At 67.8% G+C, this 53448-nt stretch carries 59 protein-coding genes, 1 other RNA gene and 6 pseudogenes (2 of these 66 running past the window's edge); 32 read left to right on the plus strand and 34 right to left on the minus strand.

The features are described 5' to 3' along the window. On the minus strand, window positions 1-609 hold the 5' portion of the coding sequence (locus CSEG_RS06460; protein WP_013078450.1) for a hypothetical protein. It extends 201 nt beyond the left edge of the window; the window shows 609 of its 810 coding nt (coding positions 1-609); the start codon lies at window positions 607-609; its stop codon lies off the left edge, out of view. Between the two features lie 264 nt (window positions 610-873). Between CSEG_RS06460 and CSEG_RS06465 the strand changes: the two genes are divergently transcribed. The 4 genes from CSEG_RS06465 to CSEG_RS06480 all read left to right on the plus strand — a co-directional run bounded on the left by CSEG_RS06465 (window position 874) and on the right by CSEG_RS06480 (window position 3575). Continuing rightward, the gene (locus tag CSEG_RS06465) at window positions 874-1569 is read left to right on the plus strand and encodes a J domain-containing protein (RefSeq protein WP_013078451.1); all 696 of its coding nucleotides are present in this window, start codon (window positions 874-876) and stop codon (window positions 1567-1569) included. Between the two features lie 71 nt (window positions 1570-1640). Further along, on the plus strand, window positions 1641-1979 hold the full coding sequence (locus CSEG_RS06470) for a hypothetical protein (RefSeq protein ID WP_407642830.1): 339 nt from the start codon (window positions 1641-1643) through the stop codon (window positions 1977-1979). An 89-nt stretch (window positions 1980-2068) separates the two neighbouring features. Next, window positions 2069-2359, plus strand: a complete 291-nt coding sequence (locus CSEG_RS06475; RefSeq protein WP_013078453.1) for a putative quinol monooxygenase — start codon at window positions 2069-2071, stop codon at window positions 2357-2359. Window positions 2360-2363: 4 nt separating this feature from the next. Further along, the gene (locus CSEG_RS06480) at window positions 2364-3575 is read left to right on the plus strand and encodes an acyl-CoA dehydrogenase family protein (RefSeq protein ID WP_013078454.1); all 1212 of its coding nucleotides are present in this window, start codon (window positions 2364-2366) and stop codon (window positions 3573-3575) included. Here CSEG_RS06480 and CSEG_RS23235 read toward each other — a convergent pair. Beyond that, a pseudogene (locus CSEG_RS23235) lies at window positions 3515-3710 on the minus strand (hypothetical protein); the annotation flags it as partial. The gene CSEG_RS06480 and the pseudogene CSEG_RS23235 overlap by 61 nt on opposite strands. Before the next feature lie 92 nt (window positions 3711-3802). Between CSEG_RS23235 and CSEG_RS06485 the strand changes: the two are divergent. Further along, on the plus strand, window positions 3803-4894 hold the full coding sequence (locus CSEG_RS06485) for an NADH:flavin oxidoreductase (protein WP_013078455.1): 1092 nt from the start codon (window positions 3803-3805) through the stop codon (window positions 4892-4894). A 128-nt stretch (window positions 4895-5022) separates the two neighbouring features. Here CSEG_RS06485 and CSEG_RS06490 read toward each other — a convergent pair whose 3' ends face one another. The 4 genes from CSEG_RS06490 to CSEG_RS06500 form a co-directional block, all read right to left on the minus strand. After that, entirely contained in the window at window positions 5023-5934 is a 912-nt protein-coding gene (locus tag CSEG_RS06490) for an SMP-30/gluconolactonase/LRE family protein (RefSeq protein WP_013078456.1), read from the minus strand. 96 nt (window positions 5935-6030) lie between these two features. Beyond that, window positions 6031-7155 carry an ATP-binding protein gene (locus CSEG_RS22840; protein ID WP_244264944.1) on the minus strand — a complete coding sequence of 375 codons (1125 nt, stop codon included), beginning with the start codon at window positions 7153-7155 and terminating at the stop codon, window positions 6031-6033. Beyond that, a complete protein-coding gene (locus CSEG_RS22845; RefSeq protein WP_013078457.1) occupies window positions 7041-8111 on the minus strand; it encodes a hypothetical protein in 1071 nt (356 codons plus the stop codon). The genes CSEG_RS22840 and CSEG_RS22845 overlap by 115 nt, the downstream gene beginning before the upstream one ends. A gap of 73 nt (window positions 8112-8184) precedes the next feature. Beyond that, window positions 8185-8700: a dihydrofolate reductase gene (locus CSEG_RS06500; protein ID WP_013078458.1), complete on the minus strand. Its 516-nt coding sequence runs from the start codon at window positions 8698-8700 to the stop codon at window positions 8185-8187. Between the two features lie 101 nt (window positions 8701-8801). Here CSEG_RS06500 and CSEG_RS06505 point away from each other — a divergent pair, with 101 nt between their 5' ends. Continuing rightward, the gene (locus CSEG_RS06505) at window positions 8802-9824 is read left to right on the plus strand and encodes a zinc-binding dehydrogenase (protein ID WP_013078459.1); all 1023 of its coding nucleotides are present in this window, start codon (window positions 8802-8804) and stop codon (window positions 9822-9824) included. A gap of 3 nt (window positions 9825-9827) precedes the next feature. On the opposite strand, the pseudogene CSEG_RS06510 reads toward CSEG_RS06505, so the two are convergent. From CSEG_RS06510 to CSEG_RS06520, 3 genes and pseudogenes are all read right to left on the minus strand, one after another. Then, window positions 9828-10668 (minus strand): annotated as a pseudogene (locus tag CSEG_RS06510) (thymidylate synthase). Between the two features lie 201 nt (window positions 10669-10869). Next, on the minus strand, window positions 10870-11820 hold the full coding sequence (locus tag CSEG_RS06515; RefSeq protein WP_013078460.1) for an SH3 domain-containing protein: 951 nt from the start codon (window positions 11818-11820) through the stop codon (window positions 10870-10872). Window positions 11821-11895: 75 nt separating this feature from the next. Next, on the minus strand, window positions 11896-12459 hold the full coding sequence (locus tag CSEG_RS06520; RefSeq protein WP_041538503.1) for a DUF924 family protein: 564 nt from the start codon (window positions 12457-12459) through the stop codon (window positions 11896-11898). Window positions 12460-12559: 100 nt separating this feature from the next. On the opposite strand from CSEG_RS06520, the gene CSEG_RS06525 reads away from it, so the two are divergent. From CSEG_RS06525 to CSEG_RS06545, 5 genes are all read left to right on the plus strand, one after another. Beyond that, the gene (locus CSEG_RS06525) at window positions 12560-13387 is read left to right on the plus strand and encodes an RcnB family protein (protein WP_013078462.1); all 828 of its coding nucleotides are present in this window, start codon (window positions 12560-12562) and stop codon (window positions 13385-13387) included. 222 nt (window positions 13388-13609) lie between these two features. Further along, a complete protein-coding gene (gene ilvC / locus CSEG_RS06530) occupies window positions 13610-14662 on the plus strand; it encodes a ketol-acid reductoisomerase (protein WP_227878922.1) in 1053 nt (350 codons plus the stop codon). A gap of 112 nt (window positions 14663-14774) precedes the next feature. Next, complete coding sequence (locus CSEG_RS06535) at window positions 14775-15134, plus strand: ArsR/SmtB family transcription factor (RefSeq protein WP_013078464.1); 360 nt, start codon at window positions 14775-14777, stop codon at window positions 15132-15134. Then, a complete protein-coding gene (locus CSEG_RS06540) occupies window positions 15118-15594 on the plus strand; it encodes an SRPBCC family protein (RefSeq protein WP_013078465.1) in 477 nt (158 codons plus the stop codon). Before CSEG_RS06535 ends, CSEG_RS06540 begins: the two co-directional genes overlap by 17 nt. A 112-nt stretch (window positions 15595-15706) precedes the next feature. After that, the gene (locus tag CSEG_RS06545; protein WP_013078466.1) at window positions 15707-16288 is read left to right on the plus strand and encodes a YceI family protein; all 582 of its coding nucleotides are present in this window, start codon (window positions 15707-15709) and stop codon (window positions 16286-16288) included. A 6-nt stretch (window positions 16289-16294) separates the two neighbouring features. On the opposite strand, the pseudogene CSEG_RS06550 reads toward CSEG_RS06545, so the two are convergent. Beyond that, window positions 16295-17104 (minus strand): annotated as a pseudogene (locus CSEG_RS06550) (CAP domain-containing protein). Window positions 17105-17171: 67 nt separating this feature from the next. On the opposite strand from CSEG_RS06550, the gene CSEG_RS06555 reads away from it, so the two are divergent. Both CSEG_RS06555 and CSEG_RS23240 read left to right on the plus strand, forming a co-directional pair. After that, entirely contained in the window at window positions 17172-17732 is a 561-nt protein-coding gene (locus CSEG_RS06555; RefSeq protein WP_013078467.1) for a nucleoside 2-deoxyribosyltransferase, read from the plus strand. Between the two features lie 920 nt (window positions 17733-18652). Further along, window positions 18653-18772 (plus strand): annotated as a pseudogene (locus CSEG_RS23240) (hypothetical protein); the annotation flags it as partial. 41 nt (window positions 18773-18813) lie between these two features. Here CSEG_RS23240 and CSEG_RS06560 read toward each other — a convergent pair. Beyond that, window positions 18814-19557 carry a tRNA1(Val) (adenine(37)-N6)-methyltransferase gene (locus CSEG_RS06560; RefSeq protein WP_041538220.1) on the minus strand — a complete coding sequence of 248 codons (744 nt, stop codon included), beginning with the start codon at window positions 19555-19557 and terminating at the stop codon, window positions 18814-18816. A gap of 103 nt (window positions 19558-19660) precedes the next feature. On the opposite strand from CSEG_RS06560, the gene CSEG_RS06565 reads away from it, so the two are divergent. Together CSEG_RS06565 and CSEG_RS06570 are read left to right on the plus strand one after the other, a co-directional pair. Further along, on the plus strand, window positions 19661-20686 hold the full coding sequence (locus CSEG_RS06565; protein WP_013078469.1) for a polyprenyl synthetase family protein: 1026 nt from the start codon (window positions 19661-19663) through the stop codon (window positions 20684-20686). Between the two features lie 112 nt (window positions 20687-20798). Then, window positions 20799-21197 carry a YccF domain-containing protein gene (locus CSEG_RS06570; RefSeq protein WP_013078470.1) on the plus strand — a complete coding sequence of 133 codons (399 nt, stop codon included), beginning with the start codon at window positions 20799-20801 and terminating at the stop codon, window positions 21195-21197. Window positions 21198-21255: 58 nt separating this feature from the next. Here the strand turns inward: CSEG_RS06570 and fumC are convergent, their stop codons facing one another. After that, window positions 21256-22647, minus strand: coding sequence for a class II fumarate hydratase (fumC, locus tag CSEG_RS06575; protein ID WP_013078471.1), 1392 nt, complete (start codon window positions 22645-22647; stop codon window positions 21256-21258). A gap of 86 nt (window positions 22648-22733) precedes the next feature. On the opposite strand from fumC, the gene CSEG_RS06580 reads away from it, so the two are divergent. Continuing rightward, entirely contained in the window at window positions 22734-23273 is a 540-nt protein-coding gene (locus CSEG_RS06580) for a DUF1697 domain-containing protein (RefSeq protein ID WP_013078472.1), read from the plus strand. Further along, entirely contained in the window at window positions 23231-23671 is a 441-nt protein-coding gene (locus tag CSEG_RS06585) for a RusA family crossover junction endodeoxyribonuclease (RefSeq protein ID WP_041538504.1), read from the plus strand. The genes CSEG_RS06580 and CSEG_RS06585 overlap by 43 nt, the downstream gene beginning before the upstream one ends. Window positions 23672-23680: 9 nt before the next feature. Here CSEG_RS06585 and CSEG_RS06590 read toward each other — a convergent pair whose 3' ends face one another. The 7 genes from CSEG_RS06590 to CSEG_RS22850 form a co-directional block, all read right to left on the minus strand. Then, entirely contained in the window at window positions 23681-25612 is a 1932-nt protein-coding gene (locus CSEG_RS06590; RefSeq protein ID WP_407642856.1) for a serine hydrolase domain-containing protein, read from the minus strand. A 295-nt stretch (window positions 25613-25907) separates the two neighbouring features. Beyond that, the gene (locus CSEG_RS06595; RefSeq protein ID WP_013078475.1) at window positions 25908-26678 is read right to left on the minus strand and encodes a C13 family peptidase; all 771 of its coding nucleotides are present in this window, start codon (window positions 26676-26678) and stop codon (window positions 25908-25910) included. A gap of 18 nt (window positions 26679-26696) precedes the next feature. Next, on the minus strand, window positions 26697-27170 hold the full coding sequence (locus CSEG_RS06600) for a PaaI family thioesterase (RefSeq protein ID WP_013078476.1): 474 nt from the start codon (window positions 27168-27170) through the stop codon (window positions 26697-26699). Beyond that, on the minus strand, window positions 27167-27652 hold the full coding sequence (locus CSEG_RS06605; protein ID WP_013078477.1) for an SspB family protein: 486 nt from the start codon (window positions 27650-27652) through the stop codon (window positions 27167-27169). The genes CSEG_RS06600 and CSEG_RS06605 overlap by 4 nt, the downstream gene beginning before the upstream one ends. A 333-nt stretch (window positions 27653-27985) precedes the next feature. After that, window positions 27986-28350, minus strand: a transfer-messenger RNA (tmRNA) gene (gene ssrA / locus CSEG_RS21945). Continuing rightward, a complete protein-coding gene (locus tag CSEG_RS06610; RefSeq protein ID WP_013078478.1) occupies window positions 28314-28595 on the minus strand; it encodes an Atu4866 domain-containing protein in 282 nt (93 codons plus the stop codon). The genes ssrA and CSEG_RS06610 overlap by 37 nt, the downstream gene beginning before the upstream one ends. Next, the gene (locus CSEG_RS22850; protein ID WP_013078479.1) at window positions 28592-28762 is read right to left on the minus strand and encodes a hypothetical protein; all 171 of its coding nucleotides are present in this window, start codon (window positions 28760-28762) and stop codon (window positions 28592-28594) included. The genes CSEG_RS06610 and CSEG_RS22850 overlap by 4 nt, the downstream gene beginning before the upstream one ends. Window positions 28763-28950: 188 nt before the next feature. Between CSEG_RS22850 and CSEG_RS06615 the strand changes: the two genes are divergently transcribed. Beyond that, the gene (locus tag CSEG_RS06615; RefSeq protein ID WP_013078480.1) at window positions 28951-29862 is read left to right on the plus strand and encodes an AraC family transcriptional regulator; all 912 of its coding nucleotides are present in this window, start codon (window positions 28951-28953) and stop codon (window positions 29860-29862) included. Here the strand turns inward: CSEG_RS06615 and CSEG_RS21495 are convergent. The 5 genes from CSEG_RS21495 to CSEG_RS22975 all read right to left on the minus strand — a co-directional run bounded on the left by CSEG_RS21495 (window position 29859) and on the right by CSEG_RS22975 (window position 34087). Next, window positions 29859-30629 carry a hypothetical protein gene (locus CSEG_RS21495; RefSeq protein WP_013078481.1) on the minus strand — a complete coding sequence of 257 codons (771 nt, stop codon included), beginning with the start codon at window positions 30627-30629 and terminating at the stop codon, window positions 29859-29861. The genes CSEG_RS06615 and CSEG_RS21495 overlap by 4 nt on opposite strands. Before the next feature lie 82 nt (window positions 30630-30711). Beyond that, the gene (locus tag CSEG_RS06630; protein ID WP_013078482.1) at window positions 30712-31530 is read right to left on the minus strand and encodes a hypothetical protein; all 819 of its coding nucleotides are present in this window, start codon (window positions 31528-31530) and stop codon (window positions 30712-30714) included. Window positions 31531-31543: 13 nt separating this feature from the next. Next, window positions 31544-32101 (minus strand): acetolactate synthase small subunit, encoded by a 558-nt coding sequence (gene ilvN / locus CSEG_RS06635; protein ID WP_013078483.1) that lies wholly within the window; start codon window positions 32099-32101, stop codon window positions 31544-31546. A gap of 29 nt (window positions 32102-32130) precedes the next feature. Further along, on the minus strand, window positions 32131-33939 hold the full coding sequence (locus CSEG_RS06640; protein WP_013078484.1) for an acetolactate synthase 3 large subunit: 1809 nt from the start codon (window positions 33937-33939) through the stop codon (window positions 32131-32133). Window positions 33940-34039: 100 nt separating this feature from the next. Beyond that, window positions 34040-34087 carry a hypothetical protein gene (locus tag CSEG_RS22975; RefSeq protein WP_193852718.1) on the minus strand — a complete coding sequence of 16 codons (48 nt, stop codon included), beginning with the start codon at window positions 34085-34087 and terminating at the stop codon, window positions 34040-34042. Window positions 34088-34318: 231 nt separating this feature from the next. Here CSEG_RS22975 and CSEG_RS06645 point away from each other — a divergent pair, with 231 nt between their 5' ends. Further along, a complete protein-coding gene (locus CSEG_RS06645) occupies window positions 34319-35329 on the plus strand; it encodes a serine hydrolase domain-containing protein (RefSeq protein WP_227878892.1) in 1011 nt (336 codons plus the stop codon). Here the strand turns inward: CSEG_RS06645 and CSEG_RS06650 are convergent. Next, window positions 35326-35811 carry a CinA family protein gene (locus CSEG_RS06650; RefSeq protein WP_013078486.1) on the minus strand — a complete coding sequence of 162 codons (486 nt, stop codon included), beginning with the start codon at window positions 35809-35811 and terminating at the stop codon, window positions 35326-35328. The two genes, CSEG_RS06645 and CSEG_RS06650, sit on opposite strands and share 4 nt — an antisense overlap. 94 nt (window positions 35812-35905) lie before the next feature. On the opposite strand from CSEG_RS06650, the gene CSEG_RS06655 reads away from it, so the two are divergent. Then, the gene (locus CSEG_RS06655; protein ID WP_013078487.1) at window positions 35906-36457 is read left to right on the plus strand and encodes a hypothetical protein; all 552 of its coding nucleotides are present in this window, start codon (window positions 35906-35908) and stop codon (window positions 36455-36457) included. Here the strand turns inward: CSEG_RS06655 and miaA are convergent. Then, window positions 36444-37364: a tRNA (adenosine(37)-N6)-dimethylallyltransferase MiaA gene (gene miaA, locus CSEG_RS06660; RefSeq protein WP_013078488.1), complete on the minus strand. Its 921-nt coding sequence runs from the start codon at window positions 37362-37364 to the stop codon at window positions 36444-36446. The two genes, CSEG_RS06655 and miaA, sit on opposite strands and share 14 nt — an antisense overlap. On the opposite strand from miaA, the gene CSEG_RS21500 reads away from it, so the two are divergent. Genes CSEG_RS21500 through CSEG_RS06675 form a run of 3 tightly spaced genes read left to right on the plus strand, consistent with a single transcriptional unit; the run spans window position 37363 to window position 39399 of the window. Next, window positions 37363-37842: a hypothetical protein gene (locus CSEG_RS21500; RefSeq protein WP_053463729.1), complete on the plus strand. Its 480-nt coding sequence runs from the start codon at window positions 37363-37365 to the stop codon at window positions 37840-37842. The two genes, miaA and CSEG_RS21500, sit on opposite strands and share 2 nt — an antisense overlap. 46 nt (window positions 37843-37888) lie before the next feature. Next, a complete protein-coding gene (serB, locus tag CSEG_RS06670) occupies window positions 37889-38737 on the plus strand; it encodes a phosphoserine phosphatase SerB (RefSeq protein ID WP_041538223.1) in 849 nt (282 codons plus the stop codon). Continuing rightward, window positions 38734-39399, plus strand: a complete 666-nt coding sequence (locus tag CSEG_RS06675; protein ID WP_013078491.1) for an HAD family hydrolase — start codon at window positions 38734-38736, stop codon at window positions 39397-39399. Before serB ends, CSEG_RS06675 begins: the two co-directional genes overlap by 4 nt. Here CSEG_RS06675 and CSEG_RS06680 read toward each other — a convergent pair. Further along, a complete protein-coding gene (locus tag CSEG_RS06680) occupies window positions 39396-39581 on the minus strand; it encodes a hypothetical protein (RefSeq protein WP_013078492.1) in 186 nt (61 codons plus the stop codon). The genes CSEG_RS06675 and CSEG_RS06680 overlap by 4 nt on opposite strands. Window positions 39582-39752: 171 nt before the next feature. On the opposite strand from CSEG_RS06680, the gene CSEG_RS06685 reads away from it, so the two are divergent. Beyond that, on the plus strand, window positions 39753-40823 hold the full coding sequence (locus tag CSEG_RS06685) for an Mrp/NBP35 family ATP-binding protein (RefSeq protein WP_041538224.1): 1071 nt from the start codon (window positions 39753-39755) through the stop codon (window positions 40821-40823). Window positions 40824-40886: 63 nt separating this feature from the next. Here the strand turns inward: CSEG_RS06685 and CSEG_RS06690 are convergent, their stop codons facing one another. From CSEG_RS06690 to CSEG_RS06710, 6 genes and pseudogenes are all read right to left on the minus strand, one after another. Next, window positions 40887-42185, minus strand: coding sequence for an outer membrane protein transport protein (locus CSEG_RS06690; protein ID WP_041538509.1), 1299 nt, complete (start codon window positions 42183-42185; stop codon window positions 40887-40889). 222 nt (window positions 42186-42407) lie between these two features. Next, window positions 42408-43313, minus strand: coding sequence for an SDR family NAD(P)-dependent oxidoreductase (locus tag CSEG_RS06695; RefSeq protein WP_013078495.1), 906 nt, complete (start codon window positions 43311-43313; stop codon window positions 42408-42410). 466 nt (window positions 43314-43779) lie between these two features. Continuing rightward, window positions 43780-43877 (minus strand): annotated as a pseudogene (locus CSEG_RS23245) (hypothetical protein); the annotation flags it as partial. 303 nt (window positions 43878-44180) lie between these two features. Beyond that, a complete protein-coding gene (locus CSEG_RS06700) occupies window positions 44181-45185 on the minus strand; it encodes an HlyD family secretion protein (protein WP_013078496.1) in 1005 nt (334 codons plus the stop codon). A 20-nt stretch (window positions 45186-45205) separates the two neighbouring features. Then, window positions 45206-45955, minus strand: a complete 750-nt coding sequence (locus tag CSEG_RS06705) for an ABC transporter ATP-binding protein (RefSeq protein WP_013078497.1) — start codon at window positions 45953-45955, stop codon at window positions 45206-45208. Beyond that, window positions 45952-47157, minus strand: coding sequence for an ABC transporter permease (locus CSEG_RS06710; RefSeq protein WP_013078498.1), 1206 nt, complete (start codon window positions 47155-47157; stop codon window positions 45952-45954). Before CSEG_RS06710 ends, CSEG_RS06705 begins: the two co-directional genes overlap by 4 nt. A gap of 324 nt (window positions 47158-47481) precedes the next feature. Here CSEG_RS06710 and CSEG_RS06715 point away from each other — a divergent pair, with 324 nt between their 5' ends. From CSEG_RS06715 to CSEG_RS23250, 5 genes and pseudogenes are all read left to right on the plus strand, one after another. After that, a complete protein-coding gene (locus CSEG_RS06715) occupies window positions 47482-48366 on the plus strand; it encodes an EF-hand domain-containing protein (RefSeq protein WP_013078499.1) in 885 nt (294 codons plus the stop codon). Window positions 48367-48566: 200 nt separating this feature from the next. Then, window positions 48567-49847 carry a NupC/NupG family nucleoside CNT transporter gene (locus CSEG_RS06720; RefSeq protein ID WP_041538225.1) on the plus strand — a complete coding sequence of 427 codons (1281 nt, stop codon included), beginning with the start codon at window positions 48567-48569 and terminating at the stop codon, window positions 49845-49847. Between the two features lie 68 nt (window positions 49848-49915). Continuing rightward, on the plus strand, window positions 49916-50326 hold the full coding sequence (locus CSEG_RS21950) for an endonuclease domain-containing protein (RefSeq protein ID WP_013078501.1): 411 nt from the start codon (window positions 49916-49918) through the stop codon (window positions 50324-50326). Between the two features lie 38 nt (window positions 50327-50364). After that, complete coding sequence (locus tag CSEG_RS06730; RefSeq protein ID WP_013078502.1) at window positions 50365-50982, plus strand: glutathione S-transferase family protein; 618 nt, start codon at window positions 50365-50367, stop codon at window positions 50980-50982. A 6-nt stretch (window positions 50983-50988) separates the two neighbouring features. Beyond that, a pseudogene (locus CSEG_RS23250) lies at window positions 50989-51102 on the plus strand (hypothetical protein); the annotation flags it as partial. A 4-nt stretch (window positions 51103-51106) separates the two neighbouring features. Here CSEG_RS23250 and CSEG_RS06735 read toward each other — a convergent pair. Further along, window positions 51107-51559, minus strand: a complete 453-nt coding sequence (locus CSEG_RS06735; protein ID WP_013078503.1) for a PaaI family thioesterase — start codon at window positions 51557-51559, stop codon at window positions 51107-51109. Between the two features lie 102 nt (window positions 51560-51661). On the opposite strand from CSEG_RS06735, the gene CSEG_RS21955 reads away from it, so the two are divergent. The 3 genes in view from CSEG_RS21955 to CSEG_RS06750 are tightly spaced (at most 52 nt apart) and all read left to right on the plus strand, a layout consistent with a single transcriptional unit that may run on beyond the window. Further along, window positions 51662-51952, plus strand: a complete 291-nt coding sequence (locus CSEG_RS21955) for a DUF3253 domain-containing protein (RefSeq protein ID WP_013078504.1) — start codon at window positions 51662-51664, stop codon at window positions 51950-51952. Window positions 51953-52004: 52 nt separating this feature from the next. Continuing rightward, the gene (locus CSEG_RS06745; protein ID WP_013078505.1) at window positions 52005-52589 is read left to right on the plus strand and encodes a uracil-DNA glycosylase family protein; all 585 of its coding nucleotides are present in this window, start codon (window positions 52005-52007) and stop codon (window positions 52587-52589) included. Further along, a protein-coding gene (locus CSEG_RS06750) for an alpha/beta hydrolase (protein WP_013078506.1) crosses the window boundary here: on the plus strand, window positions 52586-53448 show its 5' portion. Its footprint extends 199 nt past the window's final position; 863 of the gene's 1062 nt are visible here — the first part of the coding sequence; the start codon lies at window positions 52586-52588; its stop codon lies off the right edge, out of view. The genes CSEG_RS06745 and CSEG_RS06750 overlap by 4 nt, the downstream gene beginning before the upstream one ends.

Here is a 53448-nt window from a genome sequence, read left to right on the forward strand (position 1 = left end):
GGGGGCCTCGGCGACGGGCTGCGGCGCCGGCGTTTCTGGCTGGGCCGGCGCGGGGGTCTCCGGCTGGGCCGGCGGCGGCGAGGTCGGTGTCGGCGTCGTCGCCGAGCCCGCGGCGTTGTAGTTCAGCGCGCGACCCAGAATGGATGACTTCATCTCCAAGGTCTTGGCGCGCTTCTCGCAGTCGCCGGGCGGGCTCCAGCTCATCCACATCTGGGCCAGACGCGCCTTGTCGACCGAGGCCGCGCCTTGCCAGACAGCCGCGCCGCGCTTGACCTGGGCGCCGCCGTATTCGGAGATCGGGCGGGGGCTGGCCTTCTCGGCCGCCGTAATGGCCGAGGCGAAGGTCTTGAGGTCCTTCTGGGCCTGGGCGCGCATTTCCGGATAGGTCTTCAGCGCGGCCTGAACGCCGTCGGGGCCAGGGAACGCCTTCTCGATCCGCGTCACCTCGGGCATCACCTGATCATAGAGCGAAGCGTAGCCGCCGAGGGCGCCGTAGCACCAGGCGACATAACCGTACTCATCGGTTGGCGGAGCGTTGGGGGACGTCTGGGCGCTCGCCTGGCCGTCTTGGGCCAGCAGGGCGAGGGCGAGAAAGAGGGCGTTCGCCATGCGGCGGAGGTCCTTTCGAGTAATCGTATGGAGTGACTAGAGCATTTCGGTCCGGATTGGGACCGTTGCATGGCGCGGAAGCGCCAAGCGGAGCCATAACGATCTGAACGCCATTCGGCTCCCGGACTACGACCATGCGCTTTCGCCGCATTGCAACGAAGTCATGTGAATGATCATTCTCAATGTGCTAGAAGCACCTTGTCGACGTGATCCGCATCGCCTCGATCTCCGTATTCACCTATGTCCGCTGGTTTCGAGGCGTTCATGAGCTTCTGGCGCAACATTGCGAGCATCGCGGCCCGGCGCCTCGACCTAGCGGACTGCACCGAATGTCCGGGCGGTCTCCCGGGCGAGGATCCGGCTTTCTCGACAGCCGTGACCGCGCTGGGCGCGAAGCTGGCCAAGGTCGACGGCCGCGCCGACGGCCACGAGTTCGCCGCCTTCACCGAGGTGTTCCAGCCCGACCCGGCCTCCGAGCCCAACATCCACCGCCTGTACGAGCTGGCGCGCCAGACCACGCACGGCTTCGAGAGCTACGCCAAGCGACTCGCCAAGCGCTACTCCAGTTGCCCTCAGCTTCTGGAGGACGTGGTCGACGGTCTGTTCCATATCGCCAAGGCCGACGGCGTCGTGACGACCGACGAGCTGGCCTATCTGGAGCGCGTGTCGAATCTGTTCGGCATGTCGCCGCTGGCCTTCCGCCGCCTGCGCGCCACGCACCTGGGCGTGGGCGCCGACGATCCCTATGCGATCCTGGACGTGCCGGCTGACGCCGACGACGCCACGGTCCACAAAGCCTGGAAGATCGCCTTGACCAGCGTTCACCCCGATCGCGCACGCGCGCGCGGCCTGCCTACGGAGTTCATCGAGGTGGCCGAGGCCAAGGCCGCCGCGATCAACGCCGCCTTCTCGACCGTGATGCGAGAACGTCGGGAACTGGGGCTCGCCGCCGCCGGTTGAGGTGAGGCGTTTGGTCTCGCTTCGGGCGAGGGAAAAAGGCTTTTCATCCGCGTTCGGCGGGTGTTCAGTTGATGTTCAGCGCTTGTGAACCACCTAAGAATGATCATGAGCGTGATGTGAGGACGCCGATGACCAACACCGCCGCAGTTTCGCCCTGGCGTAATCTCGCTTGGATCGCGGGCGCGCTCGCGACGTCGGCGGCCGTGGTGATCGGCGCGATCCTGGCCGTGGTCTTCGCCGCCACCGTGGTGGTGGTCGGCTTCATCGGCAGCGCCCTGTTCGGCCTGGCGGCCTTCGCGTTCCGCGGCCGCAAGGTCGCCGCCGCCCGCGACGCCGATCCCGGTCTGATCGAGGCCCGGAACGTCGGCGGCCATTCGTGGGTCGCCTACGGCTGGAACGAGCGGCCGTAAACTCAAAGCGCTAGCTTCCCCAACGTCGCGCTTGCCCCGGCCGCGCGCCTATCCCATCCTGCCTTTCAAACAAATGTTGGGAGGCAAGCATGATCGGTGTCGTCGCGACCCTGTACGTCCAGCCGGACAAGTCCGCTGAATTCGAGAAGGTGTTCCTGGACCTGGCCGCCAAGGTGAAGGCCAACGAGTCTGGCTGCCTCATGTACCAACTGACGAAGTCCAAGACCGAGGCCGGCGTCTACAAGGTGCTGGAGCTCTACGCCTCGGCCGACGCGCTCAAGCACCACGGCGGCACCGACTACTTCAAGGCCGCCGGCGCGGCGATGGGGCCGACCATGGCCGCCGCCCCGAACATCGAGTACCTCGACGCGGTGGAATAGGGCGATGGACCTGGCGTTCTCGGCCGAGGATCTGGCCTTCCAGCAAGAGGTGCGCGACTGGATCGCCACCGCCTATGACGACGACCTGCGCCGCCAGATGAGCCAGTCCAAGAACGGCTATCTGGACAAGGCCGGCCAGGTGAAATGGCAGAAGAAGCTCTTCGAGCGCGGCTGGGCGGCGCCCGACTGGCCCGTCGAGCACGGCGGCCCCGGCTTCACGGCCTCGCAGCGCTACATCTTCAACATGGAGATGAGCCTGGCCGGCGTGCCGACCTCGTCGCCGATGGGGCTGAAGATGGTCGCCCCGGTGATCATGGCGTTCGGGACCGACGAGCAGAAGGCCCAGCATTTGCCGCCGATCCTGCGGTCGGACATCTGGTGGTGCCAGGGCTATTCCGAGCCGGGCTCGGGCTCGGACTTGGCGTCGCTGCAGATGAAGGCCGAGCGCGATGGCGACGACTACGTCCTGAACGGCTCGAAGATCTGGACGACCCACGCCCAGTGGGCCGACTGGATGTTCTGCCTGGTTCGCACCTCGACGGAGGGACGGCCGCAGGAGGGCATCTCGTTCCTGCTGCTGCGGATGGACACGCCCGGGATCCAGATCAAGCCGCTGCCCACTCTGGACGGCCCGCCCGAGGGCGAGCAGGAGATCAACCAGGTCTTCTTCGACAATGTCCGCGTGCCCGTCGCCAACCGCATCGGCGAGGAGAACAAGGGCTGGACCTACGCCAAGTACTTGCTGGAATTCGAGCGCGGCAACGCCTACGCGCCCGGCCTCATGCACATGCTCAAGAAGGTCAAGCGCATCGCCGCCCTGGAGCTGGCCGATGACGGCGGACGGCTGATCGACGATCCTGACTTCCGCAACAAGATCAGCAACCTGGAGATCCAGGTGCAGGCGCTGAACGCCAGCGAGCTGCGGATCTTCTCCGGCCGCTCGGCGGGCAAGGCGATCGGCCCGGCCTCGTCCATGCTCAAATGCGTGGGCTCCGAGCATCAGCAGGCGATCACCGAACTGACCTTGGAGGCGGTCGGGACCTACGCCGCGCCGTTCGTGCGCGACTCCTGGTCCAAGAGCAACGAGGGCAGGGCGGGCCCCGACTACGCTGCGCCGGCCGCGCCGGCCTATTTCAGCTATCGCAAGACCTCGATCTACGCCGGATCCAACGAGATCCAGCGCAACATCATGGCCAAGATGGTGCTGGGGCTGTGAGGTCTAGCGCCCCCTCCGTCACGATGCTTCGCATCGCGCCACCTCCCCCGTTGCACGGGTGAGGATGGAGACCGTCATCCTCTCCCGCGTGCGGGGAGGTGGATCGGCGCGGATACGCGACGAGACGGAGGGGGCGCGCAAGTCGCCGAAGCTGCAGTATTTCTAACTGGCGCAATCAGCGAACAAATGTTTGGATCGCCAGCAACACCTTCTGTTCCGGATATCCCATGGCCATCGACGCCCTGTTCAAGCCCTTCGAGTTCAAGTCGCTGAAGCTGCCCAATCGGGTGGTCATGGCGCCGATGACGCGGTCGTTCTCGCCGGGCGGCGTGCCGACCGACGATGTCGCCGCCTACTACCGTCGCCGCGCCGAGAACCAGGTCGGACTGATCGTCACCGAGGGCACGGGCGTCGCCCGTCCCGCCTCGCTGAACGACGCCAAGGTGCCGCGCTTCCATGGCGAGAAGGAACTGGCGGGCTGGAAGAAGGTCGTCGACGAGGTCCACGCCGCCGGCGGCCTGATCGCGCCGCAGCTGTGGCACGTCGGCGCGGCGAAGGGGCCGGACCAGCTGGGCAAGGTGGACAGCCCCTCGGGTCTGTCGAAGGCCGGCGGCAACCCGTTCACCGAGCCGATGACCGACGCCGACATCGCCGACACCATCGCCGCCTTCGGCCAGGCCGCGGCCGACGCCAAGCGTCTCGGCTTCGACGCGGTCGAGCTGCACGGCGCCCACGGCTACCTGATCGACCAGTTCTTCTGGCCGGGCACCAATGTCCGCGCCGACAAGTGGGGCGGCCCGACGCTGGGCGAGCGCGGCCGCTTCGCCGCCGAGATCCTGAAAGCGGTCCGCGCCGCCGTCGGCCCGGACTATCCGGTGATCATCCGCCTGTCGCAGTGGAAGCAGCAGGACTACGCCGCCCGCCTGGCGACCACCCCGCAGGAGATGGAGGCCTGGCTGCAGCCGCTGGCCGACGCCGGCGCCGACATCTTCCACTGCTCGCAACGCCGCTTCTGGGAACCGGAGTTCGAGGGCAGCGACCTGAACTTCGCCGGCTGGGCCAAGAAGCTGACCGGCGCACCGACCATCACCGTCGGTTCGGTGGGTCTGTCGGGCGAGTTCATCGCCGCGTTCGGCGGCGAGGGCAGCCAGCCCGCCTCGCTGGATCGCCTGCTCGAGCGCCTCGAGCGCGGCGAGTTCGACTTGGTCGGCGTGGGTCGCGCCCTGCTGCAGGATCCCGAATGGGTCGTGAAGGTCCACGAGGGCCGCAACGGCGAGCTGCAGAACTTCGAGCGCCAGGCGCTGGGGGTGCTGTACTAGGCGGCCGAAGATGCTCCCCCGCGATGCGGGGGAGCTGTCGCGGAGCGACTGAGGGGGCGAGCTGGATATCGGCCCAGTTAGCCCCCTCCGGCCCTCTGGGCCACCTCCCCCGCATCGCGGGGGAGGAACTATCCGTTGAAATTCAGCTTCAGCCCCGGCCTCGGCCAGCGGGCCTTGTAGAGCTTGCCGGTCCCCGAGGCGGTGATCCAGGCGTCGCGCATGTCGGCGCCGCCGAAGCAGATGTTGGTCACGATCACGTCCGGCACGGCGTAGTGCTCGGTCGAGCCGTCCGGGTCGAAGGCGGTGATCCCGCCGTTGATGATCGTCGCCACGCAGACCTTGCCGCCGGCCTCGACGGCCAGGCTGTCCAGCAGCTGGTAGCCCGGCAGGTTGCAGACCACGTTGCCCGGCTGCAACGGCGCGGGATCGGCCAGCACGCCCGGCGAGGCGACGTCGAACGACCACAGCCGTCCCAGCATGGTGTCGGCCATGTAGACCGTCTTCTCGTCCGGCGAGAGCCCCACGCCGTTGGGCGAGACGAAGTGGTCGCGCCAGCGGGTGATCTTCGAGCCGTCAGGGAGGGCGTAGTAGAGCGCGCCGAACTTCTTTCCGTCGGGCGTCGAGCAGCCGTGGTCTGTGAACCAGAACCCGCCGTGCTTGTCGAAGACGAGATCGTTGGGCCCGATCAGCGGCTTGCCGTCGCACGCGGCGTAGAGCGTCGTCACCGCGCCGGTCGCGAGGTCCACGCGTTGAATATAGCCGCCCGTGTGGGTCGGGGGCGTTGGTCCGGGAATGTTCAGGCCGTTGGCTTCGAAGAAGTGGAAGCTGCCGCCGTTGTTGGTGACATAGAGCGCCCCGTCGGGTCCGATCGCCGCGCCGTTCGGCCCGCCGCCCGTTTCCGCCACGGTCTCCTTGCGGCCGTCGGGCCAGACGCGCGTCAGGCGTTGGCCCTGGATCTCGGTGACGATGACCGAACCGTCGGCCATGGCCACCGGGCCTTCGGGAAACTGCAGGCCTTCGGCCACCAGCTGGATGTCCATCGCGCGTCTCTCCCTGTTCGCCTCTGCTGGGCGATGGAGAGACTATAAACGCGCGTTTGAACTTGGCGAGACTTCCGTACGGCGAGCCGCGACGGCCTACAGGTTCGACGACGCGGAGCGGGCGAGGTCTTGCTCGGACGGCGCGGTGAAGCGCGCCACGGCCGCCAGCAAGGCGTCGCGGACGATCGGCTTGGCCAGGTGGCCGTCCATGCCGGCGGCCACGCACCGCGCGACCTGTTCGGGCATGACGTCGGCGCTGAGCGCCAGGATGGGCACCCGAGCCTTGGTCCCGCCCATCGCCCGGATGGCGTTGGTGGCCGCCAAGCCGTCCATCACGGGCATGTGCACGTCCATCAGCACCAAATCGAAGTCCTGGTCGCGCAGCAGCGAGACCGCGCTCGCGCCATCCTCGGCGGTGATCACCTCATGCCCGCCCAAGGTCAGGAGGGCGCAGCCCAGCTCGCGATTGACGTGATGGTCGTCGACCAGCAGCACGCGGGCGCCTCGGGTGTCGCACGGCTTTGGCGCGGCCGCGTCCAGCCTGGGTGTTGGCTGAGCGGGATGGGCGGGCAGTTCGACCCAGAAGCAGGAGCCCCGACCCGGCGCGCTGACGACGCCGATCTCGCCGCCCATGCGGGTGACCAGCGCCTTGCTGATCGCCAGGCCCAGCCCGGTGCCGCCATAGCCGCGGCTGATCGAGCTGTCGGCCTGGGTGAAGCGTTGGAACAGACGCGCCTGCACGTCCGGCGCGATGCCGATACCGGTGTCCGAGACCTCGAACCGAAGCCGCCGCTCGGACAGCTCGAGACGCGCGGTCACGTGGCCGTCTCGGGTGAACTTGATCGCGTTGGAGAGAAGGTTCAGCAAGACTTGGCGCAGGCGCGTTTCGTCCAGCAGGAACAGCGCCTGCTTGTCGTCGCCTTCGATCTCCACCCGCAGGGCCAGGGTCTTGGCCTCGGCCGCCGGCGCGGCGATCGCCATGGCGTCGCGCAGCACCACCGCCGGCGCAAGCGGTTCGGGGTCCAGCTCCATCCGGCCGGCTTCCAACTTGGAGAAGTCGAGCAGGTCATTGACGATCTCGACCAGAGAGCGGCCCGCGCGTTCGATCAGGTCGAGGCGGCGACGGCTATCGGGCGACAGGCCAGGATCGGCGGCCACCAGGCCGGCGAAGCCGAGGATGCTGTTGAGCGGCGTGCGGATCTCGTGGCTGATGGTCGCCAGGAATTCGGACTTGGCCTTGTTGGCGGCCTGGGCGCTGGTCTCTGGGCGTCGCGGGCGGCGTCGCGGCCCCGCGCCATCAAGGCCTGCAGACGCTTTTGCCGTTCCAGGATCATGGCGGCGGTCAGGCACACCGCGAACAGCATGACGTGGAAGATGACCGCGTGGCGCAAGGGCGTCAGCGCCAGGTCGCGATCGATTCCGACCCGGTGAAGCACGGCGGGGATCGAGGCGGCCAGGGAGGCGATCACCAGGATCGCCGCCGCGCGCGGCCCGCCTCGGAACACGGCCAGCATGGCGGGGGCGAACAGCAGGGCCTGCAGGCCAGGGTCCCAGGTGAAGATCGCCACCGCGCTGACGACCACCAGCGTGGTCAGCATGGTCAGCTGCCAAGCCGAGGCGGGGAAGAGCGGCTTGTGGCGGCGGTCCATCAGCATGATGGTCGTCGGCATCGCCAGGAACAGCCCCAGCACGTTGGGCGGAATCCAGTCCGCCCAGCCGCTCCACATCGGTTTGCCGTGCATGAGGGCCAGGCTGACGGTGGTGATCGTCGAGAACACGATGACCATCACCGAGGCCACCGCCGTCATGCGGGCCAGACCCCATGGACTGCGCATGTGGTTCGTCAGGCCCAGGCGCTCCAGGCCCAAGGCGATCAGGACATTCTGAATCAGGTCCTGCGGGACCACGAGCAGGATGAACGAGACCCGCACCCCGGCGATCAGCTCGATGGCGACGTGGGTGAAGCCGACCAGGGCCAGCATGATCCAGCGCGCGTTGCCCTTCAGGGTCAGCAGGCCGGCGATGACCACCGCATTGGCGGTCCAGATCGAGGGCAGGTTATGGGTCGCTCCAGCCAGGAACAGGCTGAAGATGATCGATCCCCCGAAGGCCGCCAAAAGGCCCGCGATCCGGAGACTCTGGTCGTCGCGCGACGGATTCTGGATACCCGCGATCAAGGTCTGCTCCCACACCCAGGGTCGCGTATCGCAGGTTGTCGTTGCAATCGGGTTTACGTTTTAAGGGCGTCTTCTAGAGTCGCTCCAGCACCCTGAACACGAAGGCGTGGTCGTCACCGTCGCCGGCGGGATGTTCCTCGCGGCGGACCTCGGTCCAGGCGCTTTCGTCGAAGGCCGGGAAATGGACGTCGCCTTCGACCTCGGCCGCGACCTCGGTCAGGTAGAGGCGCTTGGCCTTGGGCAGGGCCAGCTCGAACAGGGCCCGGCCGCCGATCACGCAGACCTCGTCGACGCCGTCGTCCGCGGCCTGCTCCTTGGCCATCTGGACGGCCTCCATCCATGTCTCGCAAGCGACCGCGCCGTCCGGCTCGAAGCTCTGGTCGCGGGTCAGCACGACGTTCATGCGGCCCGGCAGCGGCTTGCGCGGCAGGCTGTCCCAGGTCTTGCGCCCCATGATGATCGGCTTGCCCAGGGTGTTGGCCTTGAACAGGGCCAGGTCCGACCTCAGCCGCCAGGGCAGGTCGCCGTCGCGGCCGATCACCCCGTTGGCGGCGCGGGCGACGACGATGGCGAGGGCGGGCTGGGTCATGGGCCTTGATTAGCGGGCGTCGGCGCGACGCGCCATGGCTTGATCGAAACCTGAACGTTGATCACTGTCGCGGCCAGAGAAGAGAGATCGGGGAGGGCGCGATGTCGGCGACGGCGTTCGAGATGCACATGGCCCGGACGGGCGGGGTCGAGGTTCTGCGCGGCCGCGAGGTTGCGTTGCCGCCGCCCGGACCGGGCGAGGCGCGGGTGGCGATCGAGGCCGCCGGCGTGGCCTTCGCCGACATCGTCATGCGAACCGGCTTCTATCCCGGGGTGAAGGCGCCCGTGACGCCGGGCTACGACTTCGTGGGGCGGATCGAGGCGCTGGGGACCGGCGTCGAGGGCTTCGCCGTCGGCCAGCGGGTGGCGGCCCTGACCGTGACGGGTTCCTACGCCACCCGCCGCAATGTCGACGCCCGCCTGCTGGTCGCCGCGCCGGAAGACGCGCCGGCCGAGGCCCTGGTCGCTGGCGTGCTGAACGGCCTGACCGCCTGGCAGATGTTTCATCGCGTCGCCGGCTCGCTCACTGGCGAGTGGGTCCTGGTCCACGGCGCGGCCGGCGGAGTCGGCGGCCTGCTGCTGGATCTGGCGAGACTGGCGGGCGTCAGGGCGATCGGTACGGCCTCGTCGGGCAAGAAGACCGAGGTCGAGGCCAAGGGCGGCGTCCACCTGGACTATCGCGCCGAGGCCGTGGCGGCGCGCGCGTTCGAGATCTCGGGCGGCGGCGTGGTCGCGGCTTTCGACCATGTCGGCGGGGCGCACCTGAAGACCGCATCCCTGGCGGCTTTGCGAGACGGCGGGACGGCGGTGCTGTACGGCGGCTACGACGCGACGAAGGGTGGCAAGGCGCGGCCGGGTGCGATGCTGAAGATGCTGCTGGCCGACCGCCTGTCGGCCCTGAAGCTGTTCAGCGGCAGCCGGGGCGTGGTCGGCTACAACGTCACGTCCTGGCGCAATGCGAGGCCGGAGGCTTACCGCCAGGACCTCGCCGAGGTCCTGCGGCTGATCGGAGAGGGCGCGATCCAGCCGACGATCGCCAAGGTCCTGCCGCTTCGCGAGGCCGGCGAGGCCCAGGCGCTGCTGCAATCCGCCAAGCTGGCGGGGAAAATCGTGCTGAAGCCCTAAGGGCTAAACCGAAACCTCGGCCTTGATGTGCGGGTGGGCCTGGTAGCCCTCGAGCTTGAAATCCTCGTACTCGAACCCGAACAGGTCGCGCTTGTCGGCGATCTTCATGGTCGGGAAATCGAAGGGCTCGCGGGTCAGCTGTTCGCGGGCCTGGTCGAGGTGGTTCAGATAGAGGTGCGCGTCGCCGAAGGTGTGGACGAACTCGCCCGGCTCCAGGCCCACGACCTTGGCGACCATCAGGGTCAGCAGGGCGTAGGACGCGATGTTGAACGGTACGCCCAGAAACACGTCGGCGCTGCGCTGGTAGAGCTGGCAGCTCAGTTTTCCATCGGCGACGAAGAACTGGAACAGGCAGTGGCAGGGCGGCAGCGCCATGTCGTCGACGTCGGCCGGGTTCCAGGCCGTGACGATGTGGCGGCGGCTGTAGGGATTGGTCTTCAGGTTCTCGACGAGGTTGCTGATCTGGTCGATCACGCGGCCGTCCGGCGTCGCCCAAGAGCGCCACTGCTTGCCATAGACGGGGCCAAGGTCGCCGTTCTCGTCGGCCCACTCGTCCCAGATGCGCACGCCGTTGTCCTTGAGGTAGGCGATGTTGGTGTCGCCCTTCAGGAACCACAGCAGCTCGATGATGATCGAGCGCAGGTGCAGCTTCTTGGTCGTCAGGACCGGGAAGCCCTTGGAGAGGTCAAAGCGGATCTGCCCGGCCGAAGACGCCCAGCGTGCCCGTGCCCGTGCGGTCGCCGCGCTGGACGCCGTGGTCGAGAATATCGGCCAGCAAGGCCAGATACTGCCGCTCGGGATGATCGGCGGCGGCTTTCGGGGCGTCGAGGACGGCGGTGGTCATGGGGATGAATGTGGGGGCGAATCGCCGCCTTGAACACTGCGGCGCCGAGAGCGATCCACAGGGCGACGCCAGTTATCCTCCCCCCAGCGGGGGAGGTGGCCCGAAGGGCCGGAGGGGGAAGCGCTGGAGAGCCTGCCTCTTCCCCCTCCGTCGTCTCTTCGAGTCGACACCTCCCCCTTGAGGGGGAGGATCGAGCCCGACCTACTTGCTCGGCGCGAGGCCCGTGTTCAGCACCCAGCCGACATTGTCGTTCTCGTCGGCCACTTCCCACCACAGTTCCTGCTGCTTGCCGGTCGGGTAGACGATGGCGCCGGCGGGTAGGGTGCGGATCAGCTTGCCGCCGGCGACCGGGGTCGCGCGCAGGGCGATGGGGCGCTGGGCGGCGAAGGTCTTGGTCGGCGCGGCGGCGGCGGCCGGGCCGGCCTCCGACAGCAGGCCCAGATCGCCGATCATCTTCGAATAGGCGTTGATGAACGACAGGGTGACGATGCGGCCGATGTCGGTGTCCTCGTAGCCGCCGCCGACCGCGCCGGCGAAGCCCAGCCCGCCGCCGGCGCCCCAGCCGATGTCGTTCTTTACGGCGTAGCCTTCAGCGACCGACATGGTCTCGGTGGTGCGGACGTTGGTCAGCGACAGGACCGTGTTGGCTTCCAGCTTCTTGGTCTTGATGCCGCCGACCAGGCCGCCGACGCGACCGCCGATCAGGCCGCCGATGGCGCCGGCCACCGCGCCGCCGCCGACATTGCTGTTGCTGCCCTGGACCTCGGCGACCAGCACGTAGTCAGCCGCCTTGACCTGACCCTGGCCGACGTTCGAGCCGCGCTGCAGGCCCAGATTGCCGCCGATGTTGCGTTCCTTCTCGGCCGCGCTGAGGCCCGCGCCCCGGTCGACCAGGTTGAAGCAGCCCGAGCGTTGGACGATGGCGCGCAGCACCTTCTGCGGCGAGGCGAGATTGTACTGGGTCCAGCCGCTGGAATCGTCGCCGTCGACGATCGACAGCGTGCCCAGCTTGCGCGCGCAGCGCGGCACGTCGCTGGAGGCCTGGGTCTGCATCTGCTGGCCCTTGCTGGCCTTGGCTTGAGCAAAACCGGTGGCGGGCGTGATGGCGGAGAGCGCCAGGCCGACGACCAGCGCGCTGCGGAAAGCTTTCATGTCTTGGCATTCCCCGTAGAAATGAGCGGACGCACTCGTACAGGCGAATTTTTACAAAGCAAAGTTACGGCGTTGTCAGCCCGCGAAGCCGCCTTCATCCAGGAACTCTTGCTCGGCGGCCGTCGTCTCGCGGCCAAGACCCGCGTTTCGGTGCGGGAAGCGGCCGAACCTCGCGATGATGTCGCGATGGAGCAGGGCCCACTTCATCGACTCCTCGTCGCCGGTGTCGGCCTGCAGGGCGGCGAACAGCTGGACGCTGAACTCCTGATCGACCAGCGACTCCGAATGCTCGAACGGCAGGTAGAAGAAGGGCCGCAGCGTCGGATCGATCGCGGGGTCATGGTCGTGGCCCGCGGCGATGGCGGCGCGGGCGAACGTGCGCGCCAGCGGGTCGGTGGCGAAGGCGTGCGGCGTGCCCCGGAACATGTTGCGCGGGAACTGGTCCAGCAGGATCAGCAGGGCCAGCGCGCCTTCGGCCGTCTGCGCCCAGGCGTCGTAGCGGCGCATCGAGGCGCGGTAGTGGGTCTGCTCGAACTTCAGCGCGATGGCCGAGTCGAAGGCGGCGTCCTTGGCGAACCACTTGGCTGGGCCGGCCTGGCGCCAATAGCTGACGACGTCGTTGGGATGCGCGGCCATCAAGTCCTCCGGCGTCATGTTCAAGCGTGGTTCATCCGGCGAGTCCGAGACTGTTATCAAGGGACAAGCCCGGGCCTGCCTTCAAGGCCCTTCGGAGCAAGAAATGAAACGTGTGATCACGACCGCCCTGGCGCTCTCGCTGTTGGCGGGCGCGGCCCAGGCCGGCGCGGCGGGGGCGGTGGTCGCTCAGCAGCAGCAGGGTGAGCAGCGGGACAATGGCCCGCGTCCCGACCGCGGCGGCGATCGTGGCGATCGCGGCGGTCGCTGGGAAAACCGAGGCGGCGACCGCGGCGGCCAGCGCCAACCCGGCGGCGGCTGGAACCGTCCCGAGGGGGGCGAAAGCGGCTGGAACCGGGGCGATCGCCCGCAACCGCCTCAGCAAGCTCAGCCGCAGCAGGCCCAGCCTCAGCAAGCGCGTCCGGAGGGCGATCGGGGCGGCGACCGGGCGCGCGGCGGCGACGACCGCCGAGGCGGCTGGGATCGCAACGACAATCGTCCAGGCGGCCCGGACCGCGATCGTGACCGCGACAACGATCGCTGGAACGACAATCGCGGCGGGAACCGCAACGACTATCGCTGGAACGACAACCGCAGCTGGGAGTGGAACGACCGCAGTCGCGACCGTTACCGGGATCGCGACCGGGGGCGACCCCACTATGACCGCTACACCTACCGCCCCAGCTATCGCGCGCCCCAGCGCTACCGCGCGCCGGTCTACGCCTATCCGCGCGGCTGGTATGTCCGCAGCTGGTCGTTCGGCGACTACCTGCCGGGCGGGTGGTACGGAAGCTCGTACTATCTCGACGCCTGGCGCTATGGCCTGCCCCAGCCGCCGATCGGCTGCGAGTGGGTGCGGGTCGGCGGCGACGCCATCCTGGTCGACGTCTGGAGCGGCCAGGTCCTGAGCGTCTGGCGCGATCTTTTCTGGTGATCGCCTTTCCTGGGTGACCAGCATTGGGCGGGGGAGCGATCCCCCGCCTTTTTCATGCCCGACGCGCGAGGTTTTTTCGTCCCGTGATGGCGAAGCCGCGAGGCTGCGCCTAAAACAGGGTCACGAAGGTCGCGCGTTTTCCCCGTTCTGTCGGCTCCGCCTTGACGAAACGGCAAAAAAACGCTCAAACGCCCGGCCTTCGTCGCTCGTCCGTTGCGCCGAGTGACCCTGATCGACCAGTCCTGGAGAAAAAACATGCGCGTCTACTACGACCGCGACGCCGACATCGCCCGCATCCTGGACAAGAAGATCGCTATCGTAGGCTATGGCAGCCAAGGTCACGCGCACGCCCTGAACCTTCGCGACTCGGGCGCCAAGAACGTCGCCGTCGCCCTGCGCGCCGGCTCGCCGACCGCCAAGAAGGCCGAAGGCGAGGGCCTGAAGGTCATGACGGTGGCCGAAGCCGCCGCCTGGGCCGACCTGATCATGATCCTGGCGCCGGACGAGCACCAGGCCGCGATCTACAAGAACGACATCGCCCCCAACATCCGTGACGGCGCGGCCCTGCTGTTCGCCCACGGCCTGAACGTCCACTTCGGCCTGATCGAGCCGAAGAACACTATCGACGTGCTGATGGTCGCGCCGAAGGGCCCGGGCCACACCGTGCGCGGCGAGTACCAGAAGGGCGGCGGCGTGCCGTGCCTGATCGCGGTGCACCACAACGCCACCGGCAACGCCCTCGACCTCGGCCTGGCCTACGCCTCGGCCATCGGCGGCGGCCGCTCGGGCATCATCGAGACCAACTTCCGCGAAGAGTGCGAGACCGACCTGTTCGGCGAACAGGCCGTCCTGTGCGGCGGCACGGTCGAGCTGGTCCGCGCCGGCTTCGAAGTGCTGGTGGAAGCCGGCTACGCGCCCGAAATGGCCTATTTCGAGTGCCTGCACGAGCTGAAGCTGATCGTCGACCTCATGTACGAGGGCGGCATTGCCAACATGAACTACTCGATCTCGAACACCGCCGAGTACGGCGAGTACGTGACGGGTCCGCGCATCATCACGCCGGAAACCAAGGCCGAGATGAAGCGCGTGCTGGAGGACATCCAGTCGGGCAAGTTCGTCCGCGACTTCATGCTGGAAAACCAAGTGGGCCAGCCCTCGTTCAAGGCCACCCGCCGTCGCGCGGCCGAGCACCAGATCGAGGAAGTCGGCGGGCGCCTGCGCGACATGATGCCCTGGATCGCCAAGAACAAGCTGGTCGACCAGGCCAAGAACTAAGCTTCGTTTCAGTACCCAAGCTTAAATCCCACGAAGCCCTCGGCCCTCCCAGGCCGGGGGCTTTTCGTTTGCCGCTTGCATAACGGCGTCCCGCGTGCATAAACTGAACCAAATGGTTCAGTATTCAGCCGCCCGCCTCGACGCCTCGTTCGCCGCCCTGTCCGACGCCACCCGGCGCGGCGTGCTGGAGGCGCTGGGGCGTGGCGAGGCGTCGATCACCGAGCTCGCCAACCAGTTCCAGATGACCCTGACGGGCATGAAGAAACACGTCGCTGTGCTGGAAGAGGCGGGCCTTGTGACGAGCGAGAAGATCGGCCGCGTGCGGACGTGCCGGCTGGTCACCAGCGGGCTGGAGGAAGAGGCGGCGTGGATCGAGCGCTACCGCCAGCGCTGGGCGCTGCGGTTCGAGGCGCTGGACGAGATCGTCGAGGACTTGAAGCAGAGGGAGCACCAGAATGTCGGCAAAGAATGAGACGGTCGTGACGCGCAAGTCGGACCGGGAGTTGGTCGTGACCCGGCTCTTTAACGGACCGGCGCGGATCGTGTTCGAGGCCTGGTCCAAGCCCGAGCTCTTCCAGCGCTGGTGGGTGCCCAAGACCCTGGGCGTGCCGTTGCGGGCCTGCGAGATGGATGTGCGCACCGGCGGCGGCTACCGCCTGGAGTTCGGGCTCGACGCGGCCAACGCCATGGCCTTCTACGGCAAGTATACCGAGGTGACGCCGCACTCGAAGATCGTCTGGACCAACGAGGAGGGGGGCGAGATCTCGGTGACCACCGTCACCTTCGAAGATCGGGGCGGCCAGACCCTGCTGACCCTGAGCGAGCTCTATCCCTCCAAGGAGGCCTGCGACGAGGCCATCCAGGGCTCCGCCGCCGGCTTGCCCGGGCAGTTCGAACAGCTGGACGCGCTGCTGGTCGAACTGGTCGCCTGACGCACGAAGCCCTCGTCGGGGGGCGAGGGCTTCGTTTCCAGCTTGCGCCGTCGATCGGGGTGATGAACGGTTCGCGCCGGTCCCGCCCGGGAAATGACGAAGGAGACGCTCCATGAAACGCCTGCTCGCCGCCGTGATCGCCGGCGCCGCTCTGTCGGTCGCCGCCGCCCCCGCCTTCGCCGCCGAGGTCGCCTACAAGATCGACACCGCCCACACCGAGACCACCTTCGTCATCGACCGCTTCGGCTTCAACTCGGTGATCGGCCTGTTCGCCCAGTCGGAAGGGACGATCTGGCTGGACGAGGCCGCGCCCGAGAAGTCGCGCGTCGAGGCGACGGTGACGGTGGGCAGCCTGCTCACGGGCAACACGACCCGCGACGATCACCTGAAGGGCGAGCGCTGGCTGAACGCGGTCAAGAACCCGACCATGACCTTCAAGTCGACCAAGGTCGAGAAGACCGGCGAGACGACGGCCAAGGTCTCCGGCGACATGACGATCATGGGCGTGACCCAGCCCGCCGTGCTGAACGTCAAGCTGAACAAGATCGGGACCGCGCCCAACAATCAGAAGAAGCAGGCCGGCTTCACGATCACCGGCCAGATCAGCCGCAAGGCGTTCGGCAGCGCCAGCGCCGCCGGCATGATCGGCGACGCGGTCGACCTTCGCATCGAGGCCTTGGCGGTGGCGCAGTAGGCGCCGTCACTCCAGCACGAACACGGGTCCCCAGGCCATCTGGTAGCGGTGCTCGCCCGAGGAGAGGTGCGGGCGCAGCTGCCAGGCGCCGGGGCGCAGGACGCCCGGAGGCCGGCCCTCGACATAGGTGACGGTGAGGATGTCGCCGCCAGGCTCGGAGACCGAGAACTGGCGGATCGCCGGTGTCGCGTTGGCCAGGGCGCGGGCGATCTCGTCGGGACCGCGCACACGCAGGGGCGCCGGCCCCGGGAGACGCGCGGCGACCTCGGCATAGGCGCCGACGGCGATGACGCGCGGCCCCTGGCGCAGGGCGCCGTAGCCCACATGGGTGAAGCTGGGGGCCACGAGATTGGCGCGATGGCCGGGGCTGTCGCGCCACTGGTTCATGATCTGGTCGGGACGCACCGCCCCGTCGGCGTTACGGCGCATGGCGATGTTCTCGGCCGCCGCGCCGACCAGGTCGCGCGCCAAAAGCCCTACGCGGCCGGCCGGGGAGTATCCGTCCCGCGTCAGGTGGTCGAACCGTTCTCACGGCGCCATGTCGGCGGCGTGGGCGCGGGCGGCGGCGGCCAGCCCCGCGTCCCAGGCCAGCGACGGCGCGCCCTCCCGACGACGGATCAGGTTGTTGAGGTCGAGCAGGGTCTGCTCGAAATCTTCGTCGAAGTCGCCGCTCGGGGGATCGGCCAACAGGCCTCTCAGGCGGCGCTCATAGGCCAGCCACGGCTGCGAGGCGGCGGCCTGGGCGGCGGAGGCGAGGGACGCGGAGACCAGGGCGAGGCCGCCGGCCAGCAGGGTTCTTCGCGCGATCGACGTCATTCAACCTTCCGACAAACATTGAACGCCAAACATTGACAGCGGCGCCTTGGGACCAGACGTAAGACACATGCGTCCCGTCCGTTCCCTATGGCTCGCCGGCCCTCAAGCCTGGCTCCCCGATTCCGACATCCAGGCCGCCCGCGAGCGGGCCCTGTGCCTGGAGGCGGGGTTCGAGCCCCTGACCCCCGCCGTCATGCCGCCCGGCGAGGGCGGCGACGAACTGGTGGCCAGGCAGTTCTACGCCGCTCGCATGGCGCAATTGCGCCAGGCCGACGCCGGCGTCGTCAACCTGACCCCGTTCCGAGGCCCCTCGGCCGACACCGCCGCCGTGTTCGAAGCCGGGGTGCTGGCCGGCCTGGGCCGCCCGATCTTCGCCTATCTGAACGTCGCCAGCGAGATCGAGGCCGAGTACCTCGCCCGCGTCGACCAGATGCTGGGCGCGACGCTGGACGAGAACCGCGTCTGGCGCGACGCCGACGACCGCCAGATCGAGGACCACGGCTTGCCCGAGACCGTGATGCTGTGGGGCGAGGCGCGGCGCCTGTTCGTGATCGTCACCCACGACCCGCTGCGGGACGTGACGGGGCTGGAGCTGTGCTTGGAGGCGTTGGGGCTTTACGCGGAGTAGGGGCCTCGGAGAGGTCGCGCCTATCGAGCAGCAGACATTCCAAAGGTCAGCGATGGGTGGGGAAGGTGGACACTCCAAATCCCTCTCTCATGGAGAGAGGGAGGGGCCCGCGCCGCGTCTGCAATGGGGCGCAAGCCGACCTCCCGAGGTCGGTGCGAACCTTACATCCCTTGGAGGCTGCAGCCTGGCGATCGTCTCGCCGTGAGATGTAAGGATGGCTCCCGTCGCGGGGGACGGGTTTCAGCGCCAATCGGCCACCGCTGCAGGCCCCCACCTGACCACGCTATGCGTGGTCGTCCGCCCCCGGAGGGGGCGGAAGGAGACGCGGGCCTTCTTCCCCCTCCGGGGGAGGAGCGCGTCAGCGCGGAGGGGGCGAGTACGAGCGTTCGCGGCGCTGTATCATCGGCGTAGACGGAATCGAACCCAGCGATTTCAATCACTTCTCACTTTTACACGCCGCTGGATCATCCGCGTTGAAACCCATTCCATACTCTTCCTCACCCGATGGCTTGGAAGGGACGTCCGGCCGGCGATCGTGACGGCTGTCGGGGGTGGTCGAGCGGGAAGCGCTCGCCGGTCTTCTTTCGGGAAGGCGTCTTCGCGGCGGATCCAGGAGCAGGCTCCCTGAAATATCGGGACGAAGCCCTGGCGGCGGAGACTTCGGCGGCGCGGCAGGTCCGGGCTGAAATCGCCCGGGCGTTCCGGGACCGGGGTCGTCGCCCCGGCCCGCCCGTCGGGGGCCTAGCGGCGAGAGCGGGTTAAAACCCCGCGCCTCGCGGGCTCACCGGATAACGACTGCGCGGAGCGTCTGGCTTCGTCGAAACGGTACACACACTTCAAACCTCCGGACGAACGTCCGGCGCTCCGCTTCCCTTTCCATCCCTTCAGCGGCTAGCCGCGTGAAGCGGCGGTGGTGCGTCTCAAGCGCCCCCTCCGTCTCGTCGCGTATCCGCGCCGATCCACCTCCCCCGCAAGCGGGGCAGGAGGGGAGCGGCTTCCTCCTCACCCGTAAAACGGGGGAGGTGGCGCGCGGCGAGAGCCGCGTGACGGAGGGGGCGCTACAAGTGCGAAGAGGCTTAGTTCACCACCCCAGCGCCGCTTCGCCCCGCAGGATCGCCTCGGCTTCCGCCGAGTGCTTGCCGCCGTCGCGGTCGTGCAGCACCAGAGGGGGCAGCAGGACCAGCGGGGCCTTGCCGGTCTTGATGGCCCGCACGATCACCCGCTTGGCCGAGGCGTCGGCGAAGGGCGCGATCGGGCGGATGCGGAACGAGCCGGCCTTGGGCGCCAGCTCCGCGAGGATATCGGCCAGGCGATCGGCGCGATGGATGATCGTGATGGTCCCGCCCTCGCGCACGGCCTTCAGGCAGAAGGTCGTCCAGGCCTTGAGGCCGCCATCGGCCATCCACGCGCCGCTCTTGGCGGGGTGGGGCGCGCGCAGGGTCGCCGGATCGTCGAAGAACGGCGGATTGGTCATCACCGCGTCGAAGGCCGGCAGGCCCAAGGCGCGGAAGCCCGCCTCGACGTCGCCTTCGAGAATCGCCACGCGCTCCGACAGGTCGTTCAGGGCCGCGTTCTCGGTCGCGAGGCTCGCGGCGAGGGAATCACGCTCGACGCCCTGAAAGATGACGCCCGGTCGGCGAGTCGCGGCGGCCAGCAGGGCGCCGCCCACGCCGCAGCCAGGCTCAAGCACGCGTTGGCCCGGCAGGGCGTCGCATGCGGCCGCCAGCAGGGCCGCGTCCATGCCGGCCCTATAGCCGTCGGCCTTCTGGCGTAGCCTTACGCGGCCCCCCAGAACCCGATCCTCCGTCACCCGCAGATCGTCCAATGCTTTTGAGCCCTTGTGCTCGCCTTGACCCTGACCTATCCCGCCACCATTGTCCCTCGCAACGGTTCTTCCCGGGAGGGGACGCCGCAAGGAGATCATGGTTTTGGACGCAGCCGCAGCGACCCTCCCCCGGAAGTCGGGCTCGGTGGATCGTCTCGTGCGCCTCGCCGAGACCGACATGGCGGGCGTGAACCGCCTGATCACCGAGCGCATGCAGAGCGACGTGCCGATCATTCCGGCCCTGGCCGAGCACCTGATCGCCGCCGGCGGCAAGCGCCTGCGGCCGCTGCTGACCGTCGCCGCCGCGCGGCTCGCTGCTTCGGATGGGGCCGGCTCGGACAACGACCACTGCCTGAAGCTGGCGGCCGCCGTCGAGTTCATCCACACCGCCACCCTGCTGCACGACGACGTCGTCGACGGCAGCGCCCTGCGTCGCGGCAAGGTCGCCGCGCACCTGATCTGGGGCGGCGCCCAGAGCGTGCTGGTCGGCGACTTCCTGTTCGCCCGCGCCTTCGAGCTGATGGTCGAGACCAACTCGATGAAGGCGCTGGAGATCCTGGCTCGCGCCAGCCGCGTTATCGCCGAGGGCGAGGTCATGCAGCTGATGCGCAGCCACGACCTGAACCTGTCTCAGGCCCTCTATCTCGAGATCATCCAGGCCAAGACCGCCGAGCTGTTCGCCGCGGCCTCGGAGGCCGGGGCGGTCTCGGCGGGCGTTGATCAGACGCGGGCCGACGCGCTGAAGGCCTACGGGTTGAACCTGGGCCTGGCTTTTCAGCTGGTCGACGACGCGCTCGACTACGGCGGCGCGACCGAAACGCTTGGCAAGAACGCGGGCGACGACTTCCGCGAAGGCAAGGCGACCTTGCCGCTGCTGCTGGCCATCGCGCGCTCCGGACCGCGCGAGGCCGAGTTCTGGGAGCGGGCCGTCGGCCGTCGCGAGCAGACCGAAGCCGACTTCCGCCGCGCCCGCGAGCTGATCATCGGCACGGGCGCTCTGGACGCGACCCTGGACCTGGCCACCGACTACGCCGACAAGGCCAAGGCGGCCCTGGCGATCTTCCCGGCCAACGACTGGCGCGAGTCGCTGGAAAGCCTCGCCGACTTCGCGGTCAGCCGCACGGCCTAGCGGCTCGAGCGGTGAATTCGGCGTAATCCGGACATCCTGGTCTTCACAGCAAGGCCGAGCGGGGCCACCTAAGTCCTCGTCGGGCCTACCGGCCTACCAAGGGGACAAGTCGTTGATCCGTTTCGTTCTGAACGTTCTCTGGTTCCTTTTCGGCGGGTTCCTGACGGGCCTGGGCTGGCTGCTGGCCGGCGTTTTGCTGGCCATCACCATCGTGGGCCTGCCCTATGCCGGCGCGGCCTGGCGGATCGCGGGCTTCGCCTTCTGGCCGTTCGGCAAGGAGATCGTCAGCCGCGAGATCCTGACCGGCCGCGAGGACCTGGGCACGGGGCCGCTGGGCTTCCTGCTGAACGTGATCTGGTTTGTCCTGGCCGGCTGGTGGCTGGCCATCGGCCACATCGTGGTCGCGGCGGCCGAGGCCATCACGATCATCGGCATCCCGTTCGCGTTGAAGGACCTGCAACTGGCCCAGATCGCCATCGCCCCGATCGGCCGCGAAGTGGTCCGGCGCTAGGCGCAAAAGAAAAGGGGCCGCTTCGCAGCGGCCCCTTCGTCGTTCAGATGTCCGGCGATCAGCCCGGCGAGATCATCTTTTCCGGGCGGACGTATTGGTCGAACTCCTCGTTCGTCAGATAGCCGCCGCCGACGGCCTCCTCGCGCAGGGTCGTGCCGTTCTTGTGCGCGGTCTTGGCGATCTTGGCGCAGATGTCATAGCCCAGGCGGCCGTTCAGGGCCGTGACCAGCATCAGCGAGTTCTCGACGCCCTTCTTGATGTTGTCGACGCGCGGCTCGATGCCGACCACGCAGTTGTCGGTGAAGCTGATCGCGGCGTCGGCGACCAGTCGGACCGACTGCAGGAAGTTATAGGCCATCACCGGGTTGAAGACGTTCAGTTCGAAGTGGCCCTGGCTGCCGGCGAAGGTCAGGGTCGAGTGGTTGCCGAACACCTGGGCGCAGACCTGGGTCAGGGCTTCCGACTGGGTCGGGTTGACTTTGCCCGGCATGATCGACGAGCCCGGCTCGTTCTCCGGCAGGGCCAGTTCGCCGAGGCCGGCGCGCGGGCCAGAACCCAGGAAGCGGATGTCGTTGGCGATCTTGAACAGCGAGGCGGCGACCGTGTTGATCGCGCCGTGCGTGAAGACCATGGCGTCATGGGCCGCCAGGGCCTCGAACTTGTTCGGCGCGGTGGTGAAGGCCAGGCCCGTGATGCTGGCGATCTGCTCGGCGACCTTCTCGGCGAAGCCGATCGGCGCGTTCAGGCCGGTGCCGACGGCGGTGCCGCCCTGGGCCAGTTGCATCAGCATCGGCAGGGTCATCTCGATGCGGGCGATGCCATTCTCGATCTGCTGGGCGTAGCCGCCGAACTCCTGGCCCAGCGTCAGCGGGGTGGCGTCCTGGGTATGGGTGCGGCCGATCTTGATGATGTCCTTCCACTCGGCGGCCTTGGCGGCGAGGGCCTTGTGGAGGTGCTTGAGGGCCGGGATCAGGTCGTGGACCACCTGCTCGGCGCAGGCGATGTGCATAGCCGTCGGGAAGGTGTCATTCGACGACTGGCTCATGTTGACGTGGTCGTTCGGGTGGACAGGCTTCTTGCTGCCCATCTCGCCGCCCAGCATCTCGATGGCGCGGTTCGAGATGACCTCGTTGGCGTTCATGTTCGACTGGGTGCCCGAGCCCGTCTGCCAGACGACCAGCGGGAAGTGATCGTTCAGCTTGCCGTCGATGACTTCGTTGGCGGCGGCGATGATCGTCTCGGCGATCTTCGGGTCCAGCTTGCCCAGCGCCAGGTTGGCCTCGGCGGCGGCGCGCTTGACGATACCCAGAGCTCGAACGACGGGCAGGGGCTGCTTCTCCCAGCCGATCTTGAAGTTGCCCAGGCTGCGTTGGGCTTGCGCCCCCCAGTAGCGGTCGGCGGCGACTTCGATGGGGCCGAAGGTGTCGGTCTCGGTGCGCGTGGCGGTCATGCGGCGGGTCTCCCAAAAACGGTCGTGCGCGGTCTAGACCTTGAGCGCCAGGAGGGCAATGTTCGCCCGCGCGAAGGAGACCCCGCATGAGCCCTTATTTGGCGCTGCCCCGTTCGATCAACACCGGCAAGCGCAAGGTGCTCAAGGAGGACCTGCTCGGCGTCGCCCAGGACGCGGGCTTCAAGTCCGCCAAGACCTATCTGGCCAGCGGCAATCTGGTGCTCTGGGGCGATCACGAGGGCGGGGCGGCGCTGGAGCGGGCGCTTGAAGACGCCCTGGAGGCGCGGATCGGTCTGCGCACCGACTTCATGGTGCGGTCGCCCGCCCAGGTCCGGGCGATCATCGACGCCAATCCGTTCAAGGCCGAGGCGGTCGACCATCCCAGCCATGTGATCGTGAATTTCCTGAAGTCGCCGCTGCCGGCCGAGGACGAGGCCATCCTGCGCGCGGCGATCACGGGGCCGGAGCGCTTCGTGGTCGGCGCGTGCGAGCTCTATCTCGACTTCCCGATCAGCATGGCCGACTCGGTGCTGGATCGGGATTGGAAGAAGACCAAGCGCTCGCCGGTCGGAACGACGCGGAACTGGAATACGGTGATGGCTCTGGCCGGGATGATGGACGCGTGAGCCAGACCTTCGACGGATCGGACTGGACTCATCACGGCAAGGTTCGTGCGCGGGAGGCGGCCGGAGAGCTGACGCTGGTCGTCGACGGCCTGACCACCCAAGGCAAGTACTACAAGCCGCTGATCTACGAGTTCTTCCGCAAGTCCTGGCGCGGCTCGCGGCCGGCCTGGGGCGAGTTCAGCGTCGAGATCGGCATGGAATATGTCGGCGAGCCGCCGTGGATGGACCTCGACAACCTGGCCAAGGCCTTGCTCGACGCGATCAAGGGCTACGCGTTCCACGACGACGCCCAGGTCGCCCGGCTGCTGGTCGAGCGACGGCCGGGCGATCGCGAGCGGATCGTCATCCAGGTGCGGAAGCTGAGCACCAACCTGATGCGGCGCACCCTGGAGGACTGAGGTCCCGCCTCAGCTCCAGGGCAGCAGGTAGCCCCACAGGCCCAACAGCACGCTCAGGAACACGAAGAGCAGCGCCGTGAACGTGAAGGCGACCTTGCGTCCGGCGGTCCAGCTGTCGACCCGCCGACCGCCTCGCCACACCATCGGAAGGGCGCCCAACGTGACGACAGCCATCAGGGCCGCGACCAGGGCGCAGGCCGAGCCGCTGAGCAGCCAACCGCTGGGCCAGCCGAAGAAGGCGGCCGTCTGATCCGAGGCGCGAACCGCGAAGACGCCCATGCAAGCGGCCGAGATCAGCCAAAGCACCGCCTGGGCGGTCTGCATCTGGCTGGCGCGCGCCTGAACAGGGGTCTGGCGGGCTTCGCGGCGGTTGCGCACGATGGTCCCGAGTACGGTCGCCACGCTGGCGAGGCCGGCCAGGCCGACGGTTACGATCAACAGAAGCGCGGATCGCATGGGCCCGATCCGCTCGTAGGTCGCGAAACCCCGCGCGGCGTAGAAGCGAGACGGGCGATCGCCATTGGCGTCGAAGACAATCACGAGAGGACCGTCCACCGCTTTGAACACGCCAGGCCGTCCAGCGGCGTTGAACAGCGTGGCGGACCCGCCTTCGCTGATGGACAGGCGGCCGTCCGCCGTGGCCCGGACCGTGGCGCGGCCGATGACGCGATTGATGAAGCCTTCCAGGCCGCCATAGGCGCGGCGGGTGGTCAGGTAGTCGCCCTCGTAGAGCTTGGCCTGCTCGTAGCTGATCGCGCTCGCCTGCGGGACGGCGGGCGGGTTGGCGTAGAAGTGCTCGATGATCGTCGCGGGCAGGGTGGCGGGCAGGTTCGCCCCGCTGTCGGTGTTGACCGAAATGAAGACGCCCAGGCCAAGCTCCGGCGCGATGACCATGTTCGAATGGAAGTAGAGCGTCGCGCCGCCATGGCCGAAACCGCGGCGGCCGCCGGGCAGGGGAATGTCCTGAAAGCCCGCGTTCCACCCGGCCGCTTCCGGCGCGGGACGGTACATGGGCGTGCGGAAGGCTTGAGCGGTCCTGGCCGAGAACACCGTCTTGCCGTCGATGGCGCCGCCGTTCAGCAGCAGGGTCATGTACCTGGCCATGTCGCCGGCCGTGCTGGAAGCCGAGCCGGCCGGAGCGACCTGGCCGATGAACTCACGCGGCTGGACCTTCCAGCCGAGCGGCGTCCAGGAGAAGCTGTCCGAAAGCTCGGCGGCCAGCTCTTCCGACATCGGCGCCGGCAGGTTGTCTCGCCACGGGCGCGCCTCGCGGAAGGTCGTGTGGCGCATGCCGGTGGGCAGGATGATCTCTTCGGTGACCAGCTGCTCGAAGGGCTTGCCGGTGACGTTGGCGACGGCGGCGCCGGCCAGGGCGGCGCCGTAGTTCGAATAGCTGGGCAGCAGGCCGGGCTCGCGCACCCGGCGCGGGCGCTCCTGACGCAGATAGTCCGCGAGCGGGCGGATGCGGTTGGGATCGCGCTCGAACAGTTGGCCCATCGCCCGGTCTTCGAAGCCCGCGGTGTGGGTCATCAGATCGCGCAGGCGGACCTGGGTCTTCTTGCCCTGGTCCTTCAGCTGAAGCGGCTCGGGCAGATAGAGGTTCACCGGCCCGTCGAGGCGCATGTGGCCCGACTCGATCTCGTTCATCAGGGCGATCCAGGTGAACGTCTTCGAGATCGAGGCGATCCGGAACAGGGTCTTGTCGGGGTCCACCGCTCGGCGCTGACCGAGGTTGGCGAAGCCGTAGCCCTTCTTCAGGACGACCTGGCCGTTCTGAACCACCGAAATGGTCACGCCCGCGATGTGGTCACGGGCCATGGAGCGTTGCACCACGCCGTCGACGAACGCTTCGAGCTCTGGGCGGGGCAGCGGAGCGACGCCGACCGCCACCGGCGGAGCGGCGGGAAGGCTCGGCGCCTGAGGCGTCGTGGCCGCGGGAATGGCGGGCTTTGGCGTCTGAGCCGGCCGCGAGGCGGGGCGAACCCGGCGAGGACGGAGGCTGGAATAGGGGCGAGGGCCTTGCTCGGCGACGGGCGCGTCGCTGGCCGGCGGCGGCGGGCTGGGCGTCGCCTCCTGGGCGCGCGTCTCCGACCCCAGAGCGGACCATAGTGCGATGATGGCCGCCACGAGGGCGGCTGCGGGCGAAACGCGCGACGTCAACGATGTCCCCTGGGTGAAGCAGCAACTTCTAGGGTTTGTGTAACCTGCTTGCCGCGCGGGTCAAACCCGATCGCGCTCAAGGCGTTCGGGACGCAGATCGGTCGAACGCATAAAGGGGCAGCAGGGGGCGCAGCGCCGCGCCGATCCAGACCTGGGGTTCCGACGCTGGTTCCGCGCCCGTCTCGTTTTCCTTTCGGGCCACGCAGGTCTGAACCCGCGCGCCCAAGGCGGCGAAGTCGTGCGCGTCGGGGACCGAAGCCAGGAAACAGGCGTCGAAATAGGGGTACTTGTCGCTCTCGCCACATCCGAAGGACGCGCGATCGGCGCGGGCCGCCGTCAGGATCAAGCGGTCGCTTTTCTGCAGCGGCGGGATGAACACGCCCGAAAAACAGGCGGAGATCACAACCACGCTGGGGCGATTGGGGCAGGCGTCATCGAGAATGGCGGCGAGCAGATGTGGACGGAGCATCTCCTTACCGAGAATCGCCCCTTCGGGACCGCCATGCGAGCTGATGTAGAAAAGGCAGCCGGCCTTGGCGCTTTGTGTCCCTGCGCGGAGGGCCTCATGGAGAGTCCGTGTGTCCGCTTGGCCGGGCGCGTCGGCGGGATAGCGGCCAGGGCGCACCGAAAACTGCCGCACCGAATCCCGCTCGAAGCCGAGCTCGACCAGCGCCTTGGCGACGTCGCGTCGGGCATTGTCAAAAGCCTCGGTCGGACCGCCGGAATGGGCGTGATAATCGCCAGCCACCACGACGGCGGTCCAGTTCGAGAACGGTCCGGCGCAGGCTGCGGAGGGCGGGACGAAAAGCAGGATCAGAAGTCCGATGACCGCTGTCGCCGCTCGCATGACCCCATCCCCCTCCGGCTATTTCTTCTTGAAATTGGCGAAGGGCGTCGGGATCGCCGTCCCGGTCGACGTGGCCAGCAGACGGCCTTCGGGGTCGTAGAGTTCGCCTTCCATGAAGCACACGGTCCGCCCCCATTTCACCACGCGGCCAACGCCACGCAGAGCGCCCGGCATGGTCGGACGCAGAAAGCTGGTCTTCATCTCAAGGGTCGGGACGACATGGGTCATGCCCGAGGTGATCATGCCGGCTACCGACATGCACTCGTCCAGCATGGCGCAGACATAGCCGCCCTGGATCTGCCCCATCGGATTGCAGAGCAGGTCAGCGCGGGCGTTGAAGCCGACCTCGATCTCGCGATCCGCCTGACGCACGGCCAGGAGTTCGAAGCCCAGGGTCTGGGATCCGCTGGGCGGGTTCTTGGAGGCGCGGAAGCGCGCGAGGATCGCCTCGTCGCTCAGGGTTTGCGGAGCGTCGGAGGCGACGTCGCTCATTTTTTGCGGAACTGGTCCAGGGAGACGATCTTCGGGCCTTCGTCGCCCGACGGAGGCGGCGTCTTGGCCTCCGGTTCGGCCTCGGGCTCGGGATCATCCTCGACGATCTCCGGCGAGGCGAATTGCAGGGCGAACTGCACGGACGGATCGTAGAAGCGCGTGACGGCCGCATAGGGCACGTTCAGACGCTTGGGCTGGCCGCCGAACTTCAGCGTCACCGAGAACGAGCTCTCGCCTGGCGCCAGGTCCCAATACTGGTGCTGCAGGACGATCGTCATCTCGTCCGGATATTTGCCCAGCAAGTCCTGCGGACCCGAGACGCCCACGGCCTTGGTCTTGAAGGTGATGTAGAGATGGTGCGGTTCAGGCAGGCCGCCCGGCTCCGCGGCCTTCTTCAACGCCGCCCTGACCACGCCGCGCAGGGCGTCCTGGGCCATGGCCTCGTATTGCATGAGGTCTTCGGGCTGTTCGGTCTGGGACATGCGCTGAGGTCGATACTTCGGACTGAAAACGAAGCCGCGAGCCTAGCGTGTGAAAGGCTCATCGCAAAGGTCTCCGATGCCAATCCGGGCGCGTGCGTCTGCGGCGCTGGATCAAAAGCGGCGCAAGCGTTTGCATCCGCCTGCGCGGAAGTGGGAGGAAGGAGCCTCGGCGCAGTCGTGGAAAGTGGAGGGATTCTGTTGGCAGGCTCCCCCACGCCTTCTCAAAAGAGAGGAGGGAGCCTCGGCGCAGTCGTGGAAAGTGGAGGGATTCTGTTGGCAGGCTCCCCCACGCCTTCTCAAAAGAGAGGAGGGAGCCTCGGCGCAGTCGTGGAAAGTGGAGGGATTCTGTTGGCAGGCTCCCTCCGGGCCCCGCCTAGGGATCTGAACCCCTAGGACTTAAGAGGCGAATTCACCTGCACCGCATTACGCGGCGACGGCGAACTCTTCAGCGAAGTTATCGTTCGCATTTAGATAAAGGCCCGAAACGGTGGGCCAAGCCGAGAGAAAGCAGTCACCTTTACACGTCTGTCGATGCTGATCGGCCCCATGCAGTCCCATGATAACTTGGGAGAGATTTGGTGGAGCCGCCGGGAATCGCACCCGGGTCCAGTCCGCTTATTACGTGCGCGTTTATCCCCATAGTTCGGCCGAAGCCGGACAATCACAATATAGGGGCTTCGGCTCCGGTATGGAAGGCCGGGCGCTGGACTGTCCCCAGGCTAAGGCGACCATTGGACAATGTGCCGCTGACAACCGCGCCGCGATCTTCGAACAGCTTGAGCGTTTCGCCGACCAGGACATAGACGCCGGTGAACACGTCCGCGAAGTCGTCGCGGGTCTCGATGAAGCGGCCATCGGCGCGCAGTTCGAGCGAAATGTGGCCGTCGGGCGAGGTCCAGACGCCGGCGACGGGGATGTGGGGAACGATGGCGGACATCATCATTGGGCGATGCTCCGGTTCTGGAAGGCTTGGGTCTGGGCGGTGGTGGTCGTCAGGGTGGGTTTCGGGAGCACGGCGGTCGCGGCGGTCAGCGCGGCCGTTCCGCCCAGCAGGGCGGCGACAAACCAGCGCGGAGCCGTCACGCCGCGCCGGGGCGTGTAGCGTCTCATCGCAGAGCTCAGGTTTTTGGGGTTGGCCGCGTCGGGGAGCGGAACGAGGCCACTATGGGGCGCCCGCCCGTCCAGCCGGTAGATCGATGCTCCGGCAATATTGCACAATTCTCCGGAACGGAACGCCGTCACGTGACGGAGGATCGTGCAAGGCCTACAAATAGGCTCGCCCACACAAAGGAAAATCTATGAGTACGCGTGAGGCGCTGGCCGCCCTGATTGAACGATACACGCCGGAAGAAGGCCCGGTCGACACGTGCTGCCCTCGGGTCAACCTTTATCGCCTGTCCCAGCCTAGCGAGCCCAATCACGGCCTTCACGATCCGTCCTTTTGCGTTCTGGCCCAAGGACGGAAGCGGGTGACCGTCGGCGACGCCATTCACGAATACGACGAGCGCAACTTCTTCCTGTCTTCGATCGACGTTCCGGTGACGGGACAGGTGGTCGAGGCGTCGCCGGACAAGCCCTATTTGAGCTTCCGGATCGTGCTCGACGCCAAGCTGATCAGCGAGATGATCATGGAATGCGGCCTGGCCGCTCGCCTCGACGCCGCCGCGCCGTTGGTGGGCGGGATGTCGGCGGGCGCCATGACGCCCCAGCTGCTCGATGCGGTCTGCCGGATGGTGGCCCTGCTCGACACACCCGAGGACGTCGCGGTGATGGCGCCGTTGATCGAGCGCGAAATCCTGTATCGCCTGCTGACGGGACCGCAGGGACCGCGGTTAGCGCAGATCGCCCGCCGCGACAGCCGCCTGCGTCAGATCAACCGTGCGATCGGCTGGATCAAGCGCAACTTCGACCAGCCCTTCAGCATCGACGTCGTCGCCGACGAAGCGCGGATGAGCCCGTCGGCGCTGCACCAGCACTTCAAGGCCGTGACGTCGCTCTCGCCGCTACAGTACCAAAAGCAGATCCGCCTGCAGGAGGCCCGCCGCCTGATCCTGGTCCAGCGCCTGGATGCGGCCACGGCCGGCCACACCGTCGGCTACGACAGTCCCTCGCAGTTCAGCCGTGAATATGCCCGGCTGTTCGGCGCGCCGCCGCTCAGGGACGTGGCGCGCCTGCGGGAACAGCCGGAGATGGCGGCGGCCGGAGCCTAGGGCAGCGCCGACCAGGGCACGGTGACCTTGGCGTCGGCCTGGCCCCAGATCGTCACGGTCTGGGCATTGGGATCGACGGTGATCTTGTAGACGTAACGCGCGCCGTTCTGGGTGTTGTTCGCCAGGACGTTGTTCGAGGCGTCGTAGGTCACCACGCCATAGGCGATGCGGTTGTCGATGAAGCTGAAGGCCCAGGTCGTGTGGCCCTTGTACTTGATCACGGGGCAGGTCGGGCTGGATTCCAGCGTGTTGGGACCCTTCAGGCACGTGACCTTCAGGCCGCCGGGAACCGGCGGCGGCGCATTGGCGGGGACCTGGACGATCTCCGGCGCGGCGGTCGGCAGGTCGCTCCACGCCACATCCACCTTGGCGTTGGCCTGGCCCCAGACGCCGACGGTCTTGGCGTTGGGGTCGACCGTCATCTTGTAGACGTAGCGCGCGCCGTCCCGCGTGACGTTCTTCACGACGTTGTTGGCGGCGTCGTACGTGACGATCCCATACGAGACCCGGTTGTCGATGAAGCTGAACGCCCAGGTCGTGTTGCCGCCGTATTGGATTACAGGGCAGGTCGGGCTCGATTGCAGCGAGTCGGGACCGGTGAGGCACGTCACCTTCATGCCGCTGGGCACCGGCGGTGGATTGTTGGCGGGGACGAGCGCGATCGTGGGGGTCGCCTGAGCATTGGCGGTCGAGCCGCCAGCCAGCACGGCGAACACCGTAAGCGGGACTAGGACGCAAGCCGACAGACGCGAGATCATGCGGAACATGTGAGCCTCCCTTTATGTGCGAATGCTCATAGCGCCGTTATGTCGTAAATACAACTATAACAAGTATTTCTGTTTTTTCTCGCTATGGCCGGGTTGGCGAGGCGCCCTCGTCGTTCTCGACAGGGACGGCGGCAGGCTGGGAGCGGCTTCCTTGGCCGGGGAGAAGAGCTCCTCCTGACGCCAACAGGTCGGCGTAGGCCTTATGCTGCCGTGAGAAGTCCGAACCGCGCGGGAGCGTTGCGTCGAGGCGGGCGTCTCGGCCAAGCGCCGCTCCGACGGCCGTGGTCAGGATCGAAGCGATCGAGCCGACCTCCGCATCGTCGCAGGCGCGCCGAAGGTGCCGCGCCTGGCCGGGAACAAGCAATGTGACATCCCAGGAAACGCCGTCGACGCAGAGCGCCGACACCGCGCCGCCGCCATAGTCGACGATCACCGAGCGGGGCTGAACCCAGGCGGGATCGGCTGGAACAGACCTCAGGGCCTCTGCGGCCTGTCCGCCCAATTCGGCGTTGATGTCGACGCGCCGGCCGATCTCGGGCGTGCAGCAGCCCAGGCCCGCCCGCGCTTGGACGAAAGCGCGGCCGTCGCGCCGCAGGGTGAGGCGAATGACGGTCTGGCGGACGCCGCGCGCGGGCCGAGCCCAGACCTCAAGGATCAGTTCGCCTCCCCGCAGAACCTGGCTCTGCAGGGGCTGAAGGCCCCAGAGACGATAGAGCAGGGGCTCGACGCCGTTATCGATTGGGATGGGCTGCTGGCCCTTGCCGAGCCGGCGATTGGCGAGCGGCTCCAGTTCCGCGGAAGGACGGGGGACATCCGGCGTCCACCAGGACGCGGGATCGGGCGGCGGGGCCTGCTGGACGGCGAGGGCCAGCCCCGCGATCAGTCCGGTCAGGCCGTTCATCCGCCCATCTCCGCTACATGCCCTCGACGCCCCGCTCGATGGAAAGGACGCCCGTGCGGGAAAGTTCCACCAGGCCCAGGGGGCGCATCAGATCCAGGAACTTGTCGATCTTGGACGGCGCGCCCGAGATCTCGAACACGAAGCTCTCCAGCGTCGTGTCGACGGGCTTGGCGCGGAAGATCTCGGCGATGCGCAGGGCCTCGACGCGGTCGACGCCCGAGCCGCGCACCTTCACCAGGGCCAGTTCGCGTTCGACGCCGTTGGGGTCGCGAGTCACGTCGTGGACGCGGCGGACGTTGACGACCTTGTTCAGCTGGGCCTCGATCTGGTCCAACACATGGCGGGTGCCGCGCGTCACCACGGTGATGCGGCTGGTGTGGGCCTTGCGGTCGGTCTCGGCGACCGTGAGGCTTTCGATGTTGTAGCCGCGCGCGGCGAACAGGCCGACCACGCGATGCAGCACGCCGGGCTCGTTGTCGACGAGCAGGGCGAACGTCGCCGTCTGTTCGGCTTGTTCGTTGGGGCTAAGGTCGTAGGCCGAGGCGGGGGCGGGTTGGGTGTTCGTGGTCATGGTGCTCTTCTTCTAACCCGTCCCGCGCCCTAGACCAGCCCGCGCCCGGCTTCGTCGATGACGCTGCCCAGGTCTTCGACCTCCTCGGGCAGGATCATCTCGTTGTGCGCCTTGCCCGATGGGATCATCGGCAGGCAGTTCTCGTGCTTCTCGACGCGGCAGTCGAAGATCACCGGCTTGTCGCTGTTGATCATCTCCAGGATCTTGCCGTCCAGCTCGGCCGGGTCGTCGCAGCGGATGCCGACCGCGCCATAGGCCTCTGCCAGCTTCACGAAGTCGGGCAGGCTGTCCGAGTAAGAGTGGCTGTAGCGCTCGCCGTGCAGCAGCTGCTGCCACTGGCGGACCATGCCCATCCATTCGTTGTTCAGGATGAAGATCTTGACCGGCAGGTCGAACTGGATCGCGGTCGACAGCTCCTGGATGCACATCTGGATCGAGGCTTCGCCGGCGATGTCGACGACCAGGCTGTTCGGATGGGCCAGCTGCACGCCCAGGGCGGCCGGCAGGCCGTAGCCCATGGTGCCCAGGCCGCCGGAGGTCATCCAGCGGTTCGGCTCCTCGAAGCGGAAGAACTGCGCGGCCCACATCTGGTGCTGGCCGACCTCGGTCGTGATGTAGACGTCCTTGTCCTTGGTCAGCTCATACAGCCGCTGGATCGCGTACTGCGGCTTGATGACCGTGTCCGAGGCCCGGTACTTCAGGCACTCGCGGGCGCGCCACTGGTCGATCTGGGCCCACCAGTCGCTGAGGGCGGCCTTGTTCGGCGACAGGTTGGCGGCCTTCCAGGCGGCGATCAGGTCTTCCAGCACCGAGCCGGCGTCGCCGACGATCGGCAGGTCGACGCGGACGTTCTTGTTGATCGACGAGGCGTCGATATCGATGTGGATCTTCTTGCTGCCCGGCGAGAAGGCGTCGAGGCGCCCCGTGACGCGGTCGTCGAAGCGAGCGCCGACGCAGATCATCACGTCGCAGTCGTGCATGGCGTTGTTGGCCTCGAACGTGCCGTGCATGCCCAGCATGCCCAGCCACGCCGGATCGGCCGCCGGGAAGGCGCCCAGACCCATCAGGGTCGAGGTGACCGGCGCGCCGGTCATGGCCGCGAACTCCCGCAGCGCCGCGCTGGCCTTGGGGCCGGCGTTGATGACGCCGCCGCCGGTGTAGAAGATCGGACGGCGGGCGCTGGCGATCATCTTGACCGCCTCGGCGATGCGGCTGGCGTCGCCCTTGACGCGCGGGGCGTAGGCGTGGGTCGATTGGACCTCTTGCGGGCCGTAGTACTCGCCCTTGGCGAACTGGACGTCCTTGGGGATGTCGATCAGCACGGGGCCCGGACGGCCGGTCGTGGCGATCTTGAAGGCCTCATGGATGATCTGCGGCAGGTCGCGGACGTCTTTGACCAGGTAGTTGTGCTTGGTGCACGAGCGGGTCATGCCGACGGTGTCGGCTTCCTGGAAAGCGTCGGTGCCGATCAGGTGCGTCGGGACCTGGCCGGTGATGACGACCATCGGGATCGAGTCCATCAGGGCGTCCATGATGCCGGTAATGGCGTTGGTCGCCCCGGGGCCCGAGGTGACCAAGACGACGCCTGGCTTACCCGAGCTGCGGGCGTAGCCCTCGGCCGCATGGGTCGCGCCCTGCTCGTGGCGGACCAGGATGTGCTGCAGGCGCGGCTCGTGGAACAGGGCGTCGTAGATCGGCAGGACCGCGCCGCCCGGATAGCCGAACAGCACCTCGACCCCCTGGTCCACGAGGCCGCGAACCACGATCTCGGCGCCCGTCATGGCGCGATCGGTGGTGTCGGCGGGAGCCTTGCTCTCGATGGTCTGGTGGGCGGTCATGGGACGGATCCGGTGGGAAGCAGGAAGGGGTAGGCGGAAAAGAAAAAAGGTCCCGAAGGACCTTTGCGCGCGCGACCGAACTACGGCGTGACTTCTAAGGTCACGTCGCGGACGGCCGCTCCATAAGTACGATCATGGTTTTGCGCACGAGTCTTGCTCCAAAGCTACGGAATGGGTGATGACATGCGCGCGTTAACCCGTCAAGGCGCGCATCACCGCAAGGATGTGCCTTTCTTGCGCGGTGTGACCTTACCGGAGTTTCACGTGACAGGGGCAGGTTTTCCCCATCACGGTCGCCCTCCCGCAATCGAGGAGCGTTTCAGTGTTCGGTCGGCGCGAATTTCTAGTTGGGAGTGCGGCGCTTGGTTTCGCCGGAAAGGTGTCGGCGGCGGCGCTGTCGGGCGGCGAGGCGGACAAGGCGGTGGACGCCTTCCTCAAAACCCAGCCGTTCCAGGGCGTGGTGCTGATCGGCAAGGCCGGCAAGCCGGTCTACTCGCGAACGGTCGGTTTCGCCGACATCGAGGGCAGGACGCCGACCAAGCTTGGCACGCCCTATGTGATCGCCTCGATCTCCAAGTGGCTGACCTCGACCGCGCTGCTGAAGCTGGCGGAGCTCGGGAAGATCGATCTCGAGGCGCCGATCTCCACCTACCTGCCCGACTACCGCGCCGACACCGGCGCCAAGGTCAAGTTGAGGCAACTGATGACGAACGTCAGCGGTGTGCCGAACGGCTTTTCGAGCTGGACCAAGGCCAATCCGGATCCGGACCTCTTCAAGAAGCCGATGACGACCGCCCAGGCCGTCAAGCTGTGGTGCTCGGGCGACCTGGCTTTCGAGCCTGGGACCAAGTTCGACTACGCCCTGACGAACTGGGTGATCCTCACCGCGATCATCGAGGCGGTCACCGGCGAGGCCTATGCGGACGCGATGTCCAAGCTGGTCATCGCGCCTCTGGGCCTGGCCCGCACCACGCCGGTCGATCCGCCGGACCTGGCCGTCTCCTATCGCACGCTCGACCCGCTGGTCCGGCAATCGAACGACCGCTTCTCCTTCTTCGCCGCCAGCGGAGGCTATTCCAGCACGGCGGGGGATTTGCTGAAGGCGGCGCACGCGATCTTCGATGGCGGGTTCCTGCCGCCAGACCGCAAGAAGGCGCTGCTGACCGTGGGCTGGCCGGACCAGGATTATGCCCTGGGTGGCCGCGTGAAGACCCTGTTCGCCGACGGCATGCCGCGCGTCTTCGCCTGGGAGACGGGCCGGGCGGCGGGCTACCGCTCGGTGCTGGGCCACCGTTTCGACGACCAGACGACCGTTGTCCTGCTGAACAACACCAGCATCACCCAGAAGGCGATGGACGAGTTCGCCTACAGCCTGTTCGGGACCGTCTAGGCTTCCAGCGTTCGGGCCAGCAACTCCAGCGTGGCGGCGGCGAAGGCCTGCATGTTGGAGCCGCGTTCGGGGCTGCCGGTCTCGATCGTGGCGCTGACCGAGGCGTCCTCGCCGACCACGGCCATGCAGCAATGGCCGGGCGCGTCGCCATAGCGGTTGCCGTCGGGCCCGGCGGCGCCGGTTTCCGACAGGCCCCAGGTCGCCTTCAAGTTCTTGCGGGCTACGCGCGCCAGCAGTTCCGCGTAGGGCTCGCTGGCCGAGCGCAGGCCGTCCATCGCCTTCTGCGGGATGTCCATCAGGGTCAGGCGCGCCCGGGCCGTGTAGACGACCGCGCCCCCGACATAGAACTTCGACGCGCCCGGCACCGCCAGCAACGCCGCCGAGATCAGGCCGCCGGCCGAGGACTCCGCCACGGCGACGGTCTCGCCTCGGGCGATCAGGCGTTCGGCGACGCGTTCGGCGAGGGCGTTGAGGTCGGACATCAGGCTTCCTTCGGGCTTACCTACCCTCTCCATAGGGACAAGTCGGCGACCTGCAAACACAGGCTATCGCCAAGATTGAGCGGCTGTGCTCACCATGGCCAAGCTCAACCTGGAGATCACCGTGCTCGTCCAAGCCGCCACGCCTCCCGCCGCGACCGCGCCGGCGCCGCCCGCGCCCCAGCCGCCGCAACTACAGAGGTTGGCGCCCGTCGCGCAGAAGGCCAGGCCGCTGACGCTGGCCAAGGGGGGGCGGACCGAGAACGTGGTGGTGCGCTACCAGATCTTCCTGCGGACCATCGCCAAGCCCGGCGCGGTTCCCGAGGCGCCGGAGGGGGTGACGGTGTCGGCCATCCCCTGCGTCTGGACGGTCGAGTCCTATCTGCAGCGCGATCTTTGCTTCTACTCGATCACGGGCCTGCTCGGGTGCGAGGAGGGCGCCACCACTCCGCTTCAGGCGATCGAGAACGGCCAGGCCGACCTGCCGGCCGGAACCGCCTGCGAGGTCTTCGCCAAGCCGGTGACCGCCGCCGAGGACCGGGTGATCGCTACCCTCGACCGGATGAAGGATCAGATGTTCGACGAGGATTACCAGCTGGCGGTGAAGCCGCGGCTGGTCAAGGCCGGCGCGACGGTCACGGAGCGCTGATCCGTTCCCAATCCGGCGTCTGGTTGCGGAACCAGGTCAGCTGTCGCTTGGCGTAGCGGCGGGTTTCCTGCCGCGCGGCGTCCAGTGCTTGCTCCAACGTGGTCTCGCCGCGCAGATGCGCCGCGAACTCGCGATAGCCGACGGCCTTGAGGGCGGGCAGGGACGGATCCAGGCCCCGGGCCTCCATCGCCCGGACCTCGTCCAGCGCGCCTTGCTCGAGCATCACCGACAGGCGCGCATCGCAGCGCGCATAGAGTTCCGCGCGGGGCGGATCGAGCACTAGCCCCTTCCAACTGCCTGGCTCGAGCGCCGGCTTGGTGTCGGTCTGCCAGGCGGTGAGGGACTTGCCGGTCGCGATGGCCACGGCGTGGGCCCGCACCAGCCGCTGGCGATCGCCGATCTCGATCCGTGCCTCGGCTTCGGGGTCCAGCGGTTTCAGGATCTCGCGGAACTCGGCCTCTCCACGCGCCGCGTACAGCAGGCCCGAGATTTCGCGTTGGGTCTCGGGCACGGGCGGCACGTCGGCCAAACCGTGTGTGAGCGCGCGGAAATAGAGCCCCGTGCCGCCGACCACGATGGCCGGATTGCCACGCGCTTCGATCTCGGCGAGGGCCGTGATGGCGGCTTCCTGCCAGCGCCCGACCGACCAGCCGACGGCCGGGTCGACCACGCCAAACAAGTGGTGCGGCGCGCGGGCGACTTCCTCGGGCGATGGTCCGGCTGTCAGCACGCGCAAGCCGGCGTAGATCTGCATGGAGTCGGCGTTGACGATCTCGCCGCCGATCCGTTCGGCCAAACGCAGGGCGTGGGCCGACTTGCCGCTTGCGGTTGGGCCCGCGATCAGCCAGATGCGATAGTCACCACCTTCGGAGCGATCCAAGGTTGCGTCAGACTGGGGAGAGCTCATGCGTCCGTCCTGCCTCATCGCGGCCAGCCTTGCCGCATCCGTCCTTCTTTCGCCAGCCTTCGCGAACGCGGCGGACGTCAACCCCAAGGCGGGGATCGCCCAGTCGCCAGCGGCCCAGCCTCCGGCGACGGCGCCAGCCCTCTCCGCGGCCACGAGCGAGAAGGTGGGCTGTGGCGCCGTTCTCATGATTTTGGGCAAGGTCGCCGACGGCTATCCCGAGATGTTCGCTAAGCAAAGCAATGGCAAGGCGGTGCAGTCCATGCTCAGCGCCTTCGGATTCAAGGGCAAGGCCATGCTGGACGAAGCCTTCGCGGAAGGCGGCGCCTTGGGTCTTACGCCCAGCCAGACGTATGAGGCCGGTGTCGCCTCGCTGCTCAGCCTGGCCAAGTCCGAAGTCACCGGCGCGAGCGACGCCAATGCGGCGGGGCGCCAGGCCGGCGTCGCCCTCATGAAGCGCTGCACGGGACTGGGCGGATAGTCGAGGCGGGTTGACGGGCGGGACGGCCTGGCTTAGCGCCCCCGGCATGTTCGCCATCACGCTCGTCGGCCAAGGGGCCGAAACCGTCGCTCGCGCCCTGGACCTGGGGCCGTCGGCCCTTCTGGGCCCGAACGCCGTGGATCTGTCGACGGACGTCGCGCTGGCGGACGCCAAGGCGCGGGTCGCGGAGATCGTCGGCGACCAGGCGATCGACTTCGCCATTCAGCCGGTCGAGAACCGCAGGAAGCGCCTGCTGATCGCCGACATGGACTCGACGATCATTAACGTCGAATGCCTGGACGAGCTCGCGGACTTCGCCGGCGTGAAGGCGCAGGTCTCCGAGATCACCGAGCGGGCCATGCGCGGCGAACTGGCCTTCGAGGGCGCGTTGCGCGAGCGGGTCGGGATGCTGAAGGGACTGTCGGTCGACGCCCTGCAAAGCTGCTACGACGAGCGCGTCCGGCTGAACCCCGGCGCGCGGACCCTGGTCATGACCATGGCCCAGCACGGCGCGCGCTGCGCCCTGGTCTCGGGCGGCTTCACCTTCTTCACCAGCCGCGTGGCGGAGGCGGCGGGCTTTCACCTGAACCGCGCCAACACCCTGATCGAGCAGGGCGGCGCGCTGACCGGCGAGGTCGGCGATCCGATCCTGGGCAAGGAGGCCAAGCTGGCGGCCTTGCGCGAGGAGACGGCGGCCCTGGGCCTTACCCCCGTCGACGCCCTGGCGGTCGGCGACGGCGCCAACGACCTGGCGATGATCGAGGCCGCGGGCCTGGGCGTCGCCTATCGCGCCAAGCCGATCGTCGCGGCCCAGGCCGACGCCAAGGTCGACCACACCGACCTGACGACCTTGCTCTACTTCCAGGGCTATCGCGCCGAGGAGTTTGTCTCGTGAGTTTTCCGCGCCGCGTCGATGCGGTGGTCTTCGACATGGACGGCCTGCTGCTGGACACCGAGATCGTCTACCGCGCCGCGATGATCGAGGCTGGGAGCGTCTTCGGCGTCCAGTTCACCGGCGAGACCTACGCCTCGATGGTGGGCAAGACCAATCCCGAGTGCGCGGTGATGCTGCGCGAGCTCTACGGCGAGACCTTTCCGGCGCAGGCCTATTTCGAGCGCGTCTGGGCTGACGTCGAGGATCTGCTGGAGGCCGAGACCAAGCTGAAGGCCGGGGTGGTCGAAATCCTCGACTATCTGGACGATCGGGGCCTGCCGCGCGGCATCGCCACCTCGAACGGCATGGCCGCCGTGGAGCGTTATCTAGGCCGCTTCGATCTGCTGCACCGTTTCAACGCCGTGGTCGCCCACCACGATGTGACGCGTCACAAGCCCAATCCCGACCCGTACCTGCTGGCGGCGCAGCGCATCGGCGTCGATCCCAGCTACTGCCTGGCGCTCGAGGACTCGCACCCCGGCGTCCGCGCCGCCCACGCAGCGGGCATGATGACGGTGATGGTGCCGGATATTCTCGACCCGAACGAGGAGATGCACGACAAGTGCGTCCACATCGCCGAGAGCCTGCATCACGTGATGGATCTGCTGAAGGCCGCGTCCTAGCCGACGAGCGACACGATCGATGCGGTCGAGACCAGCATGACGGACTGGGCCGCCTCGTTGTTTCGACGTTGCTGCTCAGTACGCTTCGCGGCGCGAGCCTCCGCGGCTTCAGTGAGGATTTCGTGCCAGCGCTGTGGCTTGCCATAGGCGCCGGGCTGCAGGGGAGATCGTCTGGCCATCATGCGGAAAACTCCACGATGGCCGGAGCTTAGCACGACAGGCGTCGCCGACCAATCGCCCTAAGGGCCGCGCCCGGCTTGTAAATGCCGCCGGTCGCGCGGATATGAGGGCTCGCAATACGAGGCCTGACTGACGTGACCGGCGTAACCCCCGCTACTCTCGACGACGCCCGCATGGCGCTGGACCGCATTCCCGACCCCGTCAGCGGGCGAGGGCTGGTGGCGGCCGAGCTGGTGCAGGGCCTCGTGGTCCGCAACGGCCGCGCCGGCTTCATGCTGGAAGTCCCCGCCAGCCAGGCCGCGACCTACGCCCCAATCCGCGAGGCCGCCGAAAAGGCCCTGGCGGCTCTGCCGGGGATCGACGTCGCCCAGGTCGTGCTGACGGCCCAGGCGGCCGAGGGCGCGACCCGGGTGCGCAGGGGGGCGAAGGTCTCCGACGACCCGCAAGCCCGCATGGTCCCGCCGCCCGAAGCCGAAAAGCCCGCCCACGTCCGTCACGTGATCGCGGTGGCCTCGGGCAAGGGCGGGGTCGGCAAGTCCACGGTCTCGACCAATCTCGCCGTCGCCTTCGCCCAGATGGGCCTGCGCGTCGGCCTGCTGGACGCCGATGTCTACGGCCCCTCGGCGCCGAAGATGATGGGGGTCGACGGCGATCCGCTGTTCGAGAACGAGAAGCTGCAGCCGTTGGAGGCCCATGGCGTCAAGCTGATGTCGATCGGCTTCATCGTCGACGAGGGCAAGGCGATGATCTGGCGCGGGCCGATGGCCTCGTCGGCGGTTCGCCAGATGATCCACGACGTCGCCTGGGGCTCGGAAGCCCAGCCGCTGGACGTGCTGGTCGTCGACCTGCCGCCCGGCACCGGCGACATCCAGCTGACCCTCGTTCAGAAGCTGCGGATCGACGGCGTCGTGCTGGTGACCACGCCGCAGGAGATCGCCCTGATCGACGCCCGCCGCGCGGCGGTGATGTTCGAGAAGACCGCGACGCCGATCCTGGGGCTGATCGAGAACATGGCCTTCTTCGCCGATCCCTCGACCGGCGCGCCGATCCCGATCTTCGGCGAAGGCGGCGGCGTGGCCGAGGCCGCGCGCCTGCAGGTTCCGCTGTTGGGCCGCGTGCCGATCGAGATGGGCGTGCGCATCGGCGGCGACGAGGGGGTTCCGGCCGTGATCGGCGAGCCCAAGGGCCAGGCGGCCCAGGTCTTCGTCGCGGCGGCCAAGACGCTCTGGGACGCCGTCGGCTAGCATCCACGAAAAAGCCCGCCAGGATCGCTCCCGGCGGGCTTTCTCTTGGATCGTTCGCGGCGCTTAGAAGCTGAAGCGCGCGCCGGCCGACAGGACCACGGCCGAGCCGGTGACTTCGCCGTTCAGGCGAGCGGTCGAGCTGGTCGCCGTCACGTCGGTGCGGTTGATCGTGCTGTCGTCGAAGGCGATGTAGTTGATCGCCGCGTCGAGCTTCAGGTCGTCCGTCGCGGCCCAGGTGGCGCCGGCGGCGTACATCATGCGGTCGCCGTCCGGAACACGGGCGGTGCGGCCGACGTCCGGCGTCGGGGTCGGGTCGTACTGGACGCCGGCCCGCAGGGTCAGGCGCGGCGAGGCCTGGAAGTCGACGCCGGCGGCGTAGGTGGTGACGTCCTTGTAGTCCTGGACGCTGGTCGAAGCGCCGCCCGTATAGGTGACGCGGATGGCGTCGAACTCACCCCAGCCGACGCGGCTGACCGAGGCGTTCAGGGTCCATTGGTCGTTCACGGCCCAGCGGGCGCCCAGGTTGGCGATCCAGGGCAGGGTGATCTTGGCCTGGCCGTCGGTCGAGAAGTTGCTGGCGGCCGGGATCGGCGCCAGCAGGCCCGAGACGGCGACCGTGCCGTCCAGCTTCTGGTCGATCTTCGAGCGATAGCTGGCGCCGATCGTCAGGCTCTTGGACGGGTGCAGCTGGGCGCCCACGGTGTAGCCATAGGCCCAGCCGTCGCCCTTCAGCGACTGATGGCCGTCGGGCTGGAGCGGCGAGATGTTGGGCAGGGCGTTGGTCAGGGTCGCGTCGGCGTACAGCGCCGTGAAGCCGACGCCCAGGTCCAACATGTCGTTGACCCGGTAGGCGACGACCGTGTCGATATTGATCGTGCGCAGGTGCGACTTCAGCGCGTCATAGCGGGTGAAGCTGTCGGCGTTGTACTCGGTGGTGAAGTTGTACGGGGCCGACACCGCCATGCCCAGCGACAGCTTGTCGTTGATCTTGAACGCGCCGCCCAGGTTCGGGACCACGCCGTCATTGATCGGGTCGAAGGCCGTGCCGGCGCCGCCGATCGGCGTGGTCAGGCCGGCCGGGGGAACCGGACGCGTGATCGTCGAGCCGTTGTTGACGACCTTGGAGTTCACCTGGATCGCGTTCACGCCGAGGGCGATTTCGCTGCGGTCGATGCCGGCGATCGAGGCGGGGTTCCACCACAGGCTGCCGACGCCCTTGTCGGCGACTTCGCCGGAATAGGCGCGACCGGTGCCGCGCACCGACTGCTCTTGCAGGTAGAAGGCCGAGGCCGAAGCCTGCGTGGCGGCGGCGAGGGTCAGAAGGGCGACCCCGGCGGCGAGGTGCGTACGCTTGAGAGACATGAGACTGACGACCTTGTTAAATTTGGGCTCGCCGATCACCCGGTCGGCGCCTTTGAGCGCCGCTTTAACGCACCCGCGGCAAGAATGTTGCCCTAAATTGATCCAGGCGTGAATTTTGTCGGTTTTGTAAAAGAACTGGGGCCATAAAGGCCCCAGATCAATCGTCGTTATGTCAAAACTGTCCCTTTAGCCGGACAATTGAAAGCGAATGCTCAAGCGGGGTCAGCCGCCGGCCATCTTTCGGAAGAACTTCTGACCCTGCTCGCCGCCGTTGAAGTAGGCTTTCTGGCCGCCTTCGTCGGTGATCTTGTCCCAGCTGTCGCGGACTTCCTCGGCCGACAGGCCGCCTTCGCCCAGATAGACGCCTTCGGTCTCGTAGATGCGCGACAGCGCGAAGGCGCCGGCGCCGGCCGTCAGGATCGCGCCGGTCGGGGCCTCTTCCGAGCAGAGATAGACGACGCCCGGCGTGACATATTCCGGCGCCAGCTTGGCCAGCACTTCCGGCGGCATCAGGCCCTCGGTCATGCGGGTGGCCGCGACCGGGCTGATGGCGTTGATCTTCACGTCGTTCTTGGCGCCCTCGAGCTTGAGCGTGTTCATCAGGCCCAGCACCGCCATCTTGGCCGCGCCGTAGTTGCTCTGGCCGAAGTTGCCGTACATGCCCGACGACGAGGTGGTGACGACGATGCGGCCGTAGTTCTGGGCCTTCATGATGTCCCAGACCGCCTTGATCGGCTTGAAGGTGCCGAACACGTGCACCTGCATGACCAGCTCGAAATCGGCCAGCTCCATCTTGGAGAGGGTCTTGTCACGCAGGATGCCGGCGTTGGCGATCAGGATGTCGATCCGGCCCCAGGTATCCATGGCCTGCTTGACCATGTGGGCGACGCCGGCGTCGTCGGTGACCGACGAGCCGTTGGCGATGGCCTCGCCGCCGAAGGCCTTGATCTCCTCGACCACCTTCTGGGCCGCTTCGGACGAGCCGCCCGAGCCGTCGACGCTGCCGCCCAGGTCGTTGACCACGACCTTGGCGCCGCGCCGCGCCAGCTCCAGGGCGTGCTGTCGGCCAAGGCCGCCGCCCGCGCCCGTCACGATCGCCACCTTGCCGTCGAAGCGGATGTCCGCCATGCCGAAGTCTCCCTCAAACGCGTGTTTGGTTTGGCCGTGTTGTGCGGCGCGGGGCAGGGGAGGTCAAGGGGAGCCCGCGCTTGACTGTAGCGGAGCGCCCCCTCCGTCACGCGGCCTTGCCGCGCGCCACCTCCCCCGTTTCACGGGTGAGGAGGAGGCTCATCCTCCCCCGCGCGCGGGGGAGGTGGATCGACGCGGATACGCGACGAGACGGAGGGGGCGCTGACTGGACATACCCCCGCCGCCTCACGCGATCGCTCGCTGAAGGGATGGAAAGGGACGCGGAGCGCCGGACGACGTCCGGAGGTTGGATAGTGATTACCGTTTCGACGAAGCCCGACGCTCCGCGCGACCGTTATCCGCCAGCGTCCCGGGAAGGTGGCCCTATTCGGGCCTTACCGGAAACCAGGCGTCTCCGTTTCCGGAAGCGCCTGGGGATCGGAGAGGGACGAACCCTTTCCCCCGACCACGCCCACGGCGGGCGGGTGAGCCCAGCAGCTCATCCCCGGACCGTCCGAGTAACCCCCTCGAACCTGTCCCCGCTCGATCGCCCCCCGCCGCCACGATGGTCGCTGGCCATGCGCCCTTTCCTCGCGACGAGGTGGGTAGAGCATATGGGCGGTTTCAACGCGGATGATTGAGCGGCGTGCAAAAGTGGGAAGTGCTTGAAATCGCTCGGTTCGATTTCGGATACGCGGATGATAGAGCGCCGCGAACGCTCGTGAAGATCCTCCCCCGTGACACGGGGGAGGTGTCGCGGAGCGACGGAGGGGGCAAGCTGGAGATCGGCCCAGTTGGCCCCCTCCGGCCCTCTGGGCCACCTCCCCCGCATCGCGGGGAGGAACTGGGCGCTAGCCTGTCCGCCCTTTACGCCTTCTTCTTCGCGCCGCCCGCGACTGGCGGGGTCGGCTTGTCGCGCTTCACGCCGGCTTTCTGGCCGGGCTTCATGAACTTGACCAGGACGCGCTGGCCGACCAGCAGCGGGGCGCCGTCGGCGCTGACCACCACCTCGACGACGCGTTCGTCGCTGCGCTGGCTGGGGTCGTCCGAGGCCAGCTTGCGGGCGCCGAACACCGAGGCGCGGCGCAGCACCTTGCCGATATAGGTCTTGTCCGGGTCGCTTTCCGGCTGGATCTCGACTTCCTGGCCGATCACGACGTTCGGAATGTCGGCCTCGACGATCTCGGCGCGGACGATGCGCTGGGTGTTCGGCTCGAGGTCGAACATCGCCGTGACGTTCAGGGTCGAGGCGCCGGCGCCGGGGTTGGCCTGGCGGCGGGCGATGCGGCCGTCGGCGGGCGCGCGGATGATCGTCAGCTCCTGATTGTAGTTGGCCTGCGCCAACTGGGCGGATGCGACGCTGATCGCCGCCTGCTGAGCGCCGATATTGGCCTGGGCCTCCGCGATCTTGTCCCGCGCGGCGTCCAGCCGTTGAGCGGCCACGAAGTTCGAGGCGGTCAGGCCTTGCAGGCGGGCGTGCTCGCGCTGGGCCGTGCGCAGCTGCACTTGATAGAGCTGCAGTTGGGCCCTGGCCGAGGCGAGGGCGGCCGAGGCGGTCTGGGCGGCCAGGCGCGCGTCGTCGTCCTCTTGCTTGGCCAGCGGCTGGCCGGCTTTGACGATGTCGCCCTCCTGGACGAAGACGTCACGCACGATGCCTTGGCGGCGGGCCGCCACCTGGATCACGCCGCCCTCGACGTCGGCCTTGCCCTGGGCGATGGCGGCGTAGGGGGAAGGCTCCTCCTGAGCGGCGGCGGCCTCGAGTTTCTTCTTCTTCTCGGCCGCTTGGCCCTTCATGTAGAAGAATCCGCCGCCGAGCAGAACGACGACAACAAGAACGATCCAGAAAGCGGGTCGGCGCAGGAAGCCGGGCATGTCGAGGTTCCCCCAGAAAATCAGTGGCTAAGCGGCGCGGGATTGGCGTCGGGCGTGCGGCGCACGTCGTCCAGGATCCGGCCGTCTTCGATGTGGATGACGCGGTCGGCATAGGCCTCGAGCCGCGGGTCGTGGGTCACGCAGATCACCGCCGCGCCGCGCTCGGTGGCGGCCGCGCGCAGCAGCTTGATCACGATCTCGCCGCTCTTGCCGTCGAGGGCCGAGGTCGGTTCGTCCGCGAAGATCAGGTTCGGGTTCTTGGCCAGGGCGCGAGCGATGGCCACGCGCTGCTTCTCGCCGCCCGAAAGCTCGGACGGGCGCTGGTTGACGCGGGGCCCGAGGCCCACAGACTCCAGCGCCGCCTGGGCGCGCTTGGCCGCCTCGCCCGGGCTGACGTCCTGGTACTTCAGCACCGTCATCACCTGCTGCTTGGCCGTGAGGGCCGGGAACAGGTTGAAGCCCTGGAAGATGAAGCCGCAGTGGTCGAGGCGGAACTTGTCGATCTTGCCCTTGGGCATGGCCCACAAGTCCTTGGCCTCCAGCGCCGAGACCTTGCCCTCGTCGGGCATCAGGAGGCCCGAGAGCGCCGCCACCAGCGTGGACTTGCCCGAGCCAGACGGGCCCATGACCATGGTCACGTCGCCGTGCTTGGCGTCGAAGTCCACGCCCTTGAGCACTTCGATGAAGGTGCGGCCGGTCTTGAAGCGCTTGACCAGGCCCTTGGCGGTCAAGGCGGACTCGCCGCGCTTGTGAGCGTTGTCACCGTTCATCGCAGCAGGTCCGCCGGTTGGCTGTTCTTGAGGATGCCCAGCGACAGGAAGCCGGACAACATGGCGATGGCGATCAGGAACACCGCGACGATGATGACCAGCGTGGGCGGGAAGTACATCGGCACCCCGCCGGCCACGGCCAGCATGGAGACCAGCCAGGTCAGGAGGCCGGCGGCCAGGACGCCGACGATGCCGACCCAGAAGGACAGCTCCATGACGATGTTGCGCAGGTCGCCCATCGACACGCCCAGGGCGCGCAGGGACGCGAACTCCTTGATGTTGGCCATGATCGCGCCGCGCAGGGTCTGCCAGGTGATGGCCACCCCGATCAGCAGGCCCAGGAAGGCCGAGAAGCCCAGCATGATGCCGATGATCTGGTCTTCGAGCATGGCGTTGGAATTGGCGTCGGCCAGTTCCTGGCGGGTCCAGGCGCGGAACTTACCGTCGGCCTTCTTGTTCAGTTGGGCGGCGACGATCTCGGCGCGGGCGGAGTCACGGATCTCCACCATCAGCGGACCGACGCGCTGGCCGGTGTCGGCCTCGCCCAGCATCCGCAAGGTGTCGCGCGACATGACCAGCGTGGGCTGGATGATGTTCGGGTAGCCGCGGGTGACAACGGCGATGTTGATCGTCTTGCCGTTGTAGAGGGCCTTGTCGCCCTTCTTGACGCCCAGGCGCTTCAGCGCCGTCTCATCGACCGCGACCGCGTAGGGGCGGCGCAGGGCTTCGATCATCGACTGCGTGTAGTCGGTGGGCACCGTGACATAGCCCGGGATCGCGTCGACGACGGTGACGTTGACGAACTCGGTCTTGCGGGCCGTGCCGCCGCTGGCGCCCTTTTCGCCCTTGCCGGCCCGCTTGGCGCGCGCCTCTTCCTTGGCCTGCTGCTCGGGCGACAGGATGTTCTGGAAACGACCGCCGGAGCCGTCGAGCGGCGCGACCTGGGTGACCTCGGGATGGCTGTAGACCAGCGGGATCATGCGGCGCGGCAGGCCGGAAGGGCCGCCGAACAGCGCCTTGGCGCCCGGGCCCAGCACCATGATGTCGGCGCGGGCGCGGTCGATCTGGGCGGTGAAGCCCTTCCCGATGCCCACGAACATGCCGACCTGGGCCAGCACAAGCAGCCCGGAGAAGGCGAGGGCGACCACAGCCGCCATGTAACGACGCCACTCGTATAGCAGAGTGGACAAGGCCAACGACATTCGGACTCTCGCTCCCCCAAACCTCAGGTGGCAGGAATGACCGGCGATCGATGAAGGTCCAAGTTAAATCGGGGTAAGGCGGATTTCCGGCCTGAAAAAAACGCGCGCTCGGGAGATCGAAGGGCGATCTTCCTTGAATCCAGGCGTGGCGGCGTTGTTGGGCGGGCGACAGGCGCTGTCGCTCGGCGGCCGAGCGGCGGCGTGTTGCGACGCTGAAACGTCCGGAAAGCTGGAATGCTTTTCGCTGCCCTTTCGTTCGCGTCGGCCTTTCGGCGCGGACGGGGCGGTCCAAGGGATCGCGCCCTTTGAGAGAGGGATAGCGAGATGACCATAAGCAGCGCTGCGTCATCGACCAGCCTGGCTCAACTTCGTCAGCTCCAGCAGACCACCTTCAAGACCGCCGACGCGGACGGCGATGGGCAGCTGTCGCAGACCGAGTTCCAGTCGATCGGGCAAAATGTGCAGGGCTCGGGGCGGGAGCGCGGGCCCCCGCCGATGCGGGGCGGCGGCGGTCCGGGCGGAAATTTCAGCGGCGACACCTTGTCGGCGCTGCTGTCGACCCAGTCGGTGGACGACGTCGCCAGCTCGGTCATGTCGGCGGGTGACGCCGACGGAGATGGTTTGCTGAGCGCTGGCGAGATCTCGTCGGCCCTCTCGGCCAAGGCCCCGGAGGACGCACAGGGGCTCGGGTTCGAGGACAAGATGGCCTCGGACATCGTCGCAGCGCTCGACAGCGATGGCGACGGCGCCCTGTCGACGACCGAGATCGCCAGCGCCATCTCCAACGCGTCCAGTTCGTCGTCGTCCCAGGCGATGCGCGGCCCGCCGCCGGGCGAGGGCGCCGAGGGCGCTGGCGGTTCGGCGAGCTCGAGCGGGGTCTTCGAGAGCCTGGACGCCAACCAGGACGGCGTGGTTTCGGCCGAGGAGCTGGCCGCCGCCAATGGCGGAGACAGCGCCGACGCGACCGGCGCGGCTTCCGACCTGATCACGGCGGCCGACCAGGATGGCGACGGATCCCTGAGCGGCGAGGAGTTCTACGCCCTGCTCGACCAGGGCAAGGCCGCGAGCGCCGAGTCCGCCTCGTCGGTCGCCAGCCTGATCTCGGGTTCGACGACCGCGGCCGACCTGATGCAGAAGCTGCTGGCGCAACTGGACACGGCGTTGACCGCCTCGTCCGGCGCGACCAGCGGCGCGAGCGTCACGGCCTAGCGACGCTCACCGTCATCCCGGTCCGGGGCGCGCGCCGGGATGACGCCTTCCTCGCGGTAAGAAGCTTATGACTTGGGCGACTTGCCGGGTGTTTAACCATTCCCTAAGCAATCCGCTTGCGCGGGGCGGCTGACTTGGTGTCATTTCGCCCCTTGGCGGGCGTCGCGGGGGCGTCGCCCTTTTGTAAGGTCTTCGTCTTGATGTTCCGTCCTGAGAACGTTCAGGCCCTGGCGGGTTTGGCGCTCACCCTTGGCCTTTGCTGGCTGGTCTCCGAAAATCGCAAGCGATTCCCCTGGGTGCTGGCCATCGCCGCTCTGGTCGTCCAGGTGCTGTTGGTGCTGGTCCTGTTCGGTCTGCCCCAGGCCCAGAGGCTGATGCAGGGCGTCAACGGCGCGGTCGAGGGGCTCGCCTCGTCGACCCAGGCGGGGACGGCCTTCGTGTTCGGCTTCCTGGCCGGCGGCGACCAGCCGTATCCGGTGACCAATCCGGGCGCGGGCTTCATCTTCGCCTTCCGGGTCGTGCCGGTGATCCTGGTCGTCTGCGCGCTGTCGGCGCTGCTCTGGCACTGGAAGATCCTCAAGTGGCTGGCCCAGGGCTTCGGCCTCCTGTTCCAGAAGACGCTGGGCCTGCGCGGCCCGCCGGCCCTGGCCACCGCCGCCACCATCTTCATGGGCCAGATCGAGGGCCCGATCTTCATCCGCGCCTATCTCGACAAGCTGAGCCGCTCGGAGCTCTTCATGCTGATCGCGGTCGGCATGGCTTGCGTCTCGGGCTCGACCATGGTCGCCTACGCCACCATCCTGGCCGACGTGCTGCCCAACGCCGCCGCCCACGTGCTGACCGCCTCGATCATCTCGGCCCCGGCCGGCGTGCTGCTGGCCCGGATCATCGTCCCCTCCGACCCGATGGAGAAGGGCGCGGACCTCGATCTCGCCACCGAGGACAAGAGCTACGGCAGCTCGATCGACGCGGTCATGAAGGGCACCACCGACGGCCTGCAGATCGCGCTGAACGTCGGCGCGACCCTGATCGTCTTCGTCGCCCTGGCCACCATGGTCGACAAGATCCTGGGCGCCATGCCGGACGTCGGCGGCCAGCCGCTGAGCATCGCGCGCGGCCTGGGCGTGATCTTCTCGCCGCTGGCCTGGGCCATGGGCGTGCCGTGGAAGGAGGCCGGGACCGCCGGCGGCCTGCTGGGCGTGAAGCTGATCCTCACGGAGTTCACCGCCTTCATCCAGCTCGCCAAGGTAGGCGCGACGTCGCTGGACGAGCGCACCCGCATGATCATGACGTATGCGCTGTGCGGCTTCGCCAACATCGGCTCGGTCGGCATGAACGTGGCCGGCTTCTCGGTGCTGGTGCCCCAGCGCCGCCAGGAGATCCTCAGCCTCGTGTGGAAGGCGATGATGGCCGGCTTCCTCGCCACCTGCCTGACCGGTTCGCTGATCGGCCTGATGCCGCGGTCGCTGTTCGGGCTGTGATCAACTAAAAGTTGCTCCATCTTCTCCCTTCCCCTTTGATGGGGAAGGGTTGGGGATGGGGTGACAGCATGTCCGATGGGACGCCGAGGCCCAGGCACGCCGCGGGCGCCGTCAAACGGGCTCGCCGTCTCCGCAACGACATGACGGCTAGCGAACGGGCCTTGTGGAAAGCCCTCCGCGCCCTTGATCTTCACATCCGACGACAGGCTCCAATTGGCCCTTATGTCGTGGACTTCGCCCATCACTCCGCTCGTTTAATCGTCGAAGTCGACAGCGGCTGGCATGACAATCCCGAAGCTCAACTGCGTGACGCCACGCGTGACGCCTGGCTTGCCGAGCAAGGCTATCGGGTCATGCGCGTTCGCGACGGGGAAGCGTTTGGCAACCCTTACCTCGTGGCCGAGCGCGTCGCGGCCGAGATTCAGCGGTCACCCCATCCCAACCCTTCCCCATCGAGGGGAAGGGCTTCTCTGCCGTAGCGGAAGCGGCGCATTCTCCTGGGCAAAGGGAGGACTCCATGAAGCTCTATGACAGCCGTCGCGCGCCCAATCCTCGGCGGGTGCGCTGGTTCATGGCCGAGAAGGGGATCGAGGACATCGAGATCGTCGATGTCGACATCTTCGGCGGCCAGCATCGTCAGCCCGACTACCTGGCCAAGGCCGGTCTACCGAACGTGCCGGCGCTGGAGATCGACGAGACCACCTGCATCACCGAATCGGTGGCGATCTGCCGCTATCTGGAAAGCGTCTATCCAGAACCGAACCTGTTCGGCCGCGATCCGCTGGAGGCGGCGGTGATCGAGATGTGGACGCGGCGGGCCGAGATGCTGCTGTCGACGCCGCTGATGATGGCCGTGCGCCACAGCCACCCGGCGCTGGCGGCGATCGAGACCCAGGTGCCCGAGATCGCCGAGACCAATCGCAAGGGCGCCGAGCGCGCGCTGAAGGTGTTCGACCGTCGCCTGGCCGAAAGTGAGTTCATCGCCGCCGATCGCCTGACCATCGCCGACATCCTGGCGGTCACCGGCATCGACTTCGCGCGCATGGTCCGCTTCCGGCCGCCCGAGGAGTTGGTCCACGTGAACCGCTGGCTGAAGGCGATGATGGCGCGTCCGGCCGCGAAGGCGGGGGTTTAGGGCATTGAAAATCCTCCCCCGTGGGGGAGGAGGCCGAAGGCCGGAGGGGGAAGTGCTGCCGAGCCTGCTTCTTCCCCCTCCGTCGGCTTCGCCGACACCTCCCCCGTTAGGGGGAGGATTTAGGTCACCGCGCCTTGATCTTCTTGATCACGCCCGAGAAGTTCAGCATCGGGCCGGTCCCGGTCGAGACTAGGCCGCGCACGAACAGCAGGGATCCGCCGGCGCGCACCACCTCGCCGGTGGCGGTCACGAGATCGCCGGGCCGAGCGGGGCCGACGAACTCGCCGTTCAGGCTGACGGTCACCGCGCGGCTGTCGGCCAGCTCCTTCCAGGCGATCGCGAACAGCGAGAAGTCGGCGAAGGTCATCATGCAGCCGCCGTGCATGAAGCCGCCGCCGTTCATGTGCTTGGGCTCCGCGCGGAAGGCGGTGGTGACGCGGCCGTCCTCGCCCTCGCGGAAATAGAAGGGGCCGGACTGGTCCTCGAAGGGGTCGAGACCGGACCAGGTCCGCCAGCCCGCCCAGTCGCCCGTCTCGATCAGGCGCGGTCCGCCGATGACTTCGTTGCCGCCGTCCATGGTGCTCCCCTCGACCTTATCGGTGTTCAGTTAGATGGCTCGGCGATGGCGTGCAAGGCGTCGGTCTCGCCTCTGCTGACAATCCATGGCATGGGAGCGGCCATGACCTCCCCGATCCAAGACACGATCCTGTCCCAGCTGGCGGCGCTGCCCGAAGGCAAGTCGATCGACCCGATGAACGTCGCCAAGGCCATCCAGCCCGAGCGCTGGCAGCAGATCCTGGGCCACGTGCGCACCAACGCCATTGAGCTGGCCCGCGAGGGCAAGGTCGTGATTCTGCGCCACAACAAGCCGACCAATCCGGAGAAGTTCCGGGGCGTCTATCGCATCCGCCTGCGGATGGAGGGCGATCCGACCTCGTTCGAGGACGAGGTCGCCGGCGACGAGGACTGATCCTCGAACGACAGCCCTTGGGCGGAGGGGCGCGGGCGCCTAAATCGGCTGCATGTCGCTCGACGCGCTCCTTTCCGACATCGCCGCCTGCCGGGCCTGCGCGCCCTACCTGCCGCACGCGCCTCGGCCGGTGACGCGGGTCCGAGAGGAGACCCGCATCCTGATCGCCGGCCAGGCGCCAGGAAGGCTGGTGCATGAGACCGGCCTGCCGTTCAACGATCCGTCGGGCGTGCGCCTGCGCCAGTGGATGGGGATCGATCGCGAGACCTTCTATGGCCGCCCCGAGATCGGCGTCGCGGCCATGGCCTTCTGCTTTCCCGGCACGAACCCCAAGGGCGGCGACTATCCGCCGCCGCCACGCTGCGCGGCGACATGGCGTGCGCGGCTGCTGGAGCAGCTCCCGAACATCGAACTGACCCTGCTGGTCGGCAGCTACGCCCAGGCCTGGGCGCTGCCGGGACGGACCGGCAAGACCATGACCGACACCATCGCCGCCTGGCGCGACTTTGGCCCGAACGTCCTCCCGCTGCCGCATCCGTCCTGGCGCAACACCGCCTGGCTGAAGCGCAATCCGTGGTTCGAGGCCGAGGTGACGCCTTATCTCCGCCAGCGGATCGCGGAAATCCTCAGGACATGAACCGCCGCGCGCTGATCCTGACCGCCTCCGCCCTGGGCCTCTCTGCCTGCGCGCCGCTGGCGCAGAGGCCGGAGCTCGCGGCCTTGGGCTTTCGCGGTCCGCGCCTGCTGGACGACGCCTTCGTCAGCTTCGACGGCGCGCGGCTGGGCCTGATGCGCTGGCTGCCGGCGGGCGAGCCGGCCAGAGAGCCGGATTGGGTGATCGTCGGCCTGCACGGCATGAACGACTACGCCAACGCCTATCACCTGGCGGCGGCCTGGTGGGCTGACCGCGGGATCGCGACCTACGCCCTTGACGTCCGAGGGTTTGGGCGCTCGCCCGAGCGCGGGATCTGGGCGCCGACCGATCTCGTCTTGGAGGACGTCCGCGCCCTGGTGGCGGCGGTCCGCGAGCGGCATCCGAACGCCAAGGTCGCCCTGACCGGGATCAGCATGGGCGGGGCGCTGGCGATCTGCGCCATGGCCTCCAGCGATCCGCCGCCCGTCGACAAGCTGATGCTGTTCGCCCCGGCGGTCTGGGGCTGGTCCAACCAGCCCTTGCCGAACCGGGTCAGCCTGTGGGCCACCGCGCACCTGATGGGGGAATGGGTGGTCAAGCCGCCCGACTGGCTGGCGCGGAACATCATGGCCAGCGACAACATCGACGAGCTGCGCCGCATGGGCCGCGATCCGTTGATGATCTGGGGCGCGCGGTCCGACGCGATCTACGGCCTGGTCGGGCTGATGGAGCGGGGCTGGCGCTCGGCCGACCAGATCCGCGTCCCCACCGCCTGGTTCTACGGCGCGCGCGACCAGATCATCCCGCGCGAGCCGACGGTCGAGGCGGTGCGCCGCCTGCCGGCCCAGGCGCGAACGGCCTA

The sequence above is a fragment of the Caulobacter segnis ATCC 21756 genome (genome assembly GCF_000092285.1).
Lineage (GTDB): Bacteria > Pseudomonadota > Alphaproteobacteria > Caulobacterales > Caulobacteraceae > Caulobacter > Caulobacter segnis.

Bases quoted from the DNA above. Each gene is read 5' to 3' on its own strand.
- CSEG_RS06465 (WP_013078451.1), top strand. From the start codon at position 874: ATGAGCTTCTGGCGCAACATTGCGAGCATCGCGGCCCGGCGCCTCGAC.
- CSEG_RS06470 (WP_407642830.1), top strand. From the start codon at position 1,641: ATGTTCAGCGCTTGTGAACCACCTAAGAATGATCATGAGCGTGATGTG.
- CSEG_RS06475 (WP_013078453.1), top strand. From the start codon at position 2,069: ATGATCGGTGTCGTCGCGACCCTGTACGTCCAGCCGGACAAGTCCGCT.
- CSEG_RS06480 (WP_013078454.1), top strand. From the start codon at position 2,364: ATGGACCTGGCGTTCTCGGCCGAGGATCTGGCCTTCCAGCAAGAGGTG.
- CSEG_RS06485 (WP_013078455.1), top strand. From the start codon at position 3,803: ATGGCCATCGACGCCCTGTTCAAGCCCTTCGAGTTCAAGTCGCTGAAG.
- CSEG_RS06490 (WP_013078456.1), bottom strand. From the start codon at position 5,934: ATGGACATCCAGCTGGTGGCCGAAGGCCTGCAGTTTCCCGAAGGCCCG.
- CSEG_RS06500 (WP_013078458.1), bottom strand. From the start codon at position 8,700: ATGACCCAGCCCGCCCTCGCCATCGTCGTCGCCCGCGCCGCCAACGGG.
- CSEG_RS06505 (WP_013078459.1), top strand. From the start codon at position 8,802: ATGTCGGCGACGGCGTTCGAGATGCACATGGCCCGGACGGGCGGGGTC.
- CSEG_RS06515 (WP_013078460.1), bottom strand. From the start codon at position 11,820: ATGAAAGCTTTCCGCAGCGCGCTGGTCGTCGGCCTGGCGCTCTCCGCC.
- CSEG_RS06525 (WP_013078462.1), top strand. From the start codon at position 12,560: ATGAAACGTGTGATCACGACCGCCCTGGCGCTCTCGCTGTTGGCGGGC.
- CSEG_RS06535 (WP_013078464.1), top strand. From the start codon at position 14,775: ATGGTTCAGTATTCAGCCGCCCGCCTCGACGCCTCGTTCGCCGCCCTG.
- CSEG_RS06540 (WP_013078465.1), top strand. From the start codon at position 15,118: ATGTCGGCAAAGAATGAGACGGTCGTGACGCGCAAGTCGGACCGGGAG.
- CSEG_RS06545 (WP_013078466.1), top strand. From the start codon at position 15,707: ATGAAACGCCTGCTCGCCGCCGTGATCGCCGGCGCCGCTCTGTCGGTC.
- CSEG_RS06555 (WP_013078467.1), top strand. From the start codon at position 17,172: ATGCGTCCCGTCCGTTCCCTATGGCTCGCCGGCCCTCAAGCCTGGCTC.
- fumC (WP_013078471.1), bottom strand. From the start codon at position 22,647: ATGACCGCCACGCGCACCGAGACCGACACCTTCGGCCCCATCGAAGTC.
- CSEG_RS06580 (WP_013078472.1), top strand. From the start codon at position 22,734: ATGAGCCCTTATTTGGCGCTGCCCCGTTCGATCAACACCGGCAAGCGC.
- CSEG_RS06595 (WP_013078475.1), bottom strand. From the start codon at position 26,678: ATGCGAGCGGCGACAGCGGTCATCGGACTTCTGATCCTGCTTTTCGTC.
- CSEG_RS06600 (WP_013078476.1), bottom strand. From the start codon at position 27,170: ATGAGCGACGTCGCCTCCGACGCTCCGCAAACCCTGAGCGACGAGGCG.
- CSEG_RS06605 (WP_013078477.1), bottom strand. From the start codon at position 27,652: ATGTCCCAGACCGAACAGCCCGAAGACCTCATGCAATACGAGGCCATG.
- CSEG_RS06610 (WP_013078478.1), bottom strand. From the start codon at position 28,595: ATGATGATGTCCGCCATCGTTCCCCACATCCCCGTCGCCGGCGTCTGG.
- CSEG_RS22850 (WP_013078479.1), bottom strand. From the start codon at position 28,762: ATGAGACGCTACACGCCCCGGCGCGGCGTGACGGCTCCGCGCTGGTTT.
- CSEG_RS06615 (WP_013078480.1), top strand. From the start codon at position 28,951: ATGAGTACGCGTGAGGCGCTGGCCGCCCTGATTGAACGATACACGCCG.
- CSEG_RS21495 (WP_013078481.1), bottom strand. From the start codon at position 30,629: ATGTTCCGCATGATCTCGCGTCTGTCGGCTTGCGTCCTAGTCCCGCTT.
- CSEG_RS06630 (WP_013078482.1), bottom strand. From the start codon at position 31,530: ATGAACGGCCTGACCGGACTGATCGCGGGGCTGGCCCTCGCCGTCCAG.
- ilvN (WP_013078483.1), bottom strand. From the start codon at position 32,101: ATGACCACGAACACCCAACCCGCCCCCGCCTCGGCCTACGACCTTAGC.
- CSEG_RS06640 (WP_013078484.1), bottom strand. From the start codon at position 33,939: ATGACCGCCCACCAGACCATCGAGAGCAAGGCTCCCGCCGACACCACC.
- CSEG_RS06650 (WP_013078486.1), bottom strand. From the start codon at position 35,811: ATGTCCGACCTCAACGCCCTCGCCGAACGCGTCGCCGAACGCCTGATC.
- CSEG_RS06655 (WP_013078487.1), top strand. From the start codon at position 35,906: ATGGCCAAGCTCAACCTGGAGATCACCGTGCTCGTCCAAGCCGCCACG.
- CSEG_RS21500 (WP_053463729.1), top strand. From the start codon at position 37,363: ATGCGTCCGTCCTGCCTCATCGCGGCCAGCCTTGCCGCATCCGTCCTT.
- miaA (WP_013078488.1), bottom strand. From the start codon at position 37,364: ATGAGCTCTCCCCAGTCTGACGCAACCTTGGATCGCTCCGAAGGTGGT.
- serB (WP_041538223.1), top strand. From the start codon at position 37,889: ATGTTCGCCATCACGCTCGTCGGCCAAGGGGCCGAAACCGTCGCTCGC.
- CSEG_RS06680 (WP_013078492.1), bottom strand. From the start codon at position 39,581: ATGATGGCCAGACGATCTCCCCTGCAGCCCGGCGCCTATGGCAAGCCA.
- CSEG_RS06685 (WP_041538224.1), top strand. From the start codon at position 39,753: ATGGCGCTGGACCGCATTCCCGACCCCGTCAGCGGGCGAGGGCTGGTG.
- CSEG_RS06690 (WP_041538509.1), bottom strand. From the start codon at position 42,185: ATGTCTCTCAAGCGTACGCACCTCGCCGCCGGGGTCGCCCTTCTGACC.
- CSEG_RS06695 (WP_013078495.1), bottom strand. From the start codon at position 43,313: ATGGCGGACATCCGCTTCGACGGCAAGGTGGCGATCGTGACGGGCGCG.
- CSEG_RS06700 (WP_013078496.1), bottom strand. From the start codon at position 45,185: ATGCCCGGCTTCCTGCGCCGACCCGCTTTCTGGATCGTTCTTGTTGTC.
- CSEG_RS06705 (WP_013078497.1), bottom strand. From the start codon at position 45,955: ATGAACGGTGACAACGCTCACAAGCGCGGCGAGTCCGCCTTGACCGCC.
- CSEG_RS06710 (WP_013078498.1), bottom strand. From the start codon at position 47,157: ATGTCGTTGGCCTTGTCCACTCTGCTATACGAGTGGCGTCGTTACATG.
- CSEG_RS06715 (WP_013078499.1), top strand. From the start codon at position 47,482: ATGACCATAAGCAGCGCTGCGTCATCGACCAGCCTGGCTCAACTTCGT.
- CSEG_RS06720 (WP_041538225.1), top strand. From the start codon at position 48,567: ATGTTCCGTCCTGAGAACGTTCAGGCCCTGGCGGGTTTGGCGCTCACC.
- CSEG_RS21950 (WP_013078501.1), top strand. From the start codon at position 49,916: ATGTCCGATGGGACGCCGAGGCCCAGGCACGCCGCGGGCGCCGTCAAA.
- CSEG_RS06730 (WP_013078502.1), top strand. From the start codon at position 50,365: ATGAAGCTCTATGACAGCCGTCGCGCGCCCAATCCTCGGCGGGTGCGC.
- CSEG_RS06735 (WP_013078503.1), bottom strand. From the start codon at position 51,559: ATGGACGGCGGCAACGAAGTCATCGGCGGACCGCGCCTGATCGAGACG.
- CSEG_RS21955 (WP_013078504.1), top strand. From the start codon at position 51,662: ATGACCTCCCCGATCCAAGACACGATCCTGTCCCAGCTGGCGGCGCTG.
- CSEG_RS06745 (WP_013078505.1), top strand. From the start codon at position 52,005: ATGTCGCTCGACGCGCTCCTTTCCGACATCGCCGCCTGCCGGGCCTGC.